Raw genomic sequence first — 57671 nt, 5'->3', positions numbered from 1 at the left:
AAAAGATGAATATCTCGACATCTTATTTGAAGATTTAGAGCTACCAAATCTCGAGAAAAACCAAATTGCCAAAATCACAGAGTGGAAGACCCATCGCGCGGGTTATCAAACCGCGGGTATTCCATCCAACATTGCCGTCGTTCGCTCGTTACAACAATCTCTGGCGCGACGCACCGCAATGACAGCAGGTAAAAAACGTCTTCTTAACGAGCTAGAGGATGAACTAACTCGCATCAAGAACATTGAGCCTGCACAACAGCTCGAAGAAAATCGCTTGAAGAAGGAAATCGAAGAGTTACGTAAGAAAATCGAAAGCGTACCCTTCATTGATACCTTCGACTTACGTTTCAAGAACTATGAGAAGCGCCCTGTGCCATCGAGCCAAGCGGTCATGTTCTGTCTAATGGATGTATCCGGTTCTATGGATCAAGCCACCAAAGACATTGCAAAACGCTTCTATGTGCTTTTGTATCTTTTCTTAACTCGCACGTATGAGAATGTTGAAGTGGTCTTCATTCGCCACCACACCCAAGCGAAAGAAGTCGACGAGCACGAGTTTTTCTATTCGCAAGAAACGGGGGGCACTATCGTATCGAGCGCGCTCAAGCTGATGAATGAGATCGTTCAAGACCGCTACCCTGTGGGTCAATGGAACATCTACGCGGCTCAGGCATCCGATGGCGATAACTGGGCAGACGACTCACCCCGTTGTCGTGACCTACTCGTCAATAAGTTACTGCCAAATTGTCAGTACTATTCATACATCGAGATCACTAGACGTTCCCATCAAACGCTGTGGCATGAGTATGAAAAGCTTTCCGAAGCCTTTCCAAACTTCGCCATGAAAAACATCCGCTCTGTGGAGGATATCTTCCCAGTCTTCCGTGAACTATTCCAAAAAGAAAATGCGTAAGGAGGCTAGCGATGAATACCGCAACGACAAACCTTTCGGGGGAAGCCTCGAAGAAACGTAGAGATAATATGCTGCCAGATGGTCCAGACTGGACATTTGAACTGCTGGAGCGTTACCACAAGGAAATCAAGCGTGTCGCGGAGCTTTATCGCCTCGACACCTACCCTAACCAAATCGAAGTCATCACCTCAGAGCAAATGATGGACGCATACTCAAGCATCGGTATGCCCATCAACTACAACCACTGGTCATTTGGTAAAAAGTTCATCCAAACAGAGCAGAATTATAAGCACGGTCAAATGGGTCTAGCTTACGAGATCGTCATTAACTCAAACCCATGTATCGCTTATTTGATGGAAGAGAACACCATCACTATGCAGGCACTGGTTATTGCTCACGCATGCTATGGGCACAACTCGTTCTTTAAAGGCAATTACCTGTTCCAAACTTGGACCGATGCCAGCTCTATCATCGATTATCTATTGTTTGCGAAGAACTACATTGCGGAATGTGAAGAGCGTTATGGTGTGCACGAAGTCGAGCAGCTTCTAGACTCTTGCCATGCACTTATGAACTTCGGCGTTGACCGTTATAAACGTCCTGAAAAGATTTCAATTAACGAGGAGAAAGCGCGTCAGGAAGAGCGTGAAGCTTACCTGCAATCGCAAGTGAACGAGTTATGGCGTACCGTTCCACAATCGAAAACCAAAGAAGAAGACATTAAAGTTCGTTTCCCTAGCGAGCCACAAGAGAACCTGCTCTATTTCTTTGAAAAACATGCTCCTCTGCTTGAGCCATGGCAACGTGAGATTGTGCGTATCGTTCGTAAGGTAAGCCAATACTTCTATCCTCAAAAACAAACTCAGGTCATGAACGAAGGCTGGGCAACATTCTGGCACTACACCATTCTTAATCACCTTTATGATGAGGGTTTGGTGTCTGAGAAGTTCATTCTCGAATTTCTACACAGTCACACTAGTGTGGTTGCACAGCCACCATATAACAGCCCTTACTTTAGTGGCATCAACCCTTATGCGCTTGGTTTTGCGATGTTCCGCGATATCAAACGTATCTGTGAAGAACCAACAGACGAGGACAAAGAGTGGTTCCCTGAACTAGCAGGAACAGACTGGTTAGACGCGGTTCACTTTGCCATGCATAACTTCAAAGATGAAAGCTTTATTAGCCAATACTTATCACCGAAGCTCATGCGTGATTTCAAGTTGTTTGCCATCAATGACGATGATCGCAAAAACTTCATCGAAGTTGCCGCCATTCACGATGAGATGGGTTACCGACGCATTCGCGAAACGCTAGCTGCGCAATATAACTTGGCGAATTTAGAGCCAAATATTCAGGTGTTTAACGTAGATGTCCGCGGTGACCGCTCATTAACGCTGCAATATGTCCCCCATAACCGTATTCCTTTGGATAACAGTTATGAAGAAGTACTTAAGCATGTATATCGCTTGTGGGGCTTCGACGTAATTTTGGAAGAAGTCAAAGACACCGGACACAGAGAGATCCTCTCAACATGTCCGAAACGCAATCAGTACGACACCAATATCTAACCGATACAGCTTCCAATCTATCGTAGATACAAAAAGGCTCCTCAATGAGGAGCCTTTTCTAATTTTGAAATCAATACCAAGCTTATTGTGCTTGCTTAGCGACAATCGCACGTACTGCTTCTAAATCTTCTGGCGTATCCACACCGGCTGCTGGCGCTTCTTTTGCAACTTCTACATGAATCTTTTCGCCGTACCAAAGTACGCGAAGCTGCTCTAGGCACTCGATTTGTTCAAGTGCACTTGGCTGCCAATTCACATAGGTATTGATAAAACCAGCACGGTAAGCGTAGATGCCGATGTGACGCATCAATGGGTTCGCGATTGTTTTGTCTTGTTTAGCAAAGTTGTCACGATCCCATGGAATCGTTGCTCGGCTAAAATACATGGCATAGCCACGCTCATCCGCGACCACTTTTACCGAATTCGGGTTGAAGACTTCCTCTTCCGATTCGATCTCCACCGCAAGCGTTGCCATGGGCGCATCGCAACCTGCTAAGTTGTCAGCGACTTGGCGAATGATAGACGGCGGAATCAATGGTTCATCACCCTGAACATTCACCACAATGTGGTCTGCAAGAATCGCCATTTTCTCTACTACTTCGGCTAGTCGCTCAGTGCCAGATTCGTGGTTTGGCGAGGTCATACAAACCTTGCCACCAAACTGCTCTGCTGCCACTGACACTCGCTCATCGTCAGTTGCAATAATCACATCTTCTGCACCCGCTTGTAACGCTTGCTCGTAAACCCATTGGATCATAGGTTTACCACCAATATCTGCCAATGGCTTACCTGGTAAGCGGCTTGACGCATAGCGTGCAGGAATGACAACCGTAAAAGACATTAGCGTCCCTCGTCCATGCTCATGGTTCGAGCTTCTGGCTCAAGCAGAACAGGAATACCCTCTTTTATTGGGTAAGCAAGGCGATCCAATTTGCAGATCAACTCTTGATTATCTTTATCGTACGTCAGCTTACCTTTGCACACTGGGCAAGCTACAATCTCAAGCAGACGGTGATCCATAAGTCGCTTTAACCTCTTTTATTCGATTTAAAATTCGCTCTGCATCGTTTGATTCAAACTGAGCAGAAACAGGCAGATACCACCAATTATCTTGCGCATAGCTGTCACATTTGACGGCATCTTTTTCTGTCATAATCACATTCGCCCCTTGTTGAGCCAATGCGTGCAATTCTTGCTGGTCAAAGTCTTGATGGTCGGCAAAACCCTTCGTTACTTTAACGTCAGCGTTCATCGCATTAAGTGTATTAAAAAATCGTGGCGGATGTCCGATCCCAGCAAATGCAACGAGGTCTTGCAGTTCGCTCACCTCGACTTGCTGTTTTGTCTTTAAATTAACGGCTTTCGATGGCGCTAAAGACATTGGCATTTCGTTTTGCTGAGCTTGACCACCGTTAGTGATAATAAAATCGACGTTAGAAAGACGCTCTACCCCTTCGCGAAGCGGGCCAAGCGGTATAAGGCTTTCATTACCAAAGCGACGATTACCATCAACAATAACAAACTCGATATCTCTCTCAAGCGCGTAATGTTGAAGCCCATCATCTGTAACAATGATATCAACGCCCACTTCTAGCAATGCTTTCACTGCATTAACACGGACTGGATCCACTGCCACTGGTGCGCCAGTTCTGCGATAGATAAGCTTAGGTTCATCACCACAATGTTTAGCAGGCGTACTATTATCAAGCAATAACGGATATTGCGGTGCTTTCGCGCCATAGCCTCTAGACACCACTCCAGGCTTAAAACCAAGTTGCTGCAATTGCTCTACCAGCCACACCACAACTGGGGTTTTGCCGTTCCCACCAGCAGTAATGTTACCAACAACGACAACAGGTACAGGCGCTTTATACGCTTGTTTTTTTCCAGATTGGTATTGTTGTCGCTTAGACTTACTAATTGCACCGAATAGCAGACTAAGTGGCCACAGTAGCGGCCACAGTAAGTACTTGAGAGGATGGTTTTCGAACCAGATTTTTTCAATCACAGCGCTTAAGCACCAAATTGGATTCGGTGAAGTTGGGCATAAGCGCCATCTTTCGCGATTAAATCGGCATGGCTACCACGCTCAACAATTGTACCTTCGTCCACAACCAAAATTTCATCTGCATTCTCAATCGTAGATAGGCGGTGGGCAATCACCAATACGGTTTTGTCTTTCTGTAGCTCATCCAGAGCAGATTGGATTGCACGTTCAGATTCGGTATCTAGAGCAGATGTTGCCTCATCAAGAATAAGAACTGGCGCATCACGTAATAAAGCTCGAGCAATTGCTACACGTTGACGCTGCCCACCAGAAAGGCTTGCACCGTTCTCACCTATCATCGCGTCGAGTCCACCATCCATCTTACTGATAAACTCCATCGCGTGAGCTAGGCTGGCTGCGCGTTCAATGTCTTCACGTGAATACTTATCTTCTGTTGCGTAAGCAATATTGTTCGCAATCGTATCGTTAAACAAATGCACGTTTTGCGAAACTAGAGCAAACTGCTCACGTAAGTTTTTCAGCTCATAGTCGCGAATATCGTGACCATCAAGCGTAATACAACCACTGTTTACATCGTAGAAACGATTAAACAGACTCGCGATAGTACTCTTACCTGAGCCTGAACGTCCCACTAAGGCAACTGTTTTGCCTCGTGGAATATCAAAACTGACATTTTCTAGTGCAGGCTTTTCTGTACCTTCATAGGTAAAGCTCACATTCTTAACCGCAACATCACCTTGTGCGCGCTCAACGATGAATCTACCTTCGTTTTTCTCTGTTCCAAGATCAACAAGTGCAAATAAAGTTTGGCTCGCCGCCATACCGCGTTGAAACTGCGATGTTACGCTGGTCAATGCTTTTAATGGACGCATCAAACCAAACATCGCAGAAAATACGACAGTAAATGTACCCGGCGTTAACTGGTCTTTAATTGAGTCAATACTTGCCAGATAAAGCACCACAACAATTGCAACAGACGCGATCATCTGAATGATAGGGTTAGCCGCCGCTTGAGCACTCACCAATTTCATGCTTTGTTGGCGCATTTGGTTGCTCACTTTCTCAAAGCGTTTACCTTCGATATCTTGACCACCATAGCTCAGAACGACTTTGTGACCTTTCAGCATTTGCTCTGCAGAAGCAGTCACATTACCCATCATCGTCTGCATGTTTCTTGAGATCTTTCTGAATCGTTTAGAAACAATACTAATACCAAAAGCAACAACAGGAGCTACAGCAAACAAAACCAAAGACAGTTGCCAGCTGTTATAGAACATCAGAACCAGCAAACCGATAATGCTCGCTCCTTCACGCACAATGCTCACTAGCGCGGAGCTAGTAGCTGCAGAAACCTGTTCCGAATCGTAAGTAATTCGTGATAGCAAGCTACCTGTTTTTTCTTTATCAAAGTAAGAAACTGGCATATGCATAAAGTGGTTAAACACCATGCGGCGAATTTGCATTACCACGTTACCGGATACCCAGCTCAAACAATAAGTGGAAACAAATCCACTTACGCCACGAATAAACATCATGGCAAAGACAATAAGCGGGAGTGTTCGTAAAAAATCTGACTCTGCGTTACCAAACCCCTCGTCGAGCAACGGCTTCAATAGAGAGATCATATAAGTATCAGAGATAGCATTAACAACCAATGCTATAACAGCAACGATCAGACCAGATTTATAAAGACGGATAAATTGCCAAAGACGCTTAAACGTCTGCCAAGTCGTTTCATCAGTATTTGTTGACATAGAAGTGCTTTATTTTCTTACATTAAGACTCTTATTCTACTCCGTTACGCAGCATCTGCCTATACCAAGGGTCAAATGTCTCACTTCGTTTCGTTTCAAAATACCAATTCTCTTGCTCAATAAGAACGCTTATTTGACCGCCATTCCCCGTATCCAGCCATTTCGCATTGGCGTTCTCGTACGCTAGAACCACGTTATTTGCAGGCATTCCCCACTGATTCCCTTTTGCCAGAGATGCGATCGCCAGTTTTGGGGCAATCGCTTCAACAAACTTGGGGTTAGAAGAGCTCTTACTTCCGTGATGCGGGACAATCACAACATCACTTTTTAACTGATCGGGGTTTCTCACCAAGATCCATTCACTAACGGCTTCAATATCGCCCGTTAATAGCAACTTAAAATCCATTTTGGTATCGACAACACGAATCACGCATGAATGTGGGTTATATGCACGTTTAACCAACTTCGGCGGCCAAAGAACTTCAAATTCTAGCGCTTGCCATTTCCATCGCTCCCCCGCAATACAAGGTTGGTAGTTAGCGTAGTTTTGGCTACTAAACTTACGAACTGGGGCGAAGTGCCTTTCGATATATGCACGTCCTCCAGCATGATCTGAGTCGGCGTGACTGACGACAAACATGTCGATAGAACCGAACCCTCTGCGATACAAGATAGGAGCAATAACTTGTTCAGCAATACTTCCATAAGCCCATGTTTTACCCGTGTCATATAAAAGCACTTCACCGTCTTTTTCTAGGAGCACTGCAAGTCCATGCCCAACATCTAACACATCAATACGCCAACCATCGGATTTTCGTTCATACCACAACGCCAGACTTGTGATGACCAAGAACAAAACACCTGAAGCTTCTCGATTTAAAAATCGTATCGAAAGCACACAAACGCCCAATACCAGCACCCACAACGTTGCCTGTGAGCTAAGAGATTGCCAACTCCCCAAAGCAAATGGCAAAGACCAAGTAAGGGGTACAAGCATCCAATCTAACCACTGCCACAGCATGTTCGCCAAATGCACTGAAAACGGGGTAATGATAAGTGCAACAAACATCAGTGGAACGACAACAAAACCGAACCAAGGGATAAAAATGAGGTTATATAAAATAGAGGAGAAGCTCGTCCCGGCAAAAAACAACCCACTAATCGGAATGATCAACACAGTGAGTACTAACTGAATTTTGAATAAGGTACCCAGTTTCCTAATCCAATTGCCACGGCTATGTTGTACACAATTCACTGCAAATAAAACGGCGATAACAGAGAGATAAGACAGCCAAAAGCTCATAGTGAGTGCAGAAAACGGCTCGATACACAACTGTATTGCTACAGCAAGGAGCAGCACGCGCCAAGCGCTCCAATAAATCAAAGCAGACTTTAATAACAAGTAAATCAAACATACTGAAAAAGCTCGAGTCGTAGGCAAAGAGAAGTCTGCTAACCATGAATACAAAAAAGCAGTAGCAAGCCCAAACAAGGAAGGTAAAAAGACAAATTTTGGCAAAGCGTACCTAACAACAACCCCAAAGCTCATACCAAAAGCAAACGCCATTCCTATATGTAAACCCGAAATCGAGACCAAATGCAGTAAGCCACTATCACGTAGGAGTTGCCAGTCATATCGAGACAGAAGCGTACGGTCACTAAACGCCAAAGCACGAATAAGAGCGAAGTGTTCAAGCTGAACAATGTGCTTATGAACGACGACGATAATTTGCGTTCTTAATGATGATCGCTCACGAATAAGCCACGCTGAATCCTTTGAAACGGTCGCCCTTGCGACAATGCCCTTTCCTACTGCCTGCTTTTCGGCGTCATGACCTGCTTCGTTTAAGAGCCCAAAGATGGGTTTAATTGTCACTTCGGTAGTGAACTCACTGTTAACTGCGAGTGGGAAAGGCGTTATCAACCGGATTTTCGGTTTAAAAAAAGGTAACAAGTTTTGAGAATTCACCTGATGGACACGCGCAATTCCTTCATATCCGTGACTTATTTGCGTAAAAGGGCTGTCAACTTTGCCATTTATGGTAATATTCACCCCTGCTTGAAACAGGGCTTGTCTTTGATGCTCCATAACATTGCCGTGGATAATGACAACCATAAAGCCCGAAATTACGCCTATGCTCAATAAGCCACGTCGTAATTTTATTATTGAGCCAGTGGCAATTATTCCCAGCAGCAACCAACGCCAATCTGGTATCGTCGGCCACCATGCAGACGAAATAACGCTCGCTACAAATAAAGCCAAGGTCAAACTTTTTTCTAAGAGAGTCATGTCGTCCTATGCCTAGAAAGCTGATAAAACGCTTCATGCCAGATCATGAAATGATCAAACGCCAAAAAGCACTGAAGGTCTTCGGCAACGTTTTATATAACCCAAACTTGTGGTGTTTAAATCGTCGCTCTGCGTCTGGCGCTTTTGCTGTTGGTCTGTTTATGGCGTTTGTCCCGCTTCCGAGTCAGATGATCATGGCGGCAGGTCTTGCCATCATGCTTGGTGTTAACTTGCCTCTATCAGTCGCACTTGTCTGGATCAGTAACCCCATTACCATGCCAGTGCTGTTCTACTTTGCTTACAAGCTTGGTGCCTTGGTCATGCATGTACCACCACAACCATTCCACTTTGAATTGTCGTGGGAATTCATCATGCAGCAAATGAACACCATAGGACCTCCGTTCTTACTTGGCTGCGCGATCTGTGGCGTAGTGTCAGCAATCATTGGTTATTTCGGTATTCGTGGTCTTTGGCGTTATTCAGTCGTGAGAAGCTGGCAAAAGCGTAAAGTACGATAAGCGCTTATTCACCAGTTGGCAGGTTATGGCGCGTTGAATGGAAAACAGTTAACGTTAGAAATGAAAGGTGATGTAACTCAAGTATGAAACGCATCGAGCCAATTAGAGATAACAACGATATAGATAAAAAGGACCGATAATAATCGGTCCTTTTTTTGTTGTCTGTTATTTGCGAACTGTTCGCTGAGCTTTGTAGATTACTTGGAACTCAATACCGCCGCTGGATTAAGTTTCGCTGCACGGGAGGCTGGGTACCATGTTGCCAACAAACTCAAGATAATCGCCGTAACTGAAACCAAAGCAACATCTGGCCAATGCAATTGCGATGGTAAGAAGTCGACAAAGTAGATATCCCCCGAAAGAAATTGGTGACCAATTAAGGCTTCCAACCCCTTAATAATCGGTGTGAGGTTGAGAGCGACAAGAACGCCAACGACACTACCCGCAAGACTACCAAATACGCCCGAGAATACGCCTTGCCAAACGAAGATACGCTTAATCAAACTGTCTTTTGCACCCATAGTACGAAGAATCGCAATCTCAGCCGCGCGATCTTTAACCGCCATCATCAATGTCGAGACAATATTGAAACACGCGACACCAATCACTAGCACCATTACCAGGTACATAATGGTACGAACAAGTTGGATATCACGGTACAAAAAGCCAAATTGTTGTTGCCAGCTTTTTAGGTAAACATAAACATCAATTCGGCTACCGACTTCACGTACAATTGATGGTGCATTCAACACATCATCCGCTTTCAGCGAAATACCTGTAACGCCATCACCTAAGCGAGCATAGGCTTGAGCATCCTTGAGCGGTACTAGCGCTAATGAATGATCTATTTGACCGTTAAGCGTTAAAAAACCAGCGACTTTGACTCGGACTCGCTTTGGGGCTTGTACCTTATTCGTACTGCCTGATTGCGGGATCATTAAAGTAATATAGTCACCAACATCGACCTTTAACTCATTGGCGACACCACGCCCAAGAATCACTTGCTGTTGACCTGAGTAAAAATTTTGCCACGCCTGTGGGTCAATAAAGTCAGACATACTAGAAACAGCTTGCTCAAAAGCTGGATCCACACCGCGAACTTCTATTGCTTTTAGCTTACTGCCCTTTTCTGCTAACCCCGTAAACCGAACATAAGGTGCGGCAGCAACCACATGCTCATGACTTAGGGCTTGCTTCATGGTTTTGGTATAGTTGTGCAGTGGACCATTCACCCCCTCTAACTCACCATGTGGAATCACAGAAAGCACACGAGACTGTAACTCTCGTTCAAAGCCATTCATCGCAGATAAGCCAATGATGATGACTGCTACGCCAACCGCAATACCGATGGTGGAGGAAAGAGAAATGAACGATACCATCTTGTTACGCTTTTTAGCGCGACTGAAACGTCCACCAATCATCAATGCTAAAGATGAAAACAAAATTAGCCCTCCACGGTTGCTGTGTCTGTGGTAAAACGATCCACCAGCAAACCATCTTGCATATGCATTTGGCGATCCATTTTCGCGGCCAGCTCGTTATCATGAGTGACAACTAAGAAAGCAATATTCGACTCCTGATTTAACTCACGCATTAAGTCGTAAATCGCTAGCGCCGTATTGTGATCTAAGTTACCAGTCGGCTCATCTGCTAAAACCAAGTCAGGCTTATTGACCAAAGCTCGTGCGATAGCTACACGTTGGCGCTCACCACCAGAAAGTTCTGACGGACGATGATCCATTCGATGTCCCAACCCCACCTTCTCCAGAAGGGCTTTTGCTTCCGCTTTCGCATCTGCAACTTTCGCCCCACCAATCAACAGTGGCATTGCAACATTTTCAACCGCTGTGAAATCAGCCAGCAGATGATGGAATTGATACACAAAGCCAAGATGCTTATTACGCAATGCAGCTTGTTTGTTGGAGCTCAAAGCAGACAAGTTCTGTCCCAGAAAATCCACTTCTCCTTGAGATGCATCGTCTAATGCTCCAAGAATGTGGAGCAACGTACTCTTACCCGAGCCTGATGAACCGACAATAGACACTAACTCGCCTTTATCAATATCAAAACTTACACCTTTGAGCACTTCAGTATCTAACGAACCCTCTCGGTAGACTTTACGAATATCACGACATTCTAATAGCTTATTCATAGCGAAGTGCCTCAGCAGGTTTAACAGAAGATGCTCGGAAAGACGGGTAAACAGTTGCAGCTAGACTCAGAGCAATCGCCAGCACTACCACTAGTAAAATTTGGAATGAATCAATCACGATAGGTAAGTGACCACCGAAGCTAAATAGTGCCACTCCCGCCGCTTCAAGAATTGCATTGAGGTTAAGTGATAAAGCAACGCCCATTGCACCACCAACAATGGCACCAATCACACCACTGCTAGCGCCTTGAACCATGAAAATCGCCATCACTTGAGATTGAGTCATACCTTGTGTTTTAAGAATCGCGACTTCAGATTGCTTCTCCATCACCACCATGATCAAAGCGGAAATAATGTTAAACGCCGCAACACCAACGATCAGCCCAAGCATCAAGCCCATCATATTCTTTTCCATTTTGACGGCTTGGAAAAGCTCACCACGTTGTTCTCGCCAATCACTCCATTGCCAACCATCAGGCATTGGCTGATCAGCAAAATCAGTCACCATAAAAGGGTCTGAGAAGAACACACGCCAGCCAGAGACTGTATCTTTCGGTAAACGCATCAGCTTTGCCGCATCAGTCATATTAACAATCATAAGCTGACCATCGACATCTGAGCCCGTATTGAAGATGCCAGCTACCGTGAAATTACGTTGGCTCGGAATTCGACCCAGTGGGGTAAATTGGGTGGCATTGGTGACCATCAAACGGACTTTATCGCCCATCGACACTTTCAATGAGCGCGCCAAGCTGTGACCAAGGAATACTTTGTACTCACCTGCTTGAAGAGAAGATAAACGTCCTGCGATAAGGTGGTTAGAAATCGGGTCGCCAAGTTTGGGCTCTATACCAATTAAATAACCAGCTGTCAGTTGTGCAGAACTTTGAATAACAGCCTCACCACGAACAATAGGCTCTGGTTTTGCTATGGTCGACATATCTTGAATGAACTTAGGAGCAGCTTCACTGAGAGGCGTTTTACTATCGTGTTGCGAAATCACAGCATGAGGAAGCACTCCTAAAATGCGCTCTTTCAACTGGGCTTCAAAACCGTTCATTACGGAAAGCACCGTCACTAACGCCATCACGCCAATTGTGATACCGGCTGTCGACATATAAGAAACAAATCGGCTAAATCGGTCTCCGGAGCGTCCCCGAAGGTACCGCAAGCCAATAAACAAAGAAATAGGATGATACATATAGGACAAACCAACTGGTTATCTAGTTATGAAGCCATTACTTAGCTAGTTAATACGGGTTATCTTACCTTACTCTTACAATGAAGAAGACAAGATAATCGCTAAATTTGTCAACGACATGCAATAAGTCCCCATTTACAGCAAAAAGTTCAGCCAGAGAAACGGGGAAACTTGATAACTTAACCTGATTAGCGATAATCAACCCCCTATCCTACTCATTCCTAAATGAAATGAGAGCGCTCGATGGCAGAAAAGGACCGAATTATGACAGAGCAAGAATATTTTACCGTACACCACAATCTGACTATCAACGTCGAAACGCTAGGGACGGACTTTGCTCTGCCAGATGAAGAGACTTTCCAATCCGAAATTCCAGCGCCTTTTATTGTCGCAAGTGAATTTAGCCATTTAGATATGTTAGCTGATAACGCGAGATTGGAGCTGCAAAACAAAGAGTTAAAACACGTCATCCATTTGCTGGATACTCAAAACTCTAAACTCAACTTACTGCTCAGCTTTATGCTCTCGCAACAAGATGACATTGCACTCCGTTTCCAGACTACGCAATTCGGCGCAAGCCAACTGAGCTACCGTAGCGATTCTGCCGTAGAAAAAGACCAACTGGTTCGTGTGAAGCTCTTCTTAGATCATCCTGCTGCAGCAATTTACTGCTACGCTCAGGTAGTAGAGTGCGAATCTGCCGAGCAAGGCTATGTAATCACACTAAAGTACAAGTTACTTCGAGAAGCTGACCAAGATTTATTGATTAAAGCCGCACTATACCAACAACAAAAACTACTCCGTCAGCGCTCATTAGAGCGAGATAACAAATAATTACCATGACAAAAGCAACGATTCTGTCCGTCACCAATCCGTCTGAGCGTGGCGATAAAAAACAGCTTGGCAACTTACCGGGAGCGGCATTGCCGATGGCGATTGCCGAGCTAGCAAAACAACACTCAAGCCACTCTCTGCTAGTGGTACCAGACCCGCAAATCGCACTCAAACTGCAAGCAGAAATTGAGCAATTTACCGACCAACCGGTAAGCCTATTCCCTGATTGGGAGACGCTGCCATACGACAACTTTTCTCCACACCAAGAGATCATCTCAGATCGTATTGCCCGCTTATATCAATTGCCAAACCAAAATCGTGGTGTGACCATTGTGCCAGTGAGCACGGTATTACAACGCCAGTCCCCGCGTGATTTCTTACTTCAGCACACCTTGATGGTGAAAACGGGCGACCAATTCTCGCTGGAAAAACTGCGTGTGCAACTGGAGAACTCTGGCTACCGTCACGTTGATCAAGTGTTTGGTCCGGGTGAATATGCAAGCCGAGGTTCGATCCTAGATTTGTTCCCAATGGGCAGTTCAGATCCATATCGCATTGATTTCTTTGATGACGAGATCGACACCATTCGCACATTTGATCCAGAAAACCAACGTTCGATCGAAGACATTCAGCAAATCCAGCTTCTGCCTGCGCATGAATTTCCGACGACGAAAGCGGCTATTGAAGATTTCCGTACTCGTTGGCGCTCTCAGTTTGAACCTCGCCGCGAGCCTGAATCAATTTACATGCAAGTCACCAAAGGCACTTGGCCAGCGGGCATTGAATATTGGCAGCCACTGTTTTTCGATCATACAGAAACGCTTTTCGATTATTTACCCGATGACTCTCAACTGATCACCTACGGCGATATTGAAGCCGCAGTCGATACCTTCTTGAATGACGTTGACTACCGCTACGATCAAAAGAAAATCGATCCACTGCGTCCGTTGTTAGCACCACATGAATTGTGGCTGAAGAAAGATGAGCTATTCACTCACTTCAAACAACTACCGCAAGCTCAGCTGAGCCTAGAGAAAATCGTTAAACGTGCAGGTCGCCAGAATCTCGCCGTTCAATCTCTAGCCGAGCTTGGTGTTCAACAGCAGAACAAAGAGCCGTTAGCGCGTTTACGCCAATTCAGTGAACAGTTTGCGGGTAAAATCGTTTTCTCTGTCGAGTCAGAAGGTCGCCGTGAAGCATTAACAGAGCTACTGCAAGGCATTAAAGTGCGCCCAGTAGTCCATGGTTCACTATATCAAGCGCTGGATTCTGACGATCGTTTCAGCCTAATTCTAGGTGCTGCGGAACATGGTTTTATTCATGAAGAGCTAAATTTCGCGCTGATCTGCGAAAGCGATCTGCTTGGCGATCGCGTTATCCAACGTCGCCGTAAAGACAAAAAAGCGGTCAACAGTGACACCGTCATACGCCACCTAGCTGAACTTAAGCCGGGTCAACCTGTTGTGCACATCGATCACGGTATCGGCCGCTACATAGGCCTACAAACTCTTGAAGCTGGCGGTATGAAAACGGAATACGTAACACTTGAGTATCAAAATGATGCCAAGCTTTACGTACCCGTATCTTCACTGAACTTGATTAGCCGCTATTCAGGCGGAGCTGAAGAAAGTGCACCGCTGCATAAACTAGGCGGTGAAGCATGGGCAAAAGCTCGCCGTAAAGCTGCAGAGAAAGTTCGTGACGTTGCAGCAGAACTTCTGGATGTTTATGCCAAGCGAGAGCTAAAACCGGGCTATAAATTTGAGCTCGACCGCGGTCAATACGCAACTTTCAAAGCAACTTTCCCGTTTGAGGAGACCGACGATCAGTCAATGGCAATTAATGCGGTCTTGTCTGACATGTGCCAAGCAAAAGCCATGGACCGCCTAGTTTGTGGTGACGTTGGTTTTGGTAAAACAGAAGTCGCAATGCGCGCTGCATTTGTTGCCACAGACAACAGTAAGCAAGTGGCAGTCTTAGTACCAACCACTCTGCTTGCACAGCAACACTTTGAAAACTTCCGCGACCGCTTTGCTAACTTGCCAATTCGCGTAGAAGTCCTGTCGCGCTTTAAATCGGCAAAAGAGCAAAAAGTGATTCTCCAAGATGTCGCTGATGGCAAAGTTGATATTGTCGTTGGTACTCACAAGTTGCTATCAAGCGATATTAAGTTCAAAGATCTTGGCTTGTTGATTGTTGATGAAGAACACCGATTTGGTGTGCGTCAAAAAGAAAAAGTGAAAGCAATGCGTGCCGATGTCGACATCTTAACGCTTACCGCAACACCAATTCCGCGCACATTAAACATGGCAATGAGTGGCATGCGCGATTTGTCGATCATCGCAACACCACCAGCACGCCGCTTGGCGATTAAGACCTTCGTACGTCAACGCGAAGACTCCGTAGTACGCGAAGCAGTACTCCGTGAAATCATGCGTGGTGGTCAGGTTTACTTCCTACATAACCAAGTCGAAACGATTGAAAAAACCGCCGAAGATTTGCAAAAGCTGATTCCGGAAGCGCGAGTTACCGTTGCACATGGTCAGATGCGTGAACGCGAGCTCGAGCGCATCATGAATGATTTCTATCATCAGCGCTTCAACTTACTCGTATGTACTACGATCATAGAAACAGGTATTGACGTACCAACCGCCAACACCATCATCATGGACCGAGCAGATAACCTAGGTCTCGCGCAGTTGCACCAGCTTCGTGGTCGTGTTGGTCGTTCGCACCACCAAGCGTACGCTTACCTGTTGACGCCACATCCAAAAGCAATAACGAAAGATGCAATTAAGCGTCTTGATGCAATTGCGTCACTGGAAGACCTTGGTGCTGGCTTCACTCTTGCTACCCACGATCTTGAAATCCGCGGGGCTGGTGAGTTACTGGGTGACGAACAAAGTGGTCAAATTCAATCGGTTGGTTTTACACTATATATGGAAATGCTTGAACAAGCCGTTGAAGCCTTAAAAGAAGGCAAAGAACCTTCACTGGATGATCTACTTCGAGAACAAACTGAAATCGAAATGCGCATTCCAGCTCTTTTGCCAGATGACTACATACCAGACGTCAACACTCGCCTATCTATGTACAAACGAATCGCGAGCGTGACAGATAAAGAAGGGCTATCAGAATTAAAAGTGGAACTGATTGATCGTTTCGGCTTGCTACCTGATGCAACGAAGAACTTACTGTCTGTCTCTGAGCTAAAAATTGCTGCTGTATGTCTCAAAGCTAAGAAAATTGAAGCTCATGACAAAGGTGGTTTCATCGAGTTTTACCCTGATGCTGACATAAACCCAGCATATTTAGTTAAACTCCTGCAATCACAGCCGCAAAAATTTGCAATGGAAGGTCCAACTAAGTTCAAGTTTAGCGTACCATTGACGGACCGACGTAAACGCATTCAGTTTGTTCAAGACTTACTGAATGATTTTAAACAGAATTTATTACCAACGAGCTAATAGTCGAATGAGAATACTGATCCCATTATTACTTCTTTGTGTCTCAATGCCATCATGGGCTGCGCGTCAATTTGATATTGAAGTAATTATTTTCAAGCGAGCAGTCGACGCTGAAAGTACCAGTGAATCATGGCCAAACAAACTGCCAACTATCGAAATGAGTAACGTCGGCAGCTTACAAAGCGATTCTTACCGTCAATCAAAAGGCGTCACCCTGCTTCCTCGTTCTTCTTACAGATTGAACGCTCAAGAAGCAGCACTTAACAACCATGCAGGCTTTAAAGTACTGAAGCACGTAGCGTGGCGTCAAGGTGACCGTGGTAAAGCAAGTGCACCAGTTTTCCGCATTGTTGGCGGGCGTGATTTTTCAGGATCATATAATCCAGATGGCAGCTCAATCACTGGCAATGCACATTCCTTAGCGACCGATGGCTATAGCGAAGAAAGCGTTAAAGGTCCACTTTATGAGTTAGATGGCAAATTACAAATCTACGTTCAGCACTATTTGTTTGCCGAGACAACGATGGACTTACGTGAACCGAGTGTTCGGGAGGTTCACATTGAATCGCAACCTTCAGAACAATTGTCTGAAGAATTTGGCGAAGTCGATGGTAACGTGCAAGTCGGTAACTTAGCAGAAGTCTCTCCGACTGTGACTGAAGAGACATTCTTGAAGAGCTTCCGAATGGATCAGAAGCGTCGTATGCGCAGTGGCGAAACCCACTACTTAGATAACCCATTAATGGGGATGATCATTCAAGTTCGTCGAGTACAATAAAACACAGTACCAACAACAAAGCGCAGCACTTGCTGCGCTTTGTTTTATTTGAAATCTAACATGGAAGTTGTATGAGTCCAGATTTTGAAATCATAACCCCTCGTTTGGCTCTCAGATTAATCCCATCTGAGGAAGCCCATATTCTACAACGCATACTGGCAGAATCCCCTTCCCTACACCAATGGTTAGATTGGTGTGATGAAAATGTCTCACTAAGAGATGCGCAAGATTTCTTGCTCGCTACGCGACTGAACTGGGTAAAAACAGAAGCGTTTGGTTTTGGCATTTATGAACGAAGTAGCGATAACCTTGTTGGTATGGCTGCTGTCAATGAGCTTTATCATACCTTCAATATGGCAAGCATTGGCTATTGGGTTGCGGACCGTTATCAACGCAAAGGTTACGCTCAAGAGGCAATCCGAGCGCTTGCCGAGTTCTGCTTCGCTAAACTCAATTTGACTCGCGTAGAAATCGTCTGTGATTTAGATAACACAGCCAGTCAGGCTTTAATTGAGTCTGTTGGTGCACAGAAAGAAGCGATTGCCAGAAACCGATTTATCTTTCATGGGAAGCCAAAAGATGGGGTCGTTTATTCACTGTTACCCAATGACTTGGAATGAAAAAAGCCACCGACATGCGGTGGCTTTTCTTCTATTTGTTATTTGATTCTCTCGCCAAATCTTCAACAAAGAACCAAAAATTCAAATTAGTGCAGTTTCAAGTTTGGACGCAATACGCGGTTGATACGACCAACCAGCATCATCAAACCCGTTTTAATCACACCGTGTAGCGCCATTTGGTGCATACGGTACAGTGAAATGTAAACTACGCGTGCGATGCGACCTTCAACCATCATAGAGCCTTTGGTTAAGTTACCCATCAAGCTACCAACGGTTGAGAAGCGGCTTAGAGACACTAGAGAGCCGTGGTCTTTGTATTCGTATGCTTTAAGCTCGCGACCATTAAGCTTAGCCACAATGTTAGTGAACGCTTGACTTGCCATTTGGTGCGCAGCCTGAGCTCGTGGCGGCACAAATGAGCCATCTGGCTGGGTACATTGGGCCAAGTCGCCGATAACGAAGATGTCGTCATCACGAGTGGTTTGCAACGTGTTTTTCACGACTAATTGGTTAATACGGTTCGTTTCTAGACCGGCAATATCTTTGATGAAATCAGGCGCTTTGATACCCGCAGCCCATACCATGATTTGTGCAGGGATTTTCTCACCATCTTTGGTAGTCAAACCGTCTTTGTCCGCTTGTGTCACCATGGTCGCAGTACGCACGTTTACACCTAGCTTGACCAACTCTTGATGCGCTGCAGAAGAGATACGTGGCGGCAGCGCAGGCAGAATGCGCTCACCTGCTTCAACTAGGTTTACATTTAGTTTGCTAGAGTCAAGATCGCCGAAGCCATACGTTCGTAATTCTTTTACTGCGTTGTGAAGCTCTGCCGATAATTCAACACCAGTTGCACCCGCACCAACGATCGCGATATCTACCGTACCGTTACCGTTTTTTGCATGCAGTTTTAAGAATTCATTATTCATTTCACTACGGAAACGGTGCGCCTGTTCAGGGCTGTCGAGGAAGATACAGTTTTCACGAACCCCAGGCGTATTGAAGTCGTTTGACGTAGAGCCAATTGCCATAACCAGAATATCGTATTCCAGTTCACGGCTTGGCATCAGAAGTTCACCATGTTCGTCTTTTAGTTCACTTAGAATGATCACTTTACGTTCACGGTCAATGTCTTGAAGGCTACCCATTTGGAAATCGAAGCAATGGTTTTTGGCATGAGCACGGTAGCTCAATGCATCCACACCTTCGTCTAATGAGCCTGTTGCCACTTCGTGCAACAGTGGTTTCCACAAGTGGCTCGCTTTACGGTCTACCAGTGTAATTTGCGCACGGTTCTTACGACCCAGAGTGCGGCCCAGTTTGGTAGCCAACTCAAGGCCACCAGCACCGCCGCCTACAACGATAATGCGTGTCACAATGTTATCCTCTACAAAAATGAATATATGGGTTCAGCTCGACGTAGACTCACAGTTACGCTGCGGTCATACATCCAACCGATGAATTCTTTGGTCTCTAGAGGTGAGCTCACTTTTTGGATAAATCCCGATGCCATCATGTTATTGCCTACACTTGTTTTCGGCTTATGGTCCATCGGATTATTCGCCTGAAACACACGATCTCAGACAAAAAATGGGCAAGTTTCTTACTCGCTCTCAATTTTTTTTGATATTTATCAAATTATTTTTACCAAGTTCATTATATAGAGCAATCCTTTGATGGCAACAAAAATCCTTACTCTGGATACGGATTGACTACTTTTCATCTGCTTGACGGTAACGTTTTCGTGCCACAAAAGGTTAAATCGATAAATCAAGCCGATAAATCGATACAAAATGTAAAATTTGGCAGAATCAGTGCGATAGAGTCAAAACCAATAGATACAAAAACAGCACTTCTTGAAGTGCTGTTTAAAGGTAGTTAAATTTTTATCTATTGGGCAATTTATGCGTTCTTGAATGCCTTCATCGCTTGCAGATGATGAGAGATTTTCTTGAACTTGTGCGTTTGGTTCTCATCCCAAATAATCTGATAATGCTTGTCCAACTCCGCCGCAGTTTTCGAATTGTCATGTATTTCATCTTCTTTGGATAAAATCACTAAACAACGATCTTGGTTTTTGGTTCGGAATTGCTCGACACATTTGGTCGCGATATCTTCATATTCTTCGGGACGATCAATGCGACCTGCCATCGTTTTCTCTGGATGCAGGTTTGGGTTGAACATCACCTGCTTAATGCCGCAAAGAAAACCGATACGCTCTGACCAATATGCGCCAAGACCAACACCACAGATAAGTGGGGCAGGGTCATTCGCTTGGTCGATGACCTTAGACACTTCCTTCAACAAGTGCTGCATATCGTGCTTAGGATGAAGTGTGCTGTAATTGATGAAACGAACGTCATCATCGATGAATTGCAATTGAAGAACTTTTTCGTGGTTACCTGGGCTTGTACTATCAAAGCCGTGCAAGTAAATAATCATGTGTACCTCTCCCTGTGACTTGCTGGTACTTCACTTTAAACTACCACTATTTCCTTATGGTTAAAGAGGAAAAAGTCATGAGTTATCAAAACAGTGATCTTCCATACATAATAAGTCTTTAAACTCATTCGCACTGTCTAAGTATTGTTCATCATCCCACAATTTGTAGGCGATCAAATACCATAACATCGCCATCATAATGGTCCTTGGCATCCACGCACGTGCGCCTTCCAGCCACAGAGACACATCATCAATTTGACGAATCTGGCAATACTGAGCAACCCCCAGCTCAATTGGCACATCGGCAAGCTGCAAAATCAAAGTGAGGTCTAATCTTGGATCAGATAAAGCGGCGTATTCCCAGTCTATGACCTTCACCCCCTCTTCACCACGAACCAAGTTATAACAACCAAGATCGAAGTGGCACAGTGCAACGGGAACTTGTTCAACACTCGGTTCCGACCGCCATTTTCGATACAAGGTTTCAAACTCTGTACCAATGTACTTACCACCTAGCTCTAACCAGTAGTGATCAATTCGTGACAAGTAAGAGAAAGGAACCAAAGGAATCGCCGTCGACGGATATTCATGAATAGCAGCAGCGATTGGCAATAATTCATCAATATCGATACCAGGCTTAGTCAATGTCTCACCCGGAACCCACTCCACTAGCAAACCTTGCTCATGAACAAAGACAGGTTTAGGTCCGAGGTTAAGCGGGGCGATTGCATTGAGCACTTGATATTCGTTATGGCGAGATATAGCAAAGGTCTTGCATACGTTACTGGTTGGTCGCCAGACATACGCAAGACCCTCTGAAGATTCCAACCGCCAACAACGATTGGTTAGTCCACCAGTGACGGTTTGAACCTTCACTGGTGGTGAAGTAAAGAAGCCATCAAGAGTATTTAAACTCGGATCTAACTGTTTCGCTTGTTGCCAAGAAAACCACGCCATGAATGACTTCTCCACTCAAGGTCATATGACCAAAAAGAATCAATTAAAGACCAAATAGGCTCTTAGATTGCTCTTTACGGATTTCTGTTTCATCCGCCCATTCAATCAGACCTGTTTCTAGATCCATTAGACGCATCGTCATTTTGTAGTAAACGTCTTTGTCACTGCCTGCATTTTTCACGATGCTAGAAAGGTTGCCGTAGAGCATGTATTGCGCACCGACCATTTTACCGAATTGGATAGCTGTGCTTTGGTTCACTAGCTCGTCAGTGTTTTGGAAGTTAAGTTGCTCACGAACAGATTCCACACGATCCATGTCTACAAAACGGAACTTACCAGAGTTCAGCATCTTAGTAGAGATAGTGTCAGTAATAGATTCAGTATCGATGTGCTCACTTGTTTTGTTCTTGATGCGCTCAACAAACACGATAGGACGTTGGTCACGAGTAATTGCTGCCACTGAACCTGACATCATCATGCTGTCGACCATTTCGCCAGCAATTTTTTGTAGATCCGTCGAGCCGAAATCAATCGTTGTTGTTTCTGTCGCTTGCGCATCACCGTAAGAGACCTTGTTTGAACAACCACCCAGAATGACGGCAAGACCTAAAAGAGCAATAATACTTTTTTTCATGAGAGTTCCTTAGTTTGTGTTTCATACCAAGGTGCCTCCACCTTGGCAAAGCAGCATAGCCGCCGAAATTGTGTTACTCGAGTTGAGTTAGTTATCATCTGCTTCGCGAATTTGTACGCGAAATTGTGTTCCGTTTGGGTTCACCGTCACTTCAGACAGAGTCACCTGTTCGAATCCACGCACAATCATTTTGCGCCACGGACCAGGTTTGGTGTTCACTTCCAGACCTGTATTGTCATACCAATAAAAGCGATAAAGAATGTGCTGGTCACCTTTGTAGTTACTGCTTAACTGCACGACACCTCGTGGGCGATCATCCACGTAAGTCGTTGTGATGTTGTCAACTAACAAACGGCTACCCAAAACATTGTCATTAAAAAACACCTTTTGAGTTTGACCATCAATTCGGATACCTGCGGTGTTGTCAGCACACCCGGCTAAACCAATGATCACCGCTAAGCCTATAAGCCATGCTCTCATTACAACCTCCCTAGTTGTTTATGCCACACTGTTGAGTGCGATCCCTGACGGGACACCCAAACCAACGTGGTTTGTTGTGCTGGCACGTCAAATTGATACACCTGATCACCTAAGTTAAGACTCTGCTTGCCCGGCTTCACCACTTTCGAAGCCGTTTTCACCGTCCCCGGGAGCGTCTGCCAACTTCTAGTATCAGGTTGTTCAGTTAATGTATTCCAAACATTGAAAAGAATGTTGCCGACGTCATCGCCTTTCTTCGCTGCTTCTTTTCGAATTCGGTCTTTTGCCCAAACACGAATTGCCTGACGAATAACAATCGTCGTTAAACGTTCGTTCAAATCGTTTTGAGCCATCGAGTTAACATCGACTAAAGTGCTCGATGGTAATTTGCTGCCATTCAATGCCACATCGCCGAAACGCTGCGTTCCGCTTTTTGGGTAATAAGGTAATGCGAGCGAATAAATTGCACCATCACCTCGGCTGTCATATATAGGCAAATCTATACGCCAACCTTGTAATGCTTCTACAACACCTTGTTCGTCGATCACGATCACGCGACCTTGCGACTTACTCAACCCTGAAGGTGCTTTACCATAACGTTTTTCAAGTAAACGTAAGTCTTCACGCATGCCGAGCTTTTTTGCGGCATACATGGTGCTTTCAATCACTTGCTTATTGTTTGGCATCACCGCAAGGGCACGACGGTAGTCTACATACGCACTATTCAAATCTCGTGACGCTTCATATAAAAGACCCGACAGATAGAACAAGTAGCCATTTTGTACTGAACTTAGCTTTTTACCCGCATCTGGGTAGTTTGCAAGCACGCTACCTAGGTTCGCCGACATGCCTTGACTCTTAAGATCCTTCTCTGCGCGTTTTAGTTCCTTTTCACGTGCTTTCTTCGCTGCTTCTTGCACTTGGTTAGCACGGCGCATTTCTACCAGCGCACCTTCGAGATCATTCTTTTGCAAATAGTTTAAACCTAAGTACAAATGCAAAAAGCCGAGCTCATAATCGGCAGGCTGATATTCATTTAGATTGTCGTTAACGGCAAGAGAACCAACGCTGGTTGCTGTTTCCGTAACAGAAATGGTTGCACGATCTTGTTGTTTACGAACTGCACGATCGCTTTCTTCTAATGAGTTCAAGCTGGTAGGGTAATCCTCAGCAAGAAACGAAATTCTTCCTTGTTCAAAGTTTCCAAGGATTTCGCCACCTACATCACTTGATTGCAGTTGTTCAGCTTTGGCGTATTCACCAGCAACCACCGCTTGGTAGACTTCTTTATTTTGGTCGCTGTAATGACTGAACAGATTGCCAGCGGATAAGTTCGCACATCCTGTAGCAAGCAGGACCCAGCTCATCAATCCAAATAGCTTCACACCATGTTTCACATTTATCTCCACAAATGTGTCGTTCACAGAAATATACCCAAGTAATTTCAAAACATTGGCTGAGCCAAACATCCCGAAGTGCTTGGGTATAAAGAAGTGGATGAACTGCTTCATCCACTTCTAATAGATTAGCTCAATACCATTGGACCTAAAGGACGACCGCCCACTAGATGCATATGAATATGATAGACTTCCTGACCGCCATGTGAGTTACAGTTTACAATCAAACGGTAACCGTCTTCTGCAATGCCTTCTTCTTTAGCCAGCTTTTTCGCAACCGTGAACATGCGCCCCATCATCGCTTCATCTTCGGCTTCCACGTCATTAGTTGTCGGGATCAGCTTATTTGGAATGATAAGAATGTGGCTTGGTGCACGCGGATTAATATCACGAAACGCCGTTACTAAATCATCTTGGTAAAGGACATCTGCTGGGATTTCTTTGCGAATAATTTTGCTAAAGATGGTTTCTTCCGCCATGGGTACTCCATTTTATAAGGTGTGTAACCTATTTAGTATGCGCTAAGCCAAAAGCGAGCTCAATAAAAAACAGTGTTCACTTAACATTATCAATATAAGCCGTTACGTTGAAGCTTTTTTTGTCGTGTCCGTCATAAAACGTGCGTCTCAAACTCAATACAATCCAATGAATTTTGTTACTTTTTTAAGACATTTCTTATTTATCTTGTCTATTTTTGGGAGAGGAAGCTCACTTATGCGAGGTTCAGTTATTAAACGGATGTATGCAGGCTTCGCGCTAATCATCGTCCTGTTTGCGGTCACGATTGCCATTATGATGGGGGGCATGAATGATATTCACGGTAAGTTTGAGACAGTATCCAAGTCTTCACTACCACTTGTTTCACTATCTAACCAGACCAGTGTGGAACTGCTTTCCGCAGATAAATCTTTTAAGGATTTCCTGACCACAGAGAATAAACAACGCATGGATGAAATGCGTCAGGAATTTGCTAAATCTCAACAGCGCTTTGAAGAGACATTGAGTCAACTTGAAATCGCGAGTCAAATCTACCCTTCTCTTGCCGAACCATTTTCTCAACTTAAAGAACTTGAGCAGAGCTACTTTACCGAAGCAAAAGAAGCCATGGACAACTATGAGGCAATGTTCTCAGCACAAGAAGAAGTGCAAAAATCATCGCGTCGTTTCCAAAAGCTCAACACAGAGCTTTCTGTTGGTCTTAAAGAATACGTCGCAGATCAATCCAGCATCTCAGTGAAAGTGATGGCAAAAAGCTACTTCATTAAATTAAAAGATGCTGAAGTTATTACCTCGGATGCGCTGGCAAGTACCAACCCAGAATTCGTAACTCAAGCGGTAGCAAAAAACCGTAAAGCAGTCACGCACCTAAACTACGCGTTCCGTGGACTTGTGACACAACTGCCTGAGCTGCAAAAAGCCTTCGGCGAATCCGTTGAGCAGTTTACTCGCGACGTAGGTATGCGTGGCGGAGTATTGGATCAACACAACAGTTACTTATCGGCTCGATCTGCGTTGTACAATAATATTGCTAACCTAGCGACAAAAGTAGACTCTAGCATGGCAATTCTTGAACAATTCACCACAACCGCAACCGACAAGCTGAACGAGTCTCTCGCTGACGCTGGGGACATCTACTCAGCGGGCGTGACTAAAGCGATTGTCATTGCTGTTATTGTGGTTCTCTTTGCAACAGCGATCGGCTACCACATCGCGCAAAGTGTTCGTGAACCACTAACTCGCATCTTAAAAGCGTTGGAAGGCCTTACAGAAGGCGATATGACGCAACGTATCGACAACCGTTACAACAACGAATTCAGCCGTGTGAGCGGTCACATCAATACGCTCGCGGATAGCTTGCACAACATCCTTGTGAAACTAAACGATGCATCAGACAACTTAGCAACAACCGCATCAACCAACGAGCAAACTTCTTCACAAGCACAAACACAATTGAATTCTCAACGTGAGCAAACCGCTAATGTGGCGACAGCAATGACTGAGATGTCTCACTCAGTACAAGAAGTCGCGCAGAGTGCACAAGGCTCGCTAGAGATGGTACAACGTGTTGAGACAGCGTCTGACCAAGGACGCAACGTGATGAACAGCAATATCTCGACTATCAACCAACTTGAGACACGTTTAAACGAATCAGTGTCTGCGGTTTCTGAATTGCAGAAAATGAGTGGGCAAATTGGCTCTATTCTGGATGTAATTCGTAACATTGCTGAACAAACCAACCTACTCGCACTGAATGCCGCCATTGAGGCAGCACGTGCTGGCGAGCAAGGTCGTGGTTTTGCAGTTGTTGCCGACGAAGTTCGAGTGTTAGCTTCCAAGACGACACAATCGACAACTGAGATTGAGTCAATGATCAGTAACCTACAAACCAGCTCACAAACCGCGAGTCAGGTGATTCAAAGTTGTATGAGTGATATGGAAATGTCGGTGGAACAAGCATCAAAAGCAAACAGTTCAATGGAAGAAATCCAAGCACTGATCATCGAAATCAGCCAAATGAGCACGCATATATCTCAGGCGGCAGCTGAGCAGAGCGAGACTTCTGCCGATATTGCACGCAGCATTGAAGACATCAATAGCATTGCAGACCAAAGCTATCACGCGATGTCTAGCATTGCGCAAACCAGCGAATCAATGACGCAACTTGCGCATCAGCAAAATGAACTGGTTCATCGATTTAAACTATAAAATCGAACGCAACAAGTAGCGGATTTATTGCAACCAACTGTATAAGGGTGACTTTTTATTAAAGTCACCCTTGTTTTTTATGAGCCTTGTCTACATATGGTTATTATGGCTTGCTCATCCCTTTTCTTTTCTCTTTTCGAGCAAGCCAAATAAGAAGGAAAACCTATGGCTGTTCATGTTGGTATTATCGACCAAGATCCAGTGAGATTAGTCACTCCTCTTTTGGATAATCGCACTGTAAGTACACATATCGTCTTCATCGGCGACAAAAGCCAATCCGATATGTACGAGCGACTGAGCGCAGTATTAGAGCAGCGAGAAATTACTTCCGAATTCTTTGAAATTCCTTCTGCAGTAAACACTTCTCTGATCAAACAATCTGTCCACAAATTGGCAAAAGACCTCCACGACCGAGGCGAAGAAGTTAAACTCAATGCAAGCTGTGGTCTTCGTCACCGTCTGCTTTCCGTGTACGAAGTCTTCCGTACTTATCGCTGGCCAATCTTCGTTGTAGAGCCAAACAGTGACAAATTATGCTGGCTTTACCCAGATGGCAAAGAAGACACGCAAGTAGAAGACCACATTACGATTTCTGACTACCTTACAATTTTCGGTGCGCGCGGTGAATTCCACCACGTAGACCTTCCTCCTCAACTTGACCAAAAGCTGTATGAACTTGGCGAGCGCTGGGCGTCTAACGCGTTAGAGCTTGGTCCTGGTCTTGCTACACTAAACTACCTTGCAACAACGTGTCGTAAAGAGCAAAAGCTAGATGTTGAGCTTTCTGAGAAACAACAAGGCTACCGTGAACTGAACATGTTGTTGACCGACTTGGTCGAAGCGCAAATCGCCACTTACGAAAACGGCGTACTGACGTTTGCTGACGAAGATGCACGCCGCTTCTCAAATGGTGAGTGGTTAGAAACTCTGGTTCACAGCACCGTTAAACAAATTCAAGACACCATGCCGACCATTCAAGACCGTTCGTTGAACGTGCAGGTTTATCGCAAACTCGGTGAAAGTGAAGTTCGCAATGAGCTTGACGTGGCAACGGTGGTGAACAACAAGCTTCACATCATCGAATGTAAAACCAAAGGCATGCGTGACGATGGCGATGACACGCTCTACAAACTTGAATCGCTACGCGATCTTCTTGGCGGCCTGCAAGCAAGAGCGATGTTGGTGAGCTTCCGCCCACTGCGCCATAATGACATCACTCGTGCAGAAGATTTAGGTTTGGCACTGATCGGTCCTGATGAACTCAAAGATCTCAAAACTCACCTTTCTGTATGGTTTGAAGCCGCTGGCGGTTCTGACGAAATCTAGTTTTTAACCTCCAATCAAAAAACAGAAAAGCAGCCCTCTCGGCTGCTTTTTTTTATTGCGTCAGGTTTAAAGTTGTTGCACCCAAACAAAACGAACAGATAGAAAAAACCAGAGGCGAACCTCTGGTTTTTCCCGTTTGTTTAAATGCCAACTAATGTTGTACTTAAAGCATCTTACGAGCGGCTTCTACTACAACTTTAATTGAGCGAGCTTCCGTTTCTTTCAGAGTTGAATGATCTGGAATCTCTTTTTGTGTACGGTTGATGATTACACCCGCCACACAACCTGCTTTCAGGCCAGAGCTTGCACACATGGTTAGCAATGTTGCTGACTCCATTTCGAAGTTCAGAACGCCCATGTCTTGCCACTCTTGCATAGAACCTTGGAAACGCTTAACAACACGACCAGAGAAAGTATCGTAACGCTCTTGACCTGGGTAGAAAGTGTCACTTGAAGCAGTCACACCCATATGAACTGTTGCACCAGACTCTTCAACTGCAGCTTTCATTGCTGTTGCGATTTCGAAATCTGCTACTGCTGGGAACTCCATTGGAGCAAAGTGTAGGCTCGCGCCATCTAGACGAACAGAACCTGTCGTAACGATCATGTCACCTACGTTTACGTGTGGTTGGATTGCGCCAGTAGTACCAACGCGTAGGAAAGTACGAACACCAAGTTGCGCTAGCTCTTCTACTGCAATAGAAGTAGATGGACCACCGATACCTGTAGAACAAACCACAACAGGTTTACCGTCTAGCTCTGCACGGTATAGCGTGTATTCACGGTGACTTGCTAGAAATACTGGGTTTTCCATTTCTTCTGCGATTTTTTGTACGCGTGCTGGATCGCCTGGAATGATTGCTAGAGTAGCACCATTAAGATCAGCTTCAGTAACACCTAAATGGAATACAGCTTGAGACATAAGTCGCTCCTTGTTGTGGCTTATTTTGTAAACAATAAGCTCATTAATAAGTTGTTGGGTACAGATGCACTGTAGCGAACCTTTTACCAACATTGAGTGATCACAATCACAATGAAACAATGTAATAAATCTACACTTTCAAATAAAAACGGTTTGGATCACACTTTACAGACCAAAAGATCGTTTCATTGCATAGTAATCAGTGATTCACCAAACGAAACCATCACTAAGACCATCTCGATTAACAGATATAAAAAAGCCTGAGACGTCTCCGCCTCAGGCTAATTCTTAATACACGTTTATGATTATTTTACTTGCTTATACCCAAGTGACTTCAAGATGCTAGATTCAGAGCGTCGTCACGGATTCAAGTTCAAGGAAAACAACGAAGCGGAATAGCACGCTATTTCCAAGTTGTTTGACGATGAAGTTGCTTCAGTGACACGCTCCCGAAGGGCGAGTTGCCTTGGTTCGCATGCTTCGTTAACAATTTTCGATTTAGAACCACTAGATCTTCAAATTGTTGCCTCGCCTTCAAACCAAGTCATTCTCGCTGAACCAAGCATCTCGAGGTTACTTGGGTATAGTTTCAAAGCGTAATAGTCTTAGAGCGTTCAAAGTCACCAAGGCAGTAGCCCCGCTGTCGGCTAATACCGCAACCCATAACCCGGTAATACCGAGTAAGCTTGTCACCAAGAACACGCCTTTCAAGCCTAAAGCCAACGCTACGTTCTGACGAATATTATTGAGCGTCGCACGTGATAGCTCAATCATCGCAGGCAATTCAACCAAGCGGTTGTGAGTCAGGGCCGCATCTGCGGTTTCTAGCGCAACATCCGTACCACCACCCATGGCGATACCGATGCTGGATGCTTTCATCGCCGGTGCATCGTTAATACCATCTCCGACCATCGCGACAGTGTGTTGCGCTGATATCTCTTCCACATAGTGCACTTTATCCGCTGGTAACAGACTGGCTTTGTAATCAAGACCAATCTGGTTAGCAATAGCTTCTGCACTACGTGGGTTATCACCGGTTAACATGACTGATGAAATACCAAGTTTCTTCAGTGCAGCAACCGCTTGCTGGGCGTCTTGGCGAAGCGTGTCTTGCCATGCGATCAAACCAATGACTTCATGATCATGACGAGCAATAACGACCGTTTTACCCTGCCCTTCTAACTCAACCACTTGTTGCTCAACCTGTTGCGAGATTGGGAAGTCTGCTTTCGATGGTGCGATGACTTGAACCAACTTCCCTTCAACCACACCTGTCACACCAGAACCAACCTGCGCAGTTTTATCTGCCGCTTCAGGAATATTGATGCCTTGCTCTTGCGCTTTACTTACCAGCGATAACGCTAGTGGGTGACTTGAGCCAATCTCAATCGACGCCGTTAAGCTTAATAGCTGCTCTTCTGTTACATCGAATGGAACCACGTCAGTCACTTGCGGTTTACCTTGTGTCAAAGTACCTGTTTTGTCGAACGCGACAGATTCAACACGTCCCAACAGTTCCAACGCTGCACCGCCTTTGATCAAGGCACCTCGTTTTGCTGCCGCGGCTAAACCTGAGGTAATCGCTGCAGGAGTAGAGATAACCAAAGCACATGGACATGCGATCAATAACAATGCTAAACCGCGGTATACCCATGTCTCCCAAGGTTGTGCAAGCAACAATGGCGGTGTGATGATGACTAATAGAGAGACAAGCATCATCAGCGGTGTGTACCAACGACTGAATTTATCTAGGAAGCGTTCAAGCGGTGCTTTGCGTGACTCTGCTTCTTCAATCAAATGCAGAATACGGTCGATCGCGTTTTCACCTTGGCGAGACGTCACTTTCACTTGCACGACTTTGTCGGCAACCACGGCACCCGCCATGATTTTTCCACCTTCAGCATGTTCAACTGGAACGGATTCACCGGTTAGTGCGCTCTCATCAAAGCTTGCTGCTTGGGTCATAAGTAGACCGTCAGCAGGCATACGACCACCAGGAGCGACTTCAATAATGTCACCTGGCTGAAGCTGTGACGCTGGCACTTCTTGACGTTCGCCGTCCACAATTAGTGTCGTATTTTCAGGCACTAAGTCCATCAATGCCTGAACACCACTGCGAGCACGAGATGATGCGTATGCTTCTAACTTTTCACCAATAAGGAAAAGCAATAGCACCATCGCTGCTTCAGCAGTTTCGCCAAGGTAAAGTGCACCTAATGCTGCGACACTCATTAATGTTTCAATCGCAAACGGAGTGCCACTACGAGCCAATTTCACCGCTTTCATTGCAACCGGATACAAACCAAGCAAACAGGTTAAGGTAAACAGCCAAGTACTTAACGTTGGGTTGAAATCAGAAATGATGCCAGCAAACGCCATTGCACCTGCGATCGATAGGATTTGTACATTGTCTTTAACAATGCCTAACCAACCTTTCTTTTCTGCTTTTGGCTTTGGTGCATCGGTAGAAGTTAATGGAAAACCAGTTTGTTGAGAGACCTGCTCAATTACAGCCGCGACGGCACGGTTATCAAAATCGACGACCAATTTTTCGGTTGCGAATAGTACTTTAGCGTTGGTAACCCCTTCTACAGAGGTAATCGCCTTCTCTAACTTTTGGGCACAAGAAGGACAGTCCATACCAGACACTAACCAGCTATGACGAATGGAGGATTCGAGGGGTTCGGCAGGACCTTCGTCTTCGGCAGACTCAGAGCTACAACCGCCGCTACTGCAGCAAGAGCCTTCTGAGCCGACCACGCTCGCTTGCGTGATATTGAGAGTTGGTTTTGCCGGTGCGCAGCAAGAGTCGTTTGCACCTACCGCCACCGCAGATTTGATTTTGCCAGATTGGCAACCTTGATGTTTTGTACACATAATTCACTTTCCTTATTGGTGATGAGTCTCTTTCTGCCACTAAGGATAAACCTTGGAGCTAGCTCCAAGGTCAAGAACAATATGATGAATTAAGCAAAATTACGCTTTTTCTTCTTCCAAAGCCGTTGCGACTTCGTCGATCAATACCGCGTCATGCGAACAGAAAGGCTGAGTGTTAACACAAGTAATCGCAGGGTCATCTTCAATAATGTCTTCCCCAAAGTTCTGCATCAGATCTTTGATGTGCTTGTTCAGTACTACCAGTGCAAGTAAACCAAATACAATCGTACCCACCGCTTGTCCATATAGCACACCAAGTGCGCCATACCATTGAGCCCCAAAGTACACAAATGGTAATGTACCAATTGTCGCTTTACCCAAATTCAATGCCGTTGAATAAAGCGGTTTACCAAGGTTGTTAAACGAGGTATTCGCAACAAATAAAGTGCCATTGAATACAAATGTGATAGCAACGTAAGTGCAGAACGCGACAACAATAATCGCGGCATCCCCCGTCAAACTAAACATAGCGACGATGTAATCTTGCAAAACATAAAGCAAGGCACAAACACCCAGCGTGTAAATAGTGGTAACCAACAAAGAGTCTGTCAGTGTTCGCTTCACGCGGTCCATTCGCTCCGCGCCAAAGTTCTGCCCAATGATAGGACCAACCGCACCAGACAATGCAAAAATCACAGCAAAGCACACTGGTGTTAAACGCCCTATCACCGCAAATCCTGCGACAAAGTCCTCACCGAATTGAGCAATATGTGTCGTTACAATCGCGTTGCCAATTGGCGTTGCGGTATTAGTGATGATTGCAGGAATGGCAATCGCCAAAATCGGCTTAAGGTTATTTTTGAAGATATCGAATGTTGGAAAGGACACCAACTGATGCACTTTCACCAGCGGATAAAGGGAGAATGCCAATACCGTAAAACGAGCAATCACCGAAGCCGCCGCCGCACCTTCCACGTTCCATTTGAAGACAAAGATAAAGAGAGGATCAAGAATCGCGTTAACGATACCACCAGCCAACGTGGCCCACATCGAGCGTTTAGCATCACCAGCAGCACGCAAACCTGCACCGGCTGACATACCTAATGCCAAAATTGGCGCACTTGGTAGAAGAATGTTGAGATACGCTTCAGCACGCTCCGCCGCAACTCCTTCCGCACCAATGGCTGCGAGTAATTCGGGAATGTGGATGAACATACCAATGGTAATGACCAAGCTGATCATAAAAGCCACCAGCATGATGCTACCACTGGTCAACTTCGCTCGTTCGAAATCCTTTGCACCGATCGCTTTGGAAACTAAAGCGCCCATCGCTATCGAGGTACCTATCGATGCTGAAGTTGAGAAGAAAATTAATGTTCCCGCGAAACCAACCGCCGCAGCCAACTCGACCTGCCCTAACATACTGATGAACAACATATCAAGCAAATCGACGACAAACAGCGCCATTAAACCCACGGAACCCGCTCCGGACATCACCAGAATGTGGCGCATGGTTGAACCTTGGACAAACTTTGCGTCTTGCGTAGACATATTCTTCCTCAACGACAAAAAGACGCCGTAGCGTCTTTCGTCTTCATACTTATTGTTTTGTTATTAAACGGGGTGTTTGAAACATTCGTTCAGCGTTTTTCCTATCGCTCTCAGCACATCGCGTCTTGTAATCACACCGACGAGTTTCTCTTTATCATCTACCACAGGGTACATTTTTGGCTTGCCTATCTTCATCATGTCGGCCAGCTCAATGATCGACATATCCGGCGATACAGACAAAACATCATCATGCATACACTCTTCTACTGTGTGCGTGTCCTGACAGTGATAACTGGCTTTAACGAGTTTGTCCAAAAGGTCTTGTTCAGAAAGGAATCCAATGACTTTCTCGTTTTCGTCGATAACAGGTCCACCTAGAGTAACACTTTGCATCACCTTGTCCAAAGCCGCCGTCAACGACATGTTCTTGGTGAAAGTCACTGCCTGTAACGTCATGTAATCTTTAACTTTTAGTGAGTGCATTCTTATCTCCTTAGCGGCACATTTTTGCTGCCTTTAAGATAAGTGTCGTCTAATTTCTTGATTTTACTAAATGGAAATTAGCAATTTTATCCATAGATTTAGTCTATCGATCTCTAATCGAATCAATACATAAGACAAAACAATAGATGCTCAGTTGCATATTTATATACCATCAACACCGCCCTCAGCTCGATGAATAACCATGAGAATATAAAGCATGAGAAGAGGTTGGATAAGTAACCATGAGAATATAAAGCATGAGAAGAGGTTGGATAAGTAACCAGTCGTTCAGAAATTTAAATGAGAAATAACTAGCTATGCAGCAAAGACAAAAAAGCCAGCCTATAATCGGGCTGGCTTTCGACGTTATATCACGCGACTAAATTATGCATTTTCCAGTGAAGCTACGATGTCACGCGCTACGGCTTCCGCCACTTTGATACCATCAATACCCGCAGAAAGAATACCACCAGCATAACCGGCACCTTCACCCGCAGGGAAGAAACCTTTTAAGTTAATGCTCTGGAAGTCTTTACCACGCTTGATGCAAACTGGAGAAGACGTACGTGTTTCAACACCTGTAAGCAAACCATCTTCTGATGCAAAACCTTTGATCTTACGATCGAATGCTGGAATCGCTTCACGAATCGCTTCAATAGCAAATGCAGGTAGCGCTTTTGACAGGTCAGTCAATTTGATGCCCGGAGTGAACGATGGCTCAACATCACCCAGTGCGCTTGGATCGCGACCTTTCAGGAAGTCACCAATTTTCTGCGCTGGTGCGTCGTAGTTCTCACCACCAAGTGTGTAAGCGCCCGATTCCAGTTCACGTTGGAAACGGATACCTGCTAGTGGATCGCCTGGGTAATCTACTTCTGGTGAGATACCGACGACGATTGCGCTGTTCGCGTTACGCTCCGCACGAGAGTACTGGCTCATGCCGTTCGTTACTACACGACCTTCTTCAGAAGTTGCCGCAACTACCGTACCACCAGGGCACATACAGAAGCTGTAAACCGTACGACCATTCTTACAGTGGTGAACCAGTTTGTAGTCTGCAGCACCAAGAATTGGGTGACCTGCGTTTGGACCAAAACGCGCTTCGTCGATCATCGACTGTTTATGCTCGATACGGAAACCAACAGAGAATGGTTTCGCTTCCATGTAAACGCCACGGTCGTGCAGCATTTCAAAGGTATCACGAGCACTATGACCTACCGCTAGTACTACGTGACGAGATTTGATCTCTTCACCGTTTGATAGCGTTACGCCTGTGATTTGACCATCTTCCATATGCAGATCGTCAACACGAGTGCTAAAGCGGATCTCACCACCTAGCTCGATGATTTTCGCGCGCATCTTCTCGATCATGGTAACCAGTTTAAAGGTACCGATGTGCGGCTTACTTACATATAGAATTTCTTCTGGGGCTCCAGCTTCAACAAACTCAGTGATCACTTTGCGACCGTAGAAGTTTGGATCTTTCACTTGGCTGTAAAGTTTACCATCAGAGAAAGTACCTGCACCGCCCTCACCAAACTGTACGTTCGATTCTGGGTTAAGTGTACGCTTGCGCCAGAAGCCAAACGTGTCTTTAGTGCGCTCACGTACTTCTTTACCACGCTCAACGATGATTGGGTTAAAGCCCATTTGAGCCAAAACCAAACCCGCAAAAAGACCACAAGGACCGAAACCGATCACCACTGGGCGCTCTGTTAGGTTCTCAGGTGCTTTCGCCACAAACTTGTATTCCATGTCAGGTGTTTGGCGAACGTGTGGGTCTTTTTCAAATTTCGCTAGCAACGCTTCTTCATCACCTTCAACGATGATGTCTAGCGTGTAGATAAGATGAATATTGGTTTTCTTACGAGCATCGTAGCCGCGTCTAAAGACATTAAAAGAGATAACTTTCTCAGCAGCAATGCCAAGCTTTTTAGTAATCGCGTCCAATAGCGCGCCTTCCTCGTGATCAAGAGGAAGTTTAATTTCATTAATACGAATCATGTGATGTCTCGTTATGGTAGGTGTCTTAGCCAGAACTGCTATTTTCTCCTCGTTAATATCAAGGGTGAAAAAGCAGTCAGCTCACAATGGCGCGCATTTTACGAGAAATTGAATTGTCTGTCATACTAAATCCAAGTTGCGCGGCGGAATTAACGTAGCGAATGTTGAATTTTGCCTTGGGATGAGTATTATCCCCATTCTTCAATTTTGACTAACTTAAGAGCTGATTATCATGGCGTTTGTCGTAACCGATAACTGTATCCAATGTAAATACACTGACTGTGTCGCGGTATGCCCTGCTGATGCCTTCCACGAAGGTCCAAACTTTATGGTAATCAACCCGATTGAATGCATCGATTGTGGCTTGTGCGTGGATGAATGTGCCGCAGCCGCCATCTTCCAAGAAGACGAGCTACCAGAAGATCAAGTGATCTACAAAGAGCTCAACGCAGAACTTGCAGAAATCTGGCCGGTACAAACTGAAGTGAAGCCAGCAATGGATGAAGCAGAAAAGTGGAACGGCGTGCCAAATAAATTGGACATGCTAGAAAAATAAGCGCATTAAAACGAAAAAAGCGTAATGAACCTCAACTTGAAAAAGTCTGGCTCGTTACGCTTTTTTTGTATCTATGATTCGTTGCTGCGATTAGCTGTGTTGACGACGCATGTTGTCCAGAATAATACCTGTCGCCATTGCTACGTTTAGAGACTCTGCACCACCAAATGCTGGAATAGTAATCTTGTCAGTCACAAATTTAGACGCCGCTTCACGCACACCATGAGATTCGCTGCCCATCAACAAAATACCGTCTGCTGAGAATTCCGTTTTGTGCACGCTCTCGCCTTCAAGAAAAGCACCATACACAGGCAAGTTTGCCTCTTCTAAGTAGCTTGGTAAATCCACTAGGCTAACTTGCACACGACCAAAGCTACCCATGGTTGCGCTGATGGTTTTTGGGTTGTATGGGTCGGCACAATCCGTACTCGCGATGATGTGCTCGATACCATACCAGTCTGCTACGCGAATGATCGTACCTAGGTTCCCCGGATCAGATACGCCATCCAACGCAATCATCAAGCCTTTTGCCTGAGGTACGGTTACGTTTGGAATTTCAACCACAGCAATGGCTGCGTTATTGCTGACCAGGGTACTTGCCTTGGTTAAGTCATCAAGTGACGCTTCAATACATTCGAAACCGTTTAGTTCTTGGCTGTGCTGCTCTAGAAACTCAGCAGTCGCAAAAATCTGCTTTACCGTGAGCGAGCTGTTCGCTAACTCCAGTACGTTCTTTTCACCTTGAACCAGAAATAAGCCGTGCGCTTTACGCTGCTTCTTTTGACCTAAAGCACGCAGCAGTTTTAGTTGGTTTTTTGAAATCATGAAAATATCCCAGATGAAAGTTGGTGAAGTACCAGATGAAAACGGAGAGGATTATAGAGTAAACCTTCGCACAGCTAAAGAGATGCCTTGCTTGAGAGAAAAGAAAAGCCCGCCAAGCTATCACTCTCGGCGGGCTTTAGGTCTCTGTCGCTTCCCTATGCTGCAAGAATCGACATCACCATTCTTAAACGACTTTGGTTTTCGTCATCTCTTTGATACCAGACAAAATGAACGTCGGCAGTGAAGACACTAATATCACACCAAATAGGTGACCAGCACTCAGCGCCTCGGTATTAAAGATAAGCTGACCAAGACTCGTGTAAATAACGCCAAGAGACAGCATTGCTGATACTGCGACTGCCCCCAGTAGGTATTTGTTGGTGAATGGGTTCTTACGATATAACGAGTTAAACGTACGCGAATCAAACAAGTGCCATAACTGGGCAAAAATCAACATTGCGAATGCCATTGTCTGTGCATATTGAGCGCTTTGACCGCTACTCAATGCCCAGTTGAACGCCAAATAACTCATTCCGCCTAATGCTAAACCACGCGTCACAATACGTGTACCAAGATGGTCGCTGAAGAAACTTTCGTTACGCTTGCGCGGCTTACGTTCCATCAAGTCTTTCTCTTCTGGCTCAACACCCAACGCCAAAGCAGGCAAGCCGTCAGAGGCTAGGTTAATCCAAAGAATCATCAATGGCGTGAGTGGTAGAATCGCCTCAGGTCCCATCATCAAGAAAGCAAATAAGATAACCGACACTTCACCCACGTTCGCTGTCAGTGCTTGGCGAATGAACTTACGCAAGTTATCGAAGATCTGACGTCCTTGGCGCACGGCTTTCACGATCGTACTGAAGTTGTCATCCAGAAGGATCAAATCACCTGAATCTTTGGCCACCGAAGTACCGGTAATACCCATCGCAACACCAATGTCAGCTCGACGAAGGGCAGGAGCGTCATTAACGCCATCACCCGTCATCGCTGCCACTTCATTGTTGTGCTGCTGAGCTTGAACGATACGCAGCTTGTGCTCTGGCGTCACGCGGGCAAAGACTGCCACTTCCGGGCAAATCTTACGCAATGCCTCATCGTCCATTTCATCCAGTTGTGCTCCCGTTATAACCAAGTCTTTTTCACTGCGGATAATGCCGATTTCGCGTGCAATTGCCGCTGCAGTGAGTGCATGGTCACCCGTGATCATTACCGTGCGAACGCCAGCGTTGTAACAACTCTCTACTGCATCTCGAACCTCTGGACGCGGTGGGTCCATGATTCCATACAAACCAAGCACGGTCACATCTTTCTCTAGCTCAGCAGGATCACGCTTTAGGTCATCCTCTGTCAGCTCTTTGTAACCCACCGCCAAAGTACGAAGCGCTTGCTCTGCGAAGTCCTGAATTGCCGCTTCATAATTCGCGATGACCTCTTCTGCTGGACTTGCCGCTAACGCAAGGCTACCTGTCGACATGGTTGGAGCTGTTGGTAGCTCACCACCATCAACCATAAAACCAGAGGCATTACGCAACACCACATCTGGCGCACCTTTGATAGCGAGGAAGTGCTTACCATCAGGTCCTTTAACAATCACTGACGCCATCTTACGTGCAGAGTCGAATGGGAACTTCTCGACGATAGAGTAACCGCCTGTTGATAGCATGTCTGATTGTTCCAGACCCGCTTTTGCCGCGGCAACAATCAGTGCACCCTCGGTTGGGTTACCACGCACTGACGAATTATCACCATCTTTGATGTATTCCGCATCATTACACAGGGTCGCAACTACCAAGCCTTTCATCATTTCTGGGCTTTGCTTTGCATCAACCGTATGACCTAGAGGTTTGAATTCCCCCTCAGGGCTAAAGCCTTTGCCCGACACTTCCCAGTAACGACCACTTGCATCGTACGCTTTCATTACCTGCATTTGGTTTTGTGTCAGCGTACCGGTTTTATCCGAACAGATAACCGTGGTTGAACCGAGCGTTTCAATCGCAGAAAGCTGCTTCGCCAATGCGTTGTTCTTCACCATACGTGTTGAGCCCATGGTCAACACAATTGAAATAACCGTTGGTAGACCTTCTGGAATTGCTGCTACCGATAGAGAAATACCCGTGTTGAGGATTTCGAGCCAAGGCATACCATGGTAAAGACCGATACCACAAACCACAGCAACCACACCCAAAGCCGCAACCATCAAGGTCTTCGCGATGGTATCCATACGTTCTTGCATTGGTGTTTTGGTTTCTTCGGTGTTTGCCATCATATCCGCAATATGACCGACTTCCGTCTTCATGCCTGTGCTGACTACTACACCTAAGCCTGTACCTGTCGTCACAATCGTGGTCATAAAGCCCATATTACGCTGATCACCAAGACCAACGGTTTCGTCTTCAATCACCTTGACGATTTTATCAACCGGCTCAGACTCACCAGTAAGCGCAGCCTCATCTACTGCGAGACGGTTCGCTTCGATGATACGCACGTCCGCTGCGAGGATGTCACCCGTATTAATCTTTAGGATATCGCCTGGCACAATGTCACGCGCCAAGACATCAACCCATTCTCCATTACGACGAACTTGTGCGGTTGGGGCTGCCATTTCTCGCAGTGCTTCCATGCCCTTCTGAGCTTTAAACTCTTGCCAAAATGCAATGATGGCATTGATGAAGATGATCACAGTGATGGCAATCGCATCAACTAGGTGACCAGTGAAGAAGGAAACAATCGCACCAATACCCAGAATGAAGATCAATGGGTTCTTAAATTGGTGTAGAAATAGCTCAAGCGCAGATTTGCCTTCTTGCTCTTGTAGCTCATTTTTGCCGTGTTCAGCCTGACGCTGTTCTACTTCTTCCGAAGTCAGACCTTGCTCAGTTGATACATTAAATTGAGTCAGTGTTTCTTCAACCGACTCAGTAAACCACTTTTTAGTCATGGGGGTCTCCAAAAAGCATTCAAGCGACATCAGTACAATTTCAAACTGATAAAAAGCATTCGCTGAATAGAATTGAGTTAAATCACCTCGCTCGTCACCTTTGCACCGTTTATTTTCATTTTGAATATTTATCAAGAATCTATTCAGTGTTATGTCAGCGAGTAAAAATAACCTACCCGAACCAATGAATACTTGTAATTAACTTTCAGCCCCGAAAAAGGCGAATGCGGACGAATCTTTGACCCCAATCAATCTCAATTTTATTTTGTCATACAAAAAATAAAACAAGTGTAAAAGATCATGAATAAGACCCCGAATAGACGGAAAATACACTTCATATTTCCCGAAAAGTGTAATTTTTCTACAGATTAATTTTCTTAAAGGTTGCTAACAAATCTAACAAGCAGACAAACCATTCGAATAAACAGGAACGAGAAGATAAAAGAATTGCTAACAGAAAATAATGATGCGAGCACTGTAAGAATATAAAGACTTGCATTCATCGGTAATGAATATTTATTTTCTGAGCATATTCTGGGACAAATGAATAACGCGGGGAAAAACGCGACTTTAGATTCCTTACCATAGAATGAAGCTCGTCCATGTGTACCCAAGTAACCTCGAGATGCTTGGTTCCGCGAGAATGACTTGGTTTGAAGGCGAGGCAACAATTTGAAGATCTAGTGGTTCTAAATCGAAAATTGTTAACGAAGCATGCGAACCAAGGCAACTCGCCCTTCGGGAGCATGTCACTGAAGCAACTTGGGTATAGGTACAGAAATCAGGGTATTGAATGGCTCTAAAGTGCAGAAGATAAAAACGAAAAAGCCCCGCTGTATAAGCGAGGCTTTTAAAGGGTGGGACCCCAGCCACATCCCGGCACACAAGTCACACGCTGCGGCTGCTTCCTTCCGGACCTGACCGAGTTCACGAGCTATTGTTGCGAGAGGACCAGAGCCCCATAATTCTTGCTTTGAGAGCTTGTCTCAAATGATGTGAGGATTATTCAGCATCGCCTCTCGGATTGCAAGGGCTAAAGCGACGAATTTGTCCTTTTCACTTCCGTTTGGACAAAACTCGGTCAATTCAGTCTATTAAAGCTAAACCATACAAGGGTTTGCTTCATTACAATTCCGGGAAGCTTGTTTGCTCGAGTACATATCTTCATCTGCTAAATGCAGCGCTTGCTCTAGACTAACGCTTCGTTCTCGCTTGGCGGAAACACCCACAGAAATAGTTACCACATTCAAACCATCAGATTGTTCGTCTTTGACATCCAGTGAACTCAGCTCTTCAACCGCTCGACTTAACTGAACCTCAGTAGGATAACCAAGCAAAATAAACTCATCACCACCAATACGATAACTTCTACCCGCCCACACACGATGTATTTTGAGCGACAGCAATTGCAACACTTTATCCCCTGCTCGATGTCCAAACGTATCGTTGATTTGCTTGAAGTGGTTAATATCGAGATACAAGACCGCAAGATCCTTTGGTACACCCTGTCGGTACTTAAGTTGTAACGAGCGTCGATTTCTCAATCCAGTCAAGTTGTCAGTGTTTGATTGACGGTATAGGTACAAGCTGACACCAACCGCAAACACCAGCACAAAAACAAACACAGCTTGAGTCTGCGTCGCCAAACGAACTTCATATTCTAAGGCGGTTCGCCAATCTGGTCTTAAGTCATACTGAGCAACAATTTTCTCCAAATCTAGCATGGAGATTGCTCGACTAAAGTATGGGGCGAGAATTTCACCACGCTGATTGGTTGTTAACCCTATCGACAATTCCGATTCGTAAAACTCACCAATCGCATCGTCTTGTTCAATTGGAATTAACTCACTCAAACGTAAGAAATGATTCAGCATTGCGGTGTCCATCGCAATGTAATCAATCTCTCTGGCTAACAAGGCATCTAATGTTGCTTGCTGAGAATCAAATCGCTTGAGTTCTTTTAATGGCAGCATTTGGGTAAGCATTTGATCAAAAAAGTCATCTTTTACCACACCAATACGTTCAGAAATAAGCTGAGAAACATGGGAATATACGTTGGGCTTGTAGCCCAAGCGTTTCACCATAACCGACGTTGGTTGGTAATGAGGTTGAGGGAAGTAACTGAAAGCACGTCGTTCTCGACTGATGGTCAGTGGCGCTAATAAATCGAATTCACCTTGGATAAATTGGGCGTACATGGACTCCCAACTTTCATCAGGCTTGCTGATAACCACACAATTCAAAGCCAAAATTTTACAGCTTTTCATTACGACGTCTGCAGTCATCCCTTCGATAGAGCCGTCCTCTTTATAAACCACGTAAGGAAAGATAGATTCAAACTTGATAGTAAGAGGCTGCTCTAAATCGATTGGCAGTCGTTTGATAGATTCACGCAATGCTGTCTGTCGAAGTTCAAACTGATATAGCGCAACTTGTTCGCGTAAATGCTTTTGTACCGATTCATCGTGAATAAAATTGGCAAACGTCGACAACTCATCAAGATGTGATCCTTTCTGGCTAACAATAGAAACAGGCTTGATGGAGATTTGGTCATTAAGAAGTTTGGCATCAAAGCCTTCTAGCAACATAGGTTTGAGTTGATTGATAGCATCTACTACCCCATCAACTTGACCAGAACGTAGCAGTGCCACCGCTTCTTCATGCCCTTGATAAGGAACTTGAAGCAACTCAGGGTAGTTTTGTTGAATAAGCTCTGCATAGATGGTGTCTTTTGGTACCCCAACAACACTCGCTTCACCTAAGGTCGCGTCATTCAAACCATACAGATAAGTATATTCAATGTTAGTTGGACGTGAATAACTGAACTTCAGTGCACGTTCTGAGGTGTAGGTGATATTCGCAGCAAAGTCGCTCTCACCGTTCGCAACAGAATCCCAAATAGCGTCGAAACTCGAGTAATTCACGTACTGGATCGAAACACCAAAATGTTCTGCTACTGCGTCAAATAACACGCGAGTAACGACATCATCCGCCTCTGTCGCTACCTTATAATTAGGGGCTTGTTCCGGTTCTGCTTTGAGGCTCAAACTCAATAGAAAGCAAGCAAAAACCAACAGCCTTTGAACTACTTTAACCATGACAAACGTTTCTAAAAGGACCCTTCATACATATTGAAGGTAGGATTGAATTTTTATTATTAAATGCACAATAAATATGAAAGGCCGAACATATAACATTCGGCCTATTATTTCATAAACAAATCAAGAGTCTGCCGCACGGGTCACTATTTACCCAGAGCGACTACAACTATTTCATAACTCTGCCTGCTCATCGCTACTACGTAAGATGTAGTCCGTCATCCAAGCCGTTCCGAGCAAACAAATCCAAACAACAAAGACAGGGTTTGGTACTTCAATGTTTGGGCTAACGACTAATGCAGCGAACCCTACGGTCGGCAAAGTCCAGCAGAGCAACTTACCCCAACGCATCGAATTTCGAATCTTAGTTAACGCCTCCATAGAAGCCAGAATTCCCGTAATACTTAGTGCGACAAGCACAGCATAAGGCAAATCAGCTAACCACAGTGGCAGCAACAACAGCAATGACCACCAACTGTGTTTTTCTGAAGGTTTCCAATGATTTGCTGCCCACCACATGACTATCACTGATAAGGTTTGTACCACTGTCAACCATGCAGAGCCATCAAGCTTCCCGGCTTGTTGTGTCACCATAATGCCTACTTGTAAGGTCAATACAATCAGACCAGCGGTAAGCAATACGCCTAGTGAACTACGACGTGAGAACACGACCATTAATAGTGGGAATAGGATCAAAACGCCCACTGACAATGCAATCGGCTGCATCGACAGAGTGACACCATAAACGGTCATGGCACCGAGCAGAATCAAACCGGCAATTCCTCCTTGTGGCAATATCCACAGTGCGGGAATCATTAAGGCGAGAACGGGGATCTCTCCTTCGCTCAAACTGATGGCACGAGCACACACCACGGCAAGAAGAGTCGTAATAAGAAATTGAAGTGTCGAAAAAATCATAGCGCCTCCTGGCTTCCCCAACCAACTTGGTAACTCAACGGCATGTCAAACTGGGCATTAAAAGTCGTTGAGCGGGTCTATATGTAAACTAAGCATAAGCTTGTTTTTGTATTTCCAACTTACTCTGAGAGATCACTTGAAGCTCACAAAAGAAACAATAAAAGGCGGTGAAGAGAGATGAGCGACAAATGATGTTAAGGAGCAAGAACTGATAGCGAAGTACAAGTCTTGTGTATTACCATTCCTTGGTAAACAACAATGGACACTTTCAGTATGGACCAATTTTTAATGCAAATCTTTGCTGTAATTCACCAAATTCCCACCGGACGTGTTTCTACTTATGGTGAAATTGCCAAAATGGCTGGCTATCCGGGCTATGCAAGGCATGTTGGTAAAGCGTTAGGTAATCTACCCGAAGGCAGTAAACTGCCATGGTTTCGTGTCATAAATAGTCAGGGGAAGATTTCGTTGAAAGGTCGCGATCTGGAAAGACAAAAGCAAAAGCTTGAAGCTGAGGGAATTGAGGTGTCTGAGATTGGAAAAGTCTCGCTCAGAAAATACAAATGGCAGCCTTAATGGCTGCCATTTTAACAATCAGTTGGGCTAACGATTAACGAGTACCAACAAGACGAATGTTTGCTTGGTGCGTTTGTTCTGCATCTGTAATGACAGGAATGCTAGTGTCATTGATAAAACGCAATTTACCATCCACTTCGATACGAGCACGTAGGCTGTAACGGTGGTTTGGTTTGATATCGTTGCTGTTGTAGCTCAGTTCAAATGCCAAAGGTACTTGTTTACCTTCTGTCTCGAATGTTTGTTTTGCTAGTACTTTAGCTGGGGCATCCGCAAGAGAAACATCTTCTAGCGCAACCGTAACGACTGCGTGCGGAGGCAGTGCAATACGCTCGCGATAAGCCACTGTACCTGTAATTGTCTTCATAGACGCCTCAGCTGATTCCATTTCTGTTGTTTGAGAAGTTTGGCAACCCACTAGTGCAGCACCGAATAGTAAAGAAGTAACAAGTAGTAGTGTTTTTTTCATAGTTTCCTCAACGGGTGTATCAATTCGCGCTAAGTATAGAGGGAGATTATTAAACTGTCTGCTGTACGCTTATCTATTTGACAATAGTTTGACTAAGTTAGAAATTATCAAACAGTTGATTTTGTTTCATAATTGAAGCAGCAATAAAAACAAGGTGAGGAGACATCATGAGTAAACCACTAAGAGAATTGCTCAGCCTACTACAACTCGAAAAACTAGAAGAAGGCTTGTTCCGTGGTCAAAGCGAGAACCTAGGTTTACCTCAAGTTTACGGTGGCCAGGTTATTGGACAGGCATTATCTGCTGCACGTTACACTGTAGAGGACGCACGCACAGTGCACTCGTTTCACAGTTATTTCCTCTATCCTGGCGATCCAGAGAAACCAATCATCTATGACGTAGAGAACCTACGTGACGGGCGCAGCTTTAGTACTCGTCGAGTCAAAGCGATTCAAAATGGTCGTCCTATTTTCTATCTAACGGCGTCTTATCATGGCGATGCTCCTGGTTTTGATCATCAAAACACCATGCCAGATATTCCTGGACCGGAGAATTTCCCTTCGGAAACTGAGCTTGCCAGCCATATTGCAGAGTTCTTACCCGAGCGTTTACGCAAAACATTCTGTGGCGAAAAACCTATCGAGACTCGCCCAGTCAACATCGTAAACCCATTGAAACCTAAGAAAACTGAAGCGAAACAGTACCTATGGATTCGCGCCAATGGAGAAATGCCAGAGAACCAACTGATTCACCAATATCTCCTAGCTTACGCGTCGGATTGGGGCTTCCTAACAACGGCACTTCATCCACACGAAGTGTCATTGATGACTCCGAACTTCCAAGTGGCAACCATCGATCACTCTATCTGGTTCCACCGCCCGTTTAAGATGGATGAGTGGTTGCTGTATGTAATTGAAAGTCCAACCGCCAGTAACACTCGCGGTCTAGTTCGTGGGGAAATCTACAACCAACAAGGTCATCTTGTTGCAACGGCCGTTCAAGAAGGTGTGATGCGCTTTACCAAATAGCTCTTCTCACAAATTGGGACTAAAAAGGAGTGCTTATGCACTCCTTTTTATGTCAGTTAGTTTTTTTGATATTCAAAAGTAACAACAGACCACTCGTACAAGCTGTCTGGAGGACCGTACTCACCTTCACCATAAATCACACCTGGTTCCGCGTATTGCCCCCCTTTCTTAGTGGCCATAAACTCGCGATGTCCACGTCGGTACTGAATCAATGGGCTGACCATCTCGTATTTGGTTCCTTTTTCAAGCTTGCTGTCATCAATAACCAAATAACGAGTCATACGAAAGGTTGCACCGGTTTTACAATAACCTTCCGCTGAATAGTCGATCGCTAAAAATGGGCGAGGATCATTAGGATCCAATAATGCAGCACGACAGCCATCAAAACGAGCAATATGCATCCACACAGCTCGTCGCTCCATTAGGTCATCACTATCTTTAGGTTTCATCTGCAACAAGGCAACTTTACCTTCGCCATTCTCAACCAATTCAGTATCTGTAGGCTCTCGTAAGAAGCTCGCTCCCATAATACCAAATTCACTTTCTTTTAAATTAGCGAATTGTTGTGCATTCAATTCACTACCAACGACCGTTTGACCACCTGTTAAATGTGTGTACTTATCCGCTACGCCAGAAGCAGAGAGGTTGAGTACTACTGTTACCGGAGTGTCACGCATCTCTTTGTAATCGCGAGTTTCTTTCTCAGCAATATTAATTTGCACAGAGCGACTAGAATCATAGCCTTTTAAGGTGATAACACCACGTGAAGGATCTAGTGACGCTATATTTTCGCGTCTGGTGTTGTGTAGTACGTAACTGCGTTCGCCAATTGCTCGACCAAAATCTAGCACCACTTCTTTGAAGGGTTCAAACTCTACCTCTTGACGAAGTACAGACAAACCAGGGTGATCGGCTTTGCCTATTTTCCCCTGATAGCTGACCTTTTTAGTTAGGTAGTTACGTCCTGTCAGAGTGGCTTCAACCGTGTAATCTCCAGCATGCAGTATCGTTAACTCGCCATTGTTTGAAGCCATTTTTACAGACGGTTCTGATTGGTTGATCAAGCGATATTCAGCTTTGACACCATCACCGTTTAAATTAGGTTTTAACTTGTCACCAGGACCATATGTCGCTTGTGGATAGGTAATAGTCGCACGGCTCTCAATCGGTTTAACGGTAACAGCAAAGCTTGCTTGTCCAGCGGAGTATTGCTCATTGCCCACATCAGACACGACAATTCTTGTGCTGCCAGCATTCAGAATTCGCATTTCACCTGAGTTAGGGTCTAATGAAACCACATCGGTTTCTGAACCTTCAGCAAACGCATAGCTGACCTGACCAACCACTCCAGAAATTGTCGGTTTGGCTACCGATGGTTTAAGCGCGTTCCAATTAACTTCGACATCAGAGCTAATCTGGATTCGACTCGGTGCACTCAATATGGTGAAGGTTACCGTTTGATCTGGTCCCGCGGTATAGTTCTGACTCTCTTTACGACGTAACGTTAAGGTTGTCACACCCGCTTTATACACGTGAACCAGACCATTCGCGATGGCATCAGCAACACTCGGCTGGGTATTATCGAGAACTTCAATTCCATCACCAGAAGCGAGCAACCCAAAATCACGTAATAACCGGAACTGATGATTTTTGCTGTATACAACCTCATAGTCTTTCACCGGCATGGCTGAGCCTTGAGCCTTGGCGACACTAAGAACGACGTCAAACTGAGTCGATTGATAATACTCACCACCATCATCTTCAAAACGTAGCGTGTAACTGCCAGCTCGATTTACATAAATTTTACCAGCAGCAATTTGCAGCCCTTCAGGAATAGAATCAACTAATCTGAGTTTGCCTTTCTGACCAGCAAACTGCAGTGGAACCGTTAACTCATCTTGATAGGTGAGAGCAATTGCAACATCTTCCATGCCTGGGTGCGGTGCTGGAGCAATATCAACCGTGATTTGAGTTTGCGTATTAGGAAAATTGCGTATCTCTCGCTCAATAATGTCGATTTTTGCTTGACCGACACCTTGTATGATCAGAGCGTCTCCATTTTGAGATACACGAACAACATCTTGTCCTTCAGCCACATCAAAATAGTAGTCGCCCTTTGCATTGCTAACGAGAGGATACAGCGATTGGTTAGCACTGTAGTTTGCTGCGATATTGACAGAGTGGAGCGGCTGACGCTTACCTTTGGCAACGTTCACCACAAAACGGGCTGTTTGTTGTTGTTGAACAAAACCTTGGCTGTATGTTGCCGTCGCCTCTATTTCGACCTGCCCTGCGTTATGAATCAACAGTAAACCGGTGTTCTTATCAAGAATTTCAACAACATCGGATTGGACGCTACTGTCAGCAAGCTTAAACGTAAGACTCTCAGTTTCGACGTCATCCAGTCGAACTGGTTCTAGTGTTAAACCTTCCCTATAAACAGGACTTAGAGGCGCAAACTGTAATTGTTCAGCACCAACTTGGAAAACATGGACATTGGCATAAATATCGCGCGCTTGGTAATAATCATCTCCCGTATCGTGAATACGGATTCGCGCTTGACCTTGCGCTCCAATAGCATACACGCGACCATTTTGGTCTACGCGAACCAAGTGCTCATCACCATCGACCACTTCGAAGCTTATTTGCCCTCGCTGACCACGAACAACCAATAACTCACCATCTTTATTCAATGCGTTCAAATTGAGTTCGTTGACCACTAAATCAGGGTTAGTGCCTTTGTTCACTGTCACAGTGAACTCTGCCTCAGAAGACTCATAAGTCGAGCTATTATCAATCACTTTTACTTTCGCAATACCAGGACGCAAAATTTGCAATTGCCCGGAATCATCGACTTGGACCACATTCGAAGGTGTTGAAGAGAGGATTTTGTATGTGATCGTACCCTTTACGTTACTCATCTTGGTTTTAACAACGTTTCCAACACGATCAAAAGTAAACGTTGTGTCTTCCACCTTCAACTGAGCACGGCTTTGCTTGGTCGTTTGAGTTGAAGAGTTTGAATTATCGGGTTTGGAATCACCGCCCCCCCCACCGCAGCCTGCAAGAACAGCAGCGAAAAACAAGAGAAAATAATATCTTTTCATTTTTTGTAATAATTTCTTACATCAGGAATTTAGCGCGATAATAATACGATGTTTTATTAATCACCACCCCTCTTTTGGATTAATTTCATACCCATCAACCCCGAAATACATTCACAAAATCCATAAATTGCCGACAATTTTCGAAAACTTGCAAAAAGAAAAGGCAAGCAAACGTTTACCTTACGTTAAGTTATTAAATTAGCGATAATAAATATTGGATTTTCAACAGGTTAAAATATAAGCACCAAATCACACTTTGAGGTGCTAATAATTGTGAGAGGTAAAAGAAGTGAGGCCTAAAAAGGCGCTCACGGAGATGTGAAAGAGAAATTAAACGCCATAAATTGGTAGCTCAGTAGTGTACTTTATCGGTTCCATAGCAAAGGTTGATGTTACGTTGGATAAACCTTTTACACTGTTCACCAATCGTTTATAGAACTCATCAAAACACTTCATGTCTTTGACGACCACTTTCATCATATAGTCGTATTCTCCTGCCATGCGATAGAACTCCATCACTTCAGGGAAATCACTTACGGTCGTCACAAAATGGTTATACCACCCTTCTGAGTGATCACTGGTTTTGAGCTGCACAAACGCAATGAAGGATAAGTCTAACTTCTCCGCACTCAGTAGCGCGACACGCTTTTCAATATAGCCTTCATCTTCTAGCTTTTTTAAACGCTTCCAGCAAGGCGTGGTCGTCAGATTAACTCGCTCAGCTAAGTCATTTAATGACAAGGTTCCATCATTTTGGAGGAAAGAAAGCAACTGCTTATCGATTTTATCTAAGCCCATTACTATAAAAACCCTTTAATGTAGAAAATTTTTCTACTTTTGATAAATAACAGAACAATAATAGCAAAGTTTTTCTCTGCAGTTATAGGTAGATTATCCCTATAGACAAAAACAACTACCCTACAGAATTTCGAGGAGTCATGTTATGTGTACTGACCACAACTGGATCAACAATGCTGTACGCAAAATCGAAGCAGACTTTCAACGCTCAGCAGATACCCACTTATTCAAGTTAGATCTACCTTCTTTGGAAGGCATCGATATCTACTTAAAAGATGAAAGCACCCACCCGACAGGCTCACTAAAGCACCGCTTGGCACGCTCGCTGTTCCTTTACGCGATTTGTAATGGTTGGGTTGGTCCAGAAACCACGGTGATCGAAGCATCATCAGGCAGTACAGCGGTTTCTGAAGCGTACTTCGCTCGTCTTCTTGGCTTACCATTTATTGCGGTGATGCCAAAAACGACGGCACGCAAGAAAATTGAACAAATCGAATTCTACGGCGGCAAAGCGCACCTTGTTGACCGTTCAGACCAAATTTACGATGAGTCTCGTCGACTAGCGAAAGAGCTAAACGGTCACTACATGGACCAATTTACTTACGCTGAGCGCGCAACTGACTGGCGTGGTAATAACAATATTGCGAACTCTATTTTTAGCCAAATGGAGTTGGAAGATCATCCAATCCCAAGTTGGGTTGTAATGAGCCCAGGTACAGGTGGTACGTCGGCAACCATTGGTCGCTTTATTCGTTACCAAAAATACGACACAAAACTGTGTGTGGTTGATCCAGATAACTCGGTATTCTATGACTACTTCCAGTCTGGCAACGCAGAGATTAAAGGCGAAAACGGCAGCAAGATTGAAGGTATCGGTCGTCCACGAGTAGAGCCTAGCTTTATCGCAGGTGTGGTAGACGAAATGCGCAAAATTCCTGATGCAGCAAGCGTAGCAACAGCACATTGGCTGTCTGGCTTAATTGGTCGTAAAGTTGGCGCGTCGACAGGCACCAACCTATATGGTGTTCTTCAGCTTGCATGTGAGATGAAACAACGGGGTGAGACTGGCTCTATCGTAACGCTTCTGTGTGACTCTGGTGAACGTTACCTAGATACTTACTACAACACGGATTGGGTAAAAGAAAACATCGGTGACATTCAACCTTACCTAACACAGCTTGAAATTATTCAGTCAAAAGGTTGCGTTGAACCAGCATGTTGCGGTCCAATCACTGAGTAAAACTCAGACGCCAAATAAAGAAACAAGCCCGCTCAATCAGCGGGCTGTTTTTTTATCTGCTTAATACAGAAAAATCACTTCTTCTGGCGTGCTTCAAATGCAGCCAATTGCTCTGGCGTTGCTTTAGGTTGGTGGTTCTGTTTCCATTCATCGTAAGTCATGCCATAGACACGCTCACGAGCATCATCGATATCGATATCCGCACCTAGTTCTTCAGCTTCTGCTTTATACCATTTGCTAAAGCAATTGCGGCAGAAACCAGCAAGGATCATGAGATCAATGTTTTGCACGTCTTTATTTTCATCCAAGTGAGCCAATAGGCGACGAAATGTCGCTGCATCAAGCTTGTCTTGCTCTTCTTGGGTTAGATTTTTGTACTTGAATTCAGCCACTTTACTTTCCTTTTATTTCTCTCGCAGTTCATAGCATAGAAATGAGTGAGCGTGATGAGTCTAAAATTTGCGTCATTACAACAAATTTCCCTCTAAAACCACGCACTCACCCAAAAGACTGATATGATAACTGCCAGTTATCTTATTGATTAAATTAATACTAATTCTAAAAACGGTCTTTCACAAAGGTTATCGCCAAGTTATGAAAAACGCCATCCTATTATTATCTGCATTGACCATGAGTCTGCCAACTTTCGCTACTCAAGAACAAACTCACCAATCTTATTTGTACCTTGGAACTGGTAATGTGGGCTTCGACACGCCGGACTTTGGTTCTGATCGAGACAGTGGTTGGTCAACACCTCATATTACAATTGGCTGGGGCTACAACGTAAACCAATACCTTGCGTTTGAGGGTGTGTTGCGTTATTCACAAAATGAACTTAAGAATGATTCTCTTAAGACAGACTTAGACCTTCATTACTACCAAGCAGGTATGTCAGCCGTACTAACAAGCGATAACTTGGGTGATACACCATTGTCACTATTTGGTCGCGTGACCGCATTGGGTACTCAAGCAGAAATGTACATTCCTGATGTTCAAAAAGTCACCGATGACTCTGGCGCGCTATTCAACGTTGGTGCAGGTATTCACTGGGACATGAGTAAAGATATTTGGCTTCGTGCTGAGTACATCTACAATGTGGCAGATATGGGCTTTGATAACTTTTATGACAGCTATGAAGGTGTCCAAGTAAGCTTAGGTAAACGCTTTTAATCAGACTTTCCCAAGCTTATATTACGTTCAGAATTGAAGACAAAAAAACCGAGGTCATTACCTCGGCTTTTTTGAATTTATTGCACGGAGTCACTAAGCAACTTATTGTTCAGAAAACTGACCAGCGGTGTCTTGCTTCACATGACTACTGCCTTGACCCGCATCCAATGAGGTCAAAATGTTTTCTTGGCGATCTTGAATCGCGCCTGTTAACTGCGGTAATGCAGTTGTCGCTAATAGCGCCATTGCACCAGCAACTAAAACCATCTCAACCATGTAACTGCCACGGAATTTTTTCAAGGGAACACCTCAATAGTAACGCCAGCCAAAGTATTAATCCTCAGATACATTGCCTGCCAAGACCCATCATTCGGTCAAACACGATGAGCGAGTCCTGTGCCCCTCGAAGAAGTGGCGAAATAATAACCAATAATTATCATTAGATCTATAAATAGCCAAGCGGAAAATATAAAAAAACCGAACAAAAATTGTTCGGCTTTTATATTCAACGTCTTAGCGGTAACACCTTATGGATGAGCAATACGTCCTTTTGTGTCGTGGCTTAGCGCTTTGTTCAACTCAGCCTCTACATGACCAGGTGAACGTGTCTTCGCAGAGATCAATCGGTACATCGCAGGGATAACAAACAGTGTCACTAATGTCGCAAAGCCCATACCGAAGAAGATAACCGTACCGACAGCCACACGGCTTTCATAACCCGCGCCTGTCGACATGATCAAAGGAATCGCACCGGCAAGTGTTGTGAATGCAGTCATCATGATCGGACGTAGACGACGAGCTGCCGCATCAGTAATCGCTTTTTCAAATTCAATGCCACGGTCACGTAACTGATTAGCAAACTCAACGATCAAGATACCGTTCTTAGTTACCATACCGATCAACATGATCATGCCGATCTGACTGTAGATGTTCATCCCTTGGCTCATCACTACCAAACCAAGGAAGCCACCAAAGACCCCCATCGGCACAGTGAACATTACCACTAGAGGGTTGACGAAGCTTTCGAACTGTGCCGCCAATACGAGATATGCAACTAACAATGCCAAGGCAAATACAACTGCAACACTGGCTTGGTTCTCTTTGAAATCCTTTGACTCACCAGAATAGCTCACTGAAATATCACCCGGCAGGTTATCAATCGCTTCTTGGTCTAAGAAGTCAAGCGCCTCACCTAAAGTGTAGCCTTCTGATAAATTGGCAGTAATGGTGATGGATTTCTGTTTGTTATAGTGGGACAAACGAATCGATGCAGCCACTTCTTCTACCTTAGTCACCGTATCTAAAGTCACTAGCTCACCGCTGGTAGTGCGCAAGTAAATCTGGCTTAAGTCAGCCGCGTTATTGAAGCTATTTTCATCACCTCGAAGGTAAACATCATATTCTTCACCACGGTCAACATAAGTCGTTTCACTTTTACCACCAAGCATGATTTCCAGAGTTTCAGAAATGTCTTGAACACTTACGCCAAGTTCAGCCGCGCGGCGTTTGTCGACAGACACCAATAGCTCTGGCGTTTTCTCTGAATAATCGATTTCAGCGCCTTCCATCATTGGTGATTCTTCAGCTTTGTTCTTGAGCATTTCTGCCCAGACTAATAGCTCATCGTAGTCCGATCCGCCCAAGACAAACTGCACTGGTTCGCTCGATCCACCACGAAAACCCGGCATGAATGGGAAGACACGAACGTCAGGAATACCTGCCAGTGATTTGCGAACTTGATTCAACGCATCTTGAGCTGTGACATCACGTTCGTTCCAGTCTTCCAGAATCATGATAACGAAACCCGTTTGGTCACCCGCTTGACCACCGAATGCTGGTGTTTGGATACTGAACGATTTCAAGAATCCTTGCCCTAGTAACGGCATTAAGCGATCTTCTACAATGTCCATGTTCGCTGACATACGATTATAGGAAGTTGCATCAGCACCACGAACAAAGGCAAAGATCACGCCTCGGTCCTCTTGCGGAGTTAACTGTGCAGGCACTTGATTCATCAAGAAGTAACTGCCACCCATACACGCGATAATAACCAAAGGTGCAGCCCAGCGGACTTTCAACGCACCGCGCAGCGCTGTACGATAACCTGCTTCCAATTTCGCAAACAGCTTATCAACGGCTTGATTAAATCGGTTTGGTTTCACGTTCGCTTTTAGAATTTGACTGCCTAAAACAGGAGTAAGCGTCAAAGCAATTAAGGACGAGAAGATCACCGACATTGCCAACAAAACTGAGAATTCAGTAAACAGCAAACCGACCATGCCATCCATAAAGGAGATCGGCAGGAATACCATCACAAGAACTAACGTTGTGGCGATAACAGCAAAACCTACTTCACGCGTACCTTTGTAAGCCGCCAATAATGGTGATTCACCACGTTCAATATGGTGGAAGATGTTCTCTACTACTACGATTGCATCGTCCACAACCAGACCAATAGACAGGATCAACGCCATCAAGGTAATGAGGTTAATAGAGAAACCAAAATAGTAGGCAGCGATGAATGATGAAATCAGTGACACTGGTACCGTCACCGCAGGAATCAACGTTGCTCGTGCTTGACCGATAAAGATGTACAAAACCAGAATTACCAGACCACCCGTAATAAAGAGTGTACTGTAGACCTCATCGATCGAACGTTCGATAAAGACAGTGGCATCATAATCAATAGCTAGACGAGTCCCATCTGGCAAAAACTTCTGGATTTTATCCACTTCAGAACGTACAGCCTGCGCAACTTCTAAAGGGTTCGCATCTGATTGAGGCACCACCCCCAAACTGATGTTCACGACACCATCACTCTTAAAGGTCGAGTTTTCGTTTTCTGCACCGATAAACACATCAGCCACGTCTTTTAGGTAAATAGGCGTGTTGTCACTTGCACGTTTCACCACAAGGTATTGGAAATCTTCTGGCGTGTTGTATGTACGGGCAGTTCGCACTGACATCACTGTCGAATCGTTTCGAACTTCACCACCCGGACTTTCTAAGTTTTCACTACGAAGCGCTGCTGTAATATCAGAGGCAGTAACCGAACGTCCTGCCATCAGATCTGGTTTGAGTTTCACGTACATCACTTTGTACAAACCACCAGACAGATCGATAGAACTAACACCCGAGATCAAACTGAAACGGTCCATAAGCACACGTTCGGCATAATCCGTCAATTGTGTGCGGTCCATCTCTGATGAGCTGAGGTTAATATAGAGAGAAGCTTCACCAGAACCATTGTTTTTGTAAACAACAGGATCATCAGCTTCATCTGGCAACGAACGCTGTGCTCGAGCTACCGCATCACGAACATCACTTACGCCGGTATTAAGGTCATAACCCAATTCAAAAGTGATGGTGATACGCGACATGCTGTTGCGTGTAGTGGAGCTAATTTCATCAATTCCACTGATGCCCGAAAGTTGATCTTCCAGTACCGAAGTAATTTGGCTTTCAATGATGGTTGCAGAAGCGCCTTCATAACGAGTGCTGATCGATACAACTGGACTTTCGATATCTGGCATTTCACGCACTGCAAGTTTGGTAAACGACACAAAGCCGAATACACATAGCAGCATGCTTAATACCAGCGCCGCAACAGGGCGTTTTACGGAAACGTCAGAAAGTAACATTAATTTGCTTCCTTAGCCGCTTCGTCTTGCGCGCCCTGCTCACTGGTTGCATTCGCAGTTTTCGCTTTTCCTGGTGCGATGATTTCTTTCACTTCGACGCCATCGCGCATGTTCACAATACCTTGCACGACAATCTTGTCGCCAATCTCTACACCAGATTCAATCACCACTTCATTATCGACACGCGCCCCCAAGAACACTTCTTGACGCTGCGCTTTGTTGTCTTCATCAATAACATACACAAACCGCTTCGTTCCGGAATATTCCAGCGCTTGAACTGGGATAATTGGTGCTTCAATCGCAGGGAATGCCAAAGACGCATTCATAAGCATGCCCGGCTTCAGATGGTTTTCTGGGTTATCGAATTCAATACGAATACGTAAGTTCAACGTTTCTGCACTGATACGAGTATCGATGCCTGTGACTTTACCGACAAAATCAACACCGCTCCAAGCGCTGGTAGTCGCGTGAACCTCCATACCAACAGATAACATCGATAGGTAACGCTCAGGTACTTGCAGATCCAGTTCCATTACGGACAAGTCATCTAACGTCAGCAACTCAGAGCCTGCACTGACCATTTTTCCTCGACTAAAATCGATAAAACCAACCGTACCGGCAAAAGGTGCACTGATATTTAGATCCGCTAGGTTAGCTTTTGCTGCATCTAGACGCGCTTCCGCAATCTCTACGCTTGCTTTTTGCGCATCAATTTCCGTTTGAGTAATGGCATTACGTTTCACCAAACGCTGAAACTCTTTTAACTTACGCTGTTCATCTTTTAGGTAAGCTTTTGCTTCTACTAATGCTGCTTGCGCTTTGTCATCATTTAGTAGAATGAGCAGCTGATCTTGTTGAACGTTTTGATTGGCTTTTACGGGGATATCTTTTACCTTGCCAGCAACTTCAGAAGCAACAATCACTGATTGGGCAGCTTCTAGCTTACCAATCAATGATAGAGATTGGTTGATTTGATGCGTCTCTACTTGTTCAGTTACGACCGTAACCGTCGATGGACCACGTTTTGCAGCAAAAGCCCCAGGTGATGCCATTAAAATAGAAAGCGTTAGAACGGATAAAGTGGCTCTCATACTCATAATTTTGACTACTAAACAGATAAACTTATGTCATTAAACTGATTACAGTTTATCAGTTGATACGACGCCTAACGTCAAGTAGTGTAAATTCAAGTAAAAAGTCAGTTTCTCTTTTGTATAAACGACATACAAAACGCTGACTTTCTACCATCTTTGCCCAAAAAGGCAGCATTCAACTTAAAAACGTAAGAAAAACGCTTTACAGCTTGAGCGAGTTTGCTATGATGCGCTCCGCACTTGAGAGATGTGTTGGGAAAACATTCTTAAGTATAAAAATACCCTGGAGGGGTTCCCGAGTGGCCAAAGGGAGCAGACTGTAAATCTG

The 57671-nt window shown here is 44.9% G+C and carries 45 protein-coding genes and 1 other RNA gene (1 of these 46 running past the window's edge); 14 read left to right on the top strand and 32 right to left on the bottom strand.

Translation table 11 applies throughout. From position 1 onward, the window contains the following. Positions 1 to 913, top strand: partial view of a YeaH/YhbH family protein gene (locus AACR11_RS12420; protein ID WP_005446701.1) — the 3' portion only. 359 nt of this gene lie to the left of the window's left edge; 913 of the gene's 1272 nt are visible here — the last part of the coding sequence; its start codon lies beyond the left edge, outside the window; the stop codon is at positions 911 to 913. Positions 914 to 924: 11 nt separating this feature from the next. Beyond that, entirely contained in the window at positions 925 to 2484 is a 1560-nt protein-coding gene (locus AACR11_RS12415) for a SpoVR family protein (protein ID WP_005446699.1), read from the top strand. Between the two features lie 82 nt (positions 2485 to 2566). Here AACR11_RS12415 and kdsB read toward each other — a convergent pair whose 3' ends face one another. From kdsB to AACR11_RS12390, 5 genes are read right to left on the bottom strand one after another with little or no spacing between them, the layout of a single operon-like run. Then, positions 2567 to 3325: a 3-deoxy-manno-octulosonate cytidylyltransferase gene (gene kdsB / locus AACR11_RS12410; RefSeq protein ID WP_029790262.1), complete on the bottom strand. Its 759-nt coding sequence runs from the start codon at positions 3323 to 3325 to the stop codon at positions 2567 to 2569. Next, a complete protein-coding gene (locus AACR11_RS12405; protein ID WP_005378451.1) occupies positions 3325 to 3504 on the bottom strand; it encodes a Trm112 family protein in 180 nt (59 codons plus the stop codon). The genes kdsB and AACR11_RS12405 overlap by 1 nt, the downstream gene beginning before the upstream one ends. Next, complete coding sequence (gene lpxK, locus AACR11_RS12400; protein WP_029790263.1) at positions 3485 to 4492, bottom strand: tetraacyldisaccharide 4'-kinase; 1008 nt, start codon at positions 4490 to 4492, stop codon at positions 3485 to 3487. Before lpxK ends, AACR11_RS12405 begins: the two co-directional genes overlap by 20 nt. Positions 4493 to 4497: 5 nt before the next feature. Further along, the gene (msbA, locus tag AACR11_RS12395) at positions 4498 to 6246 is read right to left on the bottom strand and encodes a lipid A ABC transporter ATP-binding protein/permease MsbA (protein ID WP_029790264.1); all 1749 of its coding nucleotides are present in this window, start codon (positions 6244 to 6246) and stop codon (positions 4498 to 4500) included. Between the two features lie 31 nt (positions 6247 to 6277). Continuing rightward, the gene (locus tag AACR11_RS12390) at positions 6278 to 8536 is read right to left on the bottom strand and encodes a DNA internalization-related competence protein ComEC/Rec2 (protein WP_079324757.1); all 2259 of its coding nucleotides are present in this window, start codon (positions 8534 to 8536) and stop codon (positions 6278 to 6280) included. An 8-nt stretch (positions 8537 to 8544) separates the two neighbouring features. On the opposite strand from AACR11_RS12390, the gene AACR11_RS12385 reads away from it, so the two are divergent. Next, positions 8545 to 9054 (top strand): DUF2062 domain-containing protein, encoded by a 510-nt coding sequence (locus AACR11_RS12385; protein ID WP_005446692.1) that lies wholly within the window; start codon positions 8545 to 8547, stop codon positions 9052 to 9054. Positions 9055 to 9251: 197 nt separating this feature from the next. On the opposite strand, the gene lolE is transcribed toward AACR11_RS12385, so the two are convergent. Genes lolE through lolC form a run of 3 tightly spaced genes read right to left on the bottom strand, consistent with a single transcriptional unit; the run spans position 9252 to position 12407 of the window. Further along, entirely contained in the window at positions 9252 to 10496 is a 1245-nt protein-coding gene (gene lolE, locus AACR11_RS12380; RefSeq protein WP_029790267.1) for a lipoprotein-releasing ABC transporter permease subunit LolE, read from the bottom strand. A 2-nt stretch (positions 10497 to 10498) separates the two neighbouring features. Further along, positions 10499 to 11206 carry a lipoprotein-releasing ABC transporter ATP-binding protein LolD gene (lolD, locus tag AACR11_RS12375; RefSeq protein ID WP_029790268.1) on the bottom strand — a complete coding sequence of 236 codons (708 nt, stop codon included), beginning with the start codon at positions 11204 to 11206 and terminating at the stop codon, positions 10499 to 10501. Beyond that, positions 11199 to 12407 (bottom strand): lipoprotein-releasing ABC transporter permease subunit LolC, encoded by a 1209-nt coding sequence (gene lolC / locus AACR11_RS12370; protein WP_026000130.1) that lies wholly within the window; start codon positions 12405 to 12407, stop codon positions 11199 to 11201. The genes lolD and lolC overlap by 8 nt, the downstream gene beginning before the upstream one ends. Positions 12408 to 12671: 264 nt before the next feature. Between lolC and AACR11_RS12365 the strand changes: the two genes are divergently transcribed. The 4 genes from AACR11_RS12365 (at position 12672) to AACR11_RS12350 (ending at position 18106) form a co-directional block, all read left to right on the top strand. After that, a complete protein-coding gene (locus tag AACR11_RS12365) occupies positions 12672 to 13241 on the top strand; it encodes a PilZ domain-containing protein (protein WP_079324769.1) in 570 nt (189 codons plus the stop codon). A 5-nt stretch (positions 13242 to 13246) separates the two neighbouring features. Next, positions 13247 to 16708, top strand: coding sequence for a transcription-repair coupling factor (gene mfd, locus AACR11_RS12360; RefSeq protein WP_029790270.1), 3462 nt, complete (start codon positions 13247 to 13249; stop codon positions 16706 to 16708). 7 nt (positions 16709 to 16715) lie between these two features. Further along, positions 16716 to 17486, top strand: coding sequence for a peptidoglycan binding protein CsiV (locus tag AACR11_RS12355; protein WP_074050253.1), 771 nt, complete (start codon positions 16716 to 16718; stop codon positions 17484 to 17486). 71 nt (positions 17487 to 17557) lie between these two features. Further along, complete coding sequence (locus AACR11_RS12350) at positions 17558 to 18106, top strand: GNAT family N-acetyltransferase (protein ID WP_005446680.1); 549 nt, start codon at positions 17558 to 17560, stop codon at positions 18104 to 18106. Positions 18107 to 18192: 86 nt separating this feature from the next. On the opposite strand, the gene AACR11_RS12345 is transcribed toward AACR11_RS12350, so the two are convergent. The 7 genes from AACR11_RS12345 to hinT form a co-directional block, all read right to left on the bottom strand. Next, a complete protein-coding gene (locus tag AACR11_RS12345; RefSeq protein ID WP_005446679.1) occupies positions 18193 to 19482 on the bottom strand; it encodes an NAD(P)/FAD-dependent oxidoreductase in 1290 nt (429 codons plus the stop codon). Between the two features lie 526 nt (positions 19483 to 20008). After that, entirely contained in the window at positions 20009 to 20548 is a 540-nt protein-coding gene (ycfP, locus tag AACR11_RS12340) for an alpha/beta hydrolase YcfP (RefSeq protein ID WP_005446677.1), read from the bottom strand. 75 nt (positions 20549 to 20623) lie between these two features. Then, positions 20624 to 21505, bottom strand: a complete 882-nt coding sequence (thiK, locus tag AACR11_RS12335) for a thiamine kinase (protein ID WP_029790271.1) — start codon at positions 21503 to 21505, stop codon at positions 20624 to 20626. Between the two features lie 43 nt (positions 21506 to 21548). Next, on the bottom strand, positions 21549 to 22139 hold the full coding sequence (lpoB, locus tag AACR11_RS12330) for a penicillin-binding protein activator LpoB (RefSeq protein ID WP_005431666.1): 591 nt from the start codon (positions 22137 to 22139) through the stop codon (positions 21549 to 21551). 87 nt (positions 22140 to 22226) lie between these two features. Continuing rightward, positions 22227 to 22619 carry a YcfL family protein gene (locus AACR11_RS12325; RefSeq protein WP_005446667.1) on the bottom strand — a complete coding sequence of 131 codons (393 nt, stop codon included), beginning with the start codon at positions 22617 to 22619 and terminating at the stop codon, positions 22227 to 22229. Continuing rightward, positions 22619 to 24016 carry a COG3014 family protein gene (locus AACR11_RS12320; RefSeq protein ID WP_009698321.1) on the bottom strand — a complete coding sequence of 466 codons (1398 nt, stop codon included), beginning with the start codon at positions 24014 to 24016 and terminating at the stop codon, positions 22619 to 22621. The genes AACR11_RS12325 and AACR11_RS12320 overlap by 1 nt, the downstream gene beginning before the upstream one ends. 128 nt (positions 24017 to 24144) lie before the next feature. Continuing rightward, positions 24145 to 24495 (bottom strand): purine nucleoside phosphoramidase, encoded by a 351-nt coding sequence (gene hinT / locus AACR11_RS12315; protein WP_005446662.1) that lies wholly within the window; start codon positions 24493 to 24495, stop codon positions 24145 to 24147. A gap of 235 nt (positions 24496 to 24730) precedes the next feature. Here hinT and AACR11_RS12310 point away from each other — a divergent pair, with 235 nt between their 5' ends. Both AACR11_RS12310 and AACR11_RS12305 read left to right on the top strand, forming a co-directional pair. Then, on the top strand, positions 24731 to 26722 hold the full coding sequence (locus AACR11_RS12310) for a methyl-accepting chemotaxis protein (protein WP_029790272.1): 1992 nt from the start codon (positions 24731 to 24733) through the stop codon (positions 26720 to 26722). Positions 26723 to 26887: 165 nt separating this feature from the next. Further along, positions 26888 to 28048: a DUF1887 family protein gene (locus AACR11_RS12305; protein WP_029788428.1), complete on the top strand. Its 1161-nt coding sequence runs from the start codon at positions 26888 to 26890 to the stop codon at positions 28046 to 28048. Between the two features lie 163 nt (positions 28049 to 28211). Here the strand turns inward: AACR11_RS12305 and udp are convergent, their stop codons facing one another. From udp to AACR11_RS12280, 5 genes are all read right to left on the bottom strand, one after another. After that, positions 28212 to 28970, bottom strand: a complete 759-nt coding sequence (gene udp, locus AACR11_RS12300) for a uridine phosphorylase (RefSeq protein ID WP_005437517.1) — start codon at positions 28968 to 28970, stop codon at positions 28212 to 28214. A 573-nt stretch (positions 28971 to 29543) separates the two neighbouring features. Beyond that, positions 29544 to 31847 (bottom strand): zinc/cadmium/mercury/lead-transporting ATPase, encoded by a 2304-nt coding sequence (locus AACR11_RS12295; protein WP_029789984.1) that lies wholly within the window; start codon positions 31845 to 31847, stop codon positions 29544 to 29546. 99 nt (positions 31848 to 31946) lie between these two features. Next, positions 31947 to 33398 carry an MATE family efflux transporter gene (locus AACR11_RS12290; RefSeq protein ID WP_005446645.1) on the bottom strand — a complete coding sequence of 484 codons (1452 nt, stop codon included), beginning with the start codon at positions 33396 to 33398 and terminating at the stop codon, positions 31947 to 31949. A gap of 63 nt (positions 33399 to 33461) precedes the next feature. After that, complete coding sequence (locus AACR11_RS12285) at positions 33462 to 33881, bottom strand: CBS domain-containing protein (protein WP_005446643.1); 420 nt, start codon at positions 33879 to 33881, stop codon at positions 33462 to 33464. A gap of 384 nt (positions 33882 to 34265) precedes the next feature. Beyond that, positions 34266 to 35885, bottom strand: a complete 1620-nt coding sequence (locus AACR11_RS12280; protein ID WP_005446641.1) for an NAD(P)/FAD-dependent oxidoreductase — start codon at positions 35883 to 35885, stop codon at positions 34266 to 34268. A gap of 232 nt (positions 35886 to 36117) precedes the next feature. Here AACR11_RS12280 and fdxA point away from each other — a divergent pair, with 232 nt between their 5' ends. After that, positions 36118 to 36441, top strand: a complete 324-nt coding sequence (gene fdxA / locus AACR11_RS12275; protein WP_005431654.1) for a ferredoxin FdxA — start codon at positions 36118 to 36120, stop codon at positions 36439 to 36441. A 90-nt stretch (positions 36442 to 36531) separates the two neighbouring features. On the opposite strand, the gene AACR11_RS12270 is transcribed toward fdxA, so the two are convergent. From AACR11_RS12270 to AACR11_RS12250, 5 genes are all read right to left on the bottom strand, one after another. Next, positions 36532 to 37266 carry an RNA methyltransferase gene (locus tag AACR11_RS12270; protein WP_005446638.1) on the bottom strand — a complete coding sequence of 245 codons (735 nt, stop codon included), beginning with the start codon at positions 37264 to 37266 and terminating at the stop codon, positions 36532 to 36534. A gap of 184 nt (positions 37267 to 37450) precedes the next feature. Further along, a complete protein-coding gene (locus tag AACR11_RS12265) occupies positions 37451 to 40204 on the bottom strand; it encodes a cation-translocating P-type ATPase (RefSeq protein ID WP_029789982.1) in 2754 nt (917 codons plus the stop codon). 860 nt (positions 40205 to 41064) lie between these two features. After that, positions 41065 to 41161, bottom strand: an RNA gene (gene ffs / locus AACR11_RS12260) — signal recognition particle sRNA small type. Between the two features lie 143 nt (positions 41162 to 41304). Next, positions 41305 to 43302, bottom strand: coding sequence for a GGDEF domain-containing protein (locus AACR11_RS12255; RefSeq protein ID WP_029789981.1), 1998 nt, complete (start codon positions 43300 to 43302; stop codon positions 41305 to 41307). A 174-nt stretch (positions 43303 to 43476) separates the two neighbouring features. Continuing rightward, positions 43477 to 44220, bottom strand: coding sequence for a hypothetical protein (locus AACR11_RS12250; protein WP_005446632.1), 744 nt, complete (start codon positions 44218 to 44220; stop codon positions 43477 to 43479). Positions 44221 to 44493: 273 nt separating this feature from the next. On the opposite strand from AACR11_RS12250, the gene AACR11_RS12245 reads away from it, so the two are divergent. Beyond that, positions 44494 to 44796, top strand: coding sequence for a DNA base-flipping protein (locus tag AACR11_RS12245; RefSeq protein WP_005446629.1), 303 nt, complete (start codon positions 44494 to 44496; stop codon positions 44794 to 44796). Positions 44797 to 44830: 34 nt separating this feature from the next. Here AACR11_RS12245 and AACR11_RS12240 read toward each other — a convergent pair whose 3' ends face one another. Then, positions 44831 to 45265 carry a YbaY family lipoprotein gene (locus tag AACR11_RS12240; RefSeq protein WP_005446628.1) on the bottom strand — a complete coding sequence of 145 codons (435 nt, stop codon included), beginning with the start codon at positions 45263 to 45265 and terminating at the stop codon, positions 44831 to 44833. Positions 45266 to 45432: 167 nt separating this feature from the next. On the opposite strand from AACR11_RS12240, the gene tesB reads away from it, so the two are divergent. Continuing rightward, positions 45433 to 46293, top strand: a complete 861-nt coding sequence (tesB, locus tag AACR11_RS12235) for an acyl-CoA thioesterase II (RefSeq protein WP_005446627.1) — start codon at positions 45433 to 45435, stop codon at positions 46291 to 46293. Positions 46294 to 46349: 56 nt separating this feature from the next. Here tesB and AACR11_RS12230 read toward each other — a convergent pair whose 3' ends face one another. Both AACR11_RS12230 and AACR11_RS12225 read right to left on the bottom strand, forming a co-directional pair. Continuing rightward, positions 46350 to 49400 (bottom strand): D-Tyr-tRNAtyr deacylase, encoded by a 3051-nt coding sequence (locus AACR11_RS12230; protein WP_079324755.1) that lies wholly within the window; start codon positions 49398 to 49400, stop codon positions 46350 to 46352. 330 nt (positions 49401 to 49730) lie between these two features. Beyond that, entirely contained in the window at positions 49731 to 50198 is a 468-nt protein-coding gene (locus AACR11_RS12225) for an Lrp/AsnC family transcriptional regulator (RefSeq protein WP_017188345.1), read from the bottom strand. A 145-nt stretch (positions 50199 to 50343) separates the two neighbouring features. Between AACR11_RS12225 and AACR11_RS12220 the strand changes: the two genes are divergently transcribed. Beyond that, the gene (locus AACR11_RS12220) at positions 50344 to 51438 is read left to right on the top strand and encodes a PLP-dependent cysteine synthase family protein (protein ID WP_029789980.1); all 1095 of its coding nucleotides are present in this window, start codon (positions 50344 to 50346) and stop codon (positions 51436 to 51438) included. A 74-nt stretch (positions 51439 to 51512) separates the two neighbouring features. Here the strand turns inward: AACR11_RS12220 and AACR11_RS12215 are convergent, their stop codons facing one another. Continuing rightward, the gene (locus AACR11_RS12215; RefSeq protein WP_005446621.1) at positions 51513 to 51830 is read right to left on the bottom strand and encodes a DUF1244 domain-containing protein; all 318 of its coding nucleotides are present in this window, start codon (positions 51828 to 51830) and stop codon (positions 51513 to 51515) included. A gap of 202 nt (positions 51831 to 52032) precedes the next feature. Here AACR11_RS12215 and AACR11_RS12210 point away from each other — a divergent pair, with 202 nt between their 5' ends. Then, positions 52033 to 52608 (top strand): porin family protein, encoded by a 576-nt coding sequence (locus AACR11_RS12210; protein WP_029789979.1) that lies wholly within the window; start codon positions 52033 to 52035, stop codon positions 52606 to 52608. Between the two features lie 102 nt (positions 52609 to 52710). On the opposite strand, the gene AACR11_RS12205 is transcribed toward AACR11_RS12210, so the two are convergent. The 3 genes from AACR11_RS12205 to AACR11_RS12195 form a co-directional block, all read right to left on the bottom strand. After that, complete coding sequence (locus AACR11_RS12205; RefSeq protein ID WP_009698330.1) at positions 52711 to 52908, bottom strand: type II secretion system protein; 198 nt, start codon at positions 52906 to 52908, stop codon at positions 52711 to 52713. A 227-nt stretch (positions 52909 to 53135) separates the two neighbouring features. Beyond that, positions 53136 to 56249: a multidrug efflux RND transporter permease subunit VmeF gene (gene vmeF / locus AACR11_RS12200; protein ID WP_029789978.1), complete on the bottom strand. Its 3114-nt coding sequence runs from the start codon at positions 56247 to 56249 to the stop codon at positions 53136 to 53138. Continuing rightward, the gene (locus AACR11_RS12195; protein ID WP_029789977.1) at positions 56249 to 57346 is read right to left on the bottom strand and encodes an efflux RND transporter periplasmic adaptor subunit; all 1098 of its coding nucleotides are present in this window, start codon (positions 57344 to 57346) and stop codon (positions 56249 to 56251) included. Before AACR11_RS12195 ends, vmeF begins: the two co-directional genes overlap by 1 nt. Positions 57347 to 57671 lie beyond the last annotated feature (325 nt).

It is taken from the genome of Vibrio sp. L85 (genome assembly GCF_963871815.1).
Taxonomy (GTDB): Bacteria; Pseudomonadota; Gammaproteobacteria; order Enterobacterales; family Vibrionaceae; genus Vibrio; species Vibrio harveyi.
Note: the sequence above shows the minus strand (reverse complement) of the source record. Positions and strands in the feature narration are given on the sequence as shown.

Coding starts and splice junctions, on each gene's coding strand:
- AACR11_RS12415 (WP_005446699.1), top strand. CDS start 925: ATGAATACCGCAACGACAAACCTTTCGGGGGAAGCCTCGAAGAAACGT.
- kdsB (WP_029790262.1), bottom strand. CDS start 3,325: ATGTCTTTTACGGTTGTCATTCCTGCACGCTATGCGTCAAGCCGCTTA.
- AACR11_RS12405 (WP_005378451.1), bottom strand. CDS start 3,504: ATGGATCACCGTCTGCTTGAGATTGTAGCTTGCCCAGTGTGCAAAGGT.
- msbA (WP_029790264.1), bottom strand. CDS start 6,246: ATGTCAACAAATACTGATGAAACGACTTGGCAGACGTTTAAGCGTCTT.
- AACR11_RS12390 (WP_079324757.1), bottom strand. CDS start 8,536: ATGACTCTCTTAGAAAAAAGTTTGACCTTGGCTTTATTTGTAGCGAGC.
- AACR11_RS12385 (WP_005446692.1), top strand. CDS start 8,545: ATGCCTAGAAAGCTGATAAAACGCTTCATGCCAGATCATGAAATGATC.
- lolD (WP_029790268.1), bottom strand. CDS start 11,206: ATGAATAAGCTATTAGAATGTCGTGATATTCGTAAAGTCTACCGAGAG.
- lolC (WP_026000130.1), bottom strand. CDS start 12,407: ATGTATCATCCTATTTCTTTGTTTATTGGCTTGCGGTACCTTCGGGGA.
- AACR11_RS12365 (WP_079324769.1), top strand. CDS start 12,672: ATGACAGAGCAAGAATATTTTACCGTACACCACAATCTGACTATCAAC.
- mfd (WP_029790270.1), top strand. CDS start 13,247: ATGACAAAAGCAACGATTCTGTCCGTCACCAATCCGTCTGAGCGTGGC.
- AACR11_RS12355 (WP_074050253.1), top strand. CDS start 16,716: ATGAGAATACTGATCCCATTATTACTTCTTTGTGTCTCAATGCCATCA.
- AACR11_RS12350 (WP_005446680.1), top strand. CDS start 17,558: ATGAGTCCAGATTTTGAAATCATAACCCCTCGTTTGGCTCTCAGATTA.
- ycfP (WP_005446677.1), bottom strand. CDS start 20,548: ATGATTATTTACTTGCACGGCTTTGATAGTACAAGCCCAGGTAACCAC.
- thiK (WP_029790271.1), bottom strand. CDS start 21,505: ATGGCGTGGTTTTCTTGGCAACAAGCGAAACAGTTAGATCCGAGTTTA.
- lpoB (WP_005431666.1), bottom strand. CDS start 22,139: ATGAAAAAAAGTATTATTGCTCTTTTAGGTCTTGCCGTCATTCTGGGT.
- AACR11_RS12325 (WP_005446667.1), bottom strand. CDS start 22,619: ATGAGAGCATGGCTTATAGGCTTAGCGGTGATCATTGGTTTAGCCGGG.
- hinT (WP_005446662.1), bottom strand. CDS start 24,495: ATGGCGGAAGAAACCATCTTTAGCAAAATTATTCGCAAAGAAATCCCA.
- AACR11_RS12310 (WP_029790272.1), top strand. CDS start 24,731: ATGCGAGGTTCAGTTATTAAACGGATGTATGCAGGCTTCGCGCTAATC.
- AACR11_RS12305 (WP_029788428.1), top strand. CDS start 26,888: ATGGCTGTTCATGTTGGTATTATCGACCAAGATCCAGTGAGATTAGTC.
- udp (WP_005437517.1), bottom strand. CDS start 28,970: ATGTCTCAAGCTGTATTCCATTTAGGTGTTACTGAAGCTGATCTTAAT.
- AACR11_RS12295 (WP_029789984.1), bottom strand. CDS start 31,847: ATGTGTACAAAACATCAAGGTTGCCAATCTGGCAAAATCAAATCTGCG.
- AACR11_RS12290 (WP_005446645.1), bottom strand. CDS start 33,398: ATGTCTACGCAAGACGCAAAGTTTGTCCAAGGTTCAACCATGCGCCAC.
- AACR11_RS12285 (WP_005446643.1), bottom strand. CDS start 33,881: ATGCACTCACTAAAAGTTAAAGATTACATGACGTTACAGGCAGTGACT.
- AACR11_RS12280 (WP_005446641.1), bottom strand. CDS start 35,885: ATGATTCGTATTAATGAAATTAAACTTCCTCTTGATCACGAGGAAGGC.
- fdxA (WP_005431654.1), top strand. CDS start 36,118: ATGGCGTTTGTCGTAACCGATAACTGTATCCAATGTAAATACACTGAC.
- AACR11_RS12270 (WP_005446638.1), bottom strand. CDS start 37,266: ATGATTTCAAAAAACCAACTAAAACTGCTGCGTGCTTTAGGTCAAAAG.
- AACR11_RS12265 (WP_029789982.1), bottom strand. CDS start 40,204: ATGACTAAAAAGTGGTTTACTGAGTCGGTTGAAGAAACACTGACTCAA.
- AACR11_RS12255 (WP_029789981.1), bottom strand. CDS start 43,302: ATGGTTAAAGTAGTTCAAAGGCTGTTGGTTTTTGCTTGCTTTCTATTG.
- AACR11_RS12250 (WP_005446632.1), bottom strand. CDS start 44,220: ATGATTTTTTCGACACTTCAATTTCTTATTACGACTCTTCTTGCCGTG.
- AACR11_RS12245 (WP_005446629.1), top strand. CDS start 44,494: ATGGACCAATTTTTAATGCAAATCTTTGCTGTAATTCACCAAATTCCC.
- AACR11_RS12240 (WP_005446628.1), bottom strand. CDS start 45,265: ATGAAAAAAACACTACTACTTGTTACTTCTTTACTATTCGGTGCTGCA.
- tesB (WP_005446627.1), top strand. CDS start 45,433: ATGAGTAAACCACTAAGAGAATTGCTCAGCCTACTACAACTCGAAAAA.
- AACR11_RS12230 (WP_079324755.1), bottom strand. CDS start 49,400: ATGAAAAGATATTATTTTCTCTTGTTTTTCGCTGCTGTTCTTGCAGGC.
- AACR11_RS12225 (WP_017188345.1), bottom strand. CDS start 50,198: ATGGGCTTAGATAAAATCGATAAGCAGTTGCTTTCTTTCCTCCAAAAT.
- AACR11_RS12220 (WP_029789980.1), top strand. CDS start 50,344: ATGTGTACTGACCACAACTGGATCAACAATGCTGTACGCAAAATCGAA.
- AACR11_RS12210 (WP_029789979.1), top strand. CDS start 52,033: ATGAAAAACGCCATCCTATTATTATCTGCATTGACCATGAGTCTGCCA.
- vmeF (WP_029789978.1), bottom strand. CDS start 56,249: ATGTTACTTTCTGACGTTTCCGTAAAACGCCCTGTTGCGGCGCTGGTA.
- AACR11_RS12195 (WP_029789977.1), bottom strand. CDS start 57,346: ATGAGTATGAGAGCCACTTTATCCGTTCTAACGCTTTCTATTTTAATG.